53 protein-coding genes and 1 pseudogene (1 of these 54 running past the window's edge) are annotated in these 56295 nt (G+C 70.4%); 25 read left to right on the top strand and 29 right to left on the bottom strand.

Annotated features, from left to right (window positions below):
* Positions 1–152: 152 nt before the first annotated feature.
* The gene (gene nucS / locus AC0699_RS16365; RefSeq protein WP_453662324.1) at positions 153–815 is read right to left on the bottom strand and encodes an endonuclease NucS; all 663 of its coding nucleotides are present in this window, start codon (positions 813–815) and stop codon (positions 153–155) included.
* A 283-nt stretch (positions 816–1098) separates the two neighbouring features.
* Here nucS and AC0699_RS16370 point away from each other — a divergent pair, with 283 nt between their 5' ends.
* Positions 1099–1491 carry an SCO5389 family protein gene (locus AC0699_RS16370; protein WP_469768922.1) on the top strand — a complete coding sequence of 131 codons (393 nt, stop codon included), beginning with the start codon at positions 1099–1101 and terminating at the stop codon, positions 1489–1491.
* Positions 1492–1619: 128 nt separating this feature from the next.
* Here AC0699_RS16370 and AC0699_RS16375 read toward each other — a convergent pair whose 3' ends face one another.
* Positions 1620–2678 carry an LLM class flavin-dependent oxidoreductase gene (locus AC0699_RS16375; protein ID WP_478660388.1) on the bottom strand — a complete coding sequence of 353 codons (1059 nt, stop codon included), beginning with the start codon at positions 2676–2678 and terminating at the stop codon, positions 1620–1622.
* Positions 2679–2906: 228 nt separating this feature from the next.
* On the opposite strand from AC0699_RS16375, the gene AC0699_RS16380 reads away from it, so the two are divergent.
* On the top strand, positions 2907–3236 hold the full coding sequence (locus tag AC0699_RS16380) for an ATP/GTP-binding protein (RefSeq protein ID WP_478660390.1): 330 nt from the start codon (positions 2907–2909) through the stop codon (positions 3234–3236).
* A 21-nt stretch (positions 3237–3257) separates the two neighbouring features.
* On the opposite strand, the gene AC0699_RS16385 is transcribed toward AC0699_RS16380, so the two are convergent.
* The 7 genes from AC0699_RS16385 to mce form a co-directional block, all read right to left on the bottom strand.
* On the bottom strand, positions 3258–4088 hold the full coding sequence (locus AC0699_RS16385) for an ABC transporter permease (protein WP_478660392.1): 831 nt from the start codon (positions 4086–4088) through the stop codon (positions 3258–3260).
* The gene (locus tag AC0699_RS16390; RefSeq protein WP_478660394.1) at positions 4085–5236 is read right to left on the bottom strand and encodes an ABC transporter ATP-binding protein; all 1152 of its coding nucleotides are present in this window, start codon (positions 5234–5236) and stop codon (positions 4085–4087) included. Before AC0699_RS16390 ends, AC0699_RS16385 begins: the two co-directional genes overlap by 4 nt.
* A 140-nt stretch (positions 5237–5376) precedes the next feature.
* Positions 5377–6156: an ABC transporter permease gene (locus AC0699_RS16395; protein ID WP_478660396.1), complete on the bottom strand. Its 780-nt coding sequence runs from the start codon at positions 6154–6156 to the stop codon at positions 5377–5379.
* 3 nt (positions 6157–6159) lie between these two features.
* The gene (locus AC0699_RS16400) at positions 6160–7110 is read right to left on the bottom strand and encodes an ABC transporter ATP-binding protein (protein WP_478660398.1); all 951 of its coding nucleotides are present in this window, start codon (positions 7108–7110) and stop codon (positions 6160–6162) included.
* 177 nt (positions 7111–7287) lie between these two features.
* The gene (locus tag AC0699_RS16405) at positions 7288–8226 is read right to left on the bottom strand and encodes a cellulose-binding protein (RefSeq protein ID WP_478660400.1); all 939 of its coding nucleotides are present in this window, start codon (positions 8224–8226) and stop codon (positions 7288–7290) included.
* A gap of 114 nt (positions 8227–8340) precedes the next feature.
* The gene (gene scy, locus AC0699_RS16410) at positions 8341–12294 is read right to left on the bottom strand and encodes a polarized growth protein Scy (RefSeq protein WP_478660402.1); all 3954 of its coding nucleotides are present in this window, start codon (positions 12292–12294) and stop codon (positions 8341–8343) included.
* 173 nt (positions 12295–12467) lie between these two features.
* A complete protein-coding gene (gene mce / locus AC0699_RS16415; protein ID WP_469768913.1) occupies positions 12468–12908 on the bottom strand; it encodes a methylmalonyl-CoA epimerase in 441 nt (146 codons plus the stop codon).
* A 147-nt stretch (positions 12909–13055) separates the two neighbouring features.
* On the opposite strand from mce, the gene AC0699_RS16420 reads away from it, so the two are divergent.
* Positions 13056–14258 (top strand): acetyl-CoA C-acetyltransferase, encoded by a 1203-nt coding sequence (locus AC0699_RS16420; protein WP_478660404.1) that lies wholly within the window; start codon positions 13056–13058, stop codon positions 14256–14258.
* 24 nt (positions 14259–14282) lie between these two features.
* Entirely contained in the window at positions 14283–15242 is a 960-nt protein-coding gene (meaB, locus tag AC0699_RS16425; RefSeq protein WP_478660406.1) for a methylmalonyl Co-A mutase-associated GTPase MeaB, read from the top strand.
* Positions 15243–15336: 94 nt separating this feature from the next.
* Here meaB and AC0699_RS16430 read toward each other — a convergent pair whose 3' ends face one another.
* The 4 genes from AC0699_RS16430 to AC0699_RS16445 all read right to left on the bottom strand — a co-directional run bounded on the left by AC0699_RS16430 (position 15337) and on the right by AC0699_RS16445 (position 17993).
* Positions 15337–15813, bottom strand: coding sequence for a MarR family winged helix-turn-helix transcriptional regulator (locus tag AC0699_RS16430; RefSeq protein ID WP_478660408.1), 477 nt, complete (start codon positions 15811–15813; stop codon positions 15337–15339).
* Positions 15814–15928: 115 nt separating this feature from the next.
* Positions 15929–16714 carry an AIM24 family protein gene (locus AC0699_RS16435; protein WP_453664140.1) on the bottom strand — a complete coding sequence of 262 codons (786 nt, stop codon included), beginning with the start codon at positions 16712–16714 and terminating at the stop codon, positions 15929–15931.
* The gene (locus tag AC0699_RS16440) at positions 16711–17361 is read right to left on the bottom strand and encodes an AIM24 family protein (RefSeq protein WP_478660410.1); all 651 of its coding nucleotides are present in this window, start codon (positions 17359–17361) and stop codon (positions 16711–16713) included. Before AC0699_RS16440 ends, AC0699_RS16435 begins: the two co-directional genes overlap by 4 nt.
* Positions 17361–17993 (bottom strand): AIM24 family protein, encoded by a 633-nt coding sequence (locus tag AC0699_RS16445; RefSeq protein ID WP_478660680.1) that lies wholly within the window; start codon positions 17991–17993, stop codon positions 17361–17363. Before AC0699_RS16445 ends, AC0699_RS16440 begins: the two co-directional genes overlap by 1 nt.
* A gap of 231 nt (positions 17994–18224) precedes the next feature.
* On the opposite strand from AC0699_RS16445, the gene AC0699_RS16450 reads away from it, so the two are divergent.
* The 5 genes from AC0699_RS16450 (at position 18225) to AC0699_RS16470 (ending at position 21648) form a co-directional block, all read left to right on the top strand.
* Positions 18225–18569 carry a DUF3817 domain-containing protein gene (locus tag AC0699_RS16450; protein ID WP_469768908.1) on the top strand — a complete coding sequence of 115 codons (345 nt, stop codon included), beginning with the start codon at positions 18225–18227 and terminating at the stop codon, positions 18567–18569.
* Positions 18566–18859 carry an MTH1187 family thiamine-binding protein gene (locus AC0699_RS16455; protein WP_453664144.1) on the top strand — a complete coding sequence of 98 codons (294 nt, stop codon included), beginning with the start codon at positions 18566–18568 and terminating at the stop codon, positions 18857–18859. Before AC0699_RS16450 ends, AC0699_RS16455 begins: the two co-directional genes overlap by 4 nt.
* Positions 18860–18963: 104 nt before the next feature.
* Complete coding sequence (locus AC0699_RS16460; protein ID WP_478660412.1) at positions 18964–19473, top strand: MarR family winged helix-turn-helix transcriptional regulator; 510 nt, start codon at positions 18964–18966, stop codon at positions 19471–19473.
* Between the two features lie 68 nt (positions 19474–19541).
* Positions 19542–19874 (top strand): DUF3817 domain-containing protein, encoded by a 333-nt coding sequence (locus AC0699_RS16465; RefSeq protein WP_478660414.1) that lies wholly within the window; start codon positions 19542–19544, stop codon positions 19872–19874.
* A 73-nt stretch (positions 19875–19947) separates the two neighbouring features.
* A complete protein-coding gene (locus AC0699_RS16470; protein WP_469768905.1) occupies positions 19948–21648 on the top strand; it encodes a coenzyme B12-dependent isobutyryl-CoA mutase large subunit in 1701 nt (566 codons plus the stop codon).
* Positions 21649–21992: 344 nt separating this feature from the next.
* On the opposite strand, the gene AC0699_RS16475 is transcribed toward AC0699_RS16470, so the two are convergent.
* A complete protein-coding gene (locus tag AC0699_RS16475) occupies positions 21993–22622 on the bottom strand; it encodes a TetR/AcrR family transcriptional regulator (RefSeq protein ID WP_478660416.1) in 630 nt (209 codons plus the stop codon).
* Between the two features lie 218 nt (positions 22623–22840).
* Between AC0699_RS16475 and AC0699_RS16480 the strand changes: the two genes are divergently transcribed.
* From AC0699_RS16480 to AC0699_RS16495, 4 genes are all read left to right on the top strand, one after another.
* The gene (locus AC0699_RS16480; protein ID WP_478660418.1) at positions 22841–23818 is read left to right on the top strand and encodes a tetratricopeptide repeat protein; all 978 of its coding nucleotides are present in this window, start codon (positions 22841–22843) and stop codon (positions 23816–23818) included.
* A gap of 595 nt (positions 23819–24413) precedes the next feature.
* On the top strand, positions 24414–25049 hold the full coding sequence (locus AC0699_RS16485; RefSeq protein WP_478660420.1) for a DUF6230 family protein: 636 nt from the start codon (positions 24414–24416) through the stop codon (positions 25047–25049).
* Between the two features lie 95 nt (positions 25050–25144).
* Entirely contained in the window at positions 25145–25666 is a 522-nt protein-coding gene (locus AC0699_RS16490; RefSeq protein ID WP_478660422.1) for a DUF6114 domain-containing protein, read from the top strand.
* On the top strand, positions 25656–26960 hold the full coding sequence (locus AC0699_RS16495) for a hypothetical protein (protein ID WP_478660424.1): 1305 nt from the start codon (positions 25656–25658) through the stop codon (positions 26958–26960). Before AC0699_RS16490 ends, AC0699_RS16495 begins: the two co-directional genes overlap by 11 nt.
* A 201-nt stretch (positions 26961–27161) precedes the next feature.
* Here the strand turns inward: AC0699_RS16495 and pyk are convergent, their stop codons facing one another.
* The 3 genes from pyk to pta form a co-directional block, all read right to left on the bottom strand.
* Entirely contained in the window at positions 27162–28592 is a 1431-nt protein-coding gene (pyk, locus tag AC0699_RS16500) for a pyruvate kinase (RefSeq protein WP_478660426.1), read from the bottom strand.
* A gap of 74 nt (positions 28593–28666) precedes the next feature.
* Positions 28667–29911 carry an acetate kinase gene (locus AC0699_RS16505; protein WP_478660428.1) on the bottom strand — a complete coding sequence of 415 codons (1245 nt, stop codon included), beginning with the start codon at positions 29909–29911 and terminating at the stop codon, positions 28667–28669.
* A complete protein-coding gene (gene pta / locus AC0699_RS16510) occupies positions 29908–31989 on the bottom strand; it encodes a phosphate acetyltransferase (RefSeq protein WP_478660430.1) in 2082 nt (693 codons plus the stop codon). Before pta ends, AC0699_RS16505 begins: the two co-directional genes overlap by 4 nt.
* Positions 31990–32203: 214 nt before the next feature.
* Here pta and AC0699_RS16515 point away from each other — a divergent pair, with 214 nt between their 5' ends.
* Complete coding sequence (locus tag AC0699_RS16515) at positions 32204–33229, top strand: ATP-dependent 6-phosphofructokinase (protein WP_453667805.1); 1026 nt, start codon at positions 32204–32206, stop codon at positions 33227–33229.
* A 197-nt stretch (positions 33230–33426) separates the two neighbouring features.
* Here AC0699_RS16515 and AC0699_RS16520 read toward each other — a convergent pair whose 3' ends face one another.
* Complete coding sequence (locus AC0699_RS16520) at positions 33427–34035, bottom strand: helix-turn-helix domain-containing protein (RefSeq protein ID WP_478660682.1); 609 nt, start codon at positions 34033–34035, stop codon at positions 33427–33429.
* A gap of 797 nt (positions 34036–34832) precedes the next feature.
* Here AC0699_RS16520 and AC0699_RS16525 point away from each other — a divergent pair.
* Positions 34833–35522 (top strand): hypothetical protein, encoded by a 690-nt coding sequence (locus AC0699_RS16525; protein WP_478660433.1) that lies wholly within the window; start codon positions 34833–34835, stop codon positions 35520–35522.
* A 207-nt stretch (positions 35523–35729) separates the two neighbouring features.
* Here AC0699_RS16525 and AC0699_RS16530 read toward each other — a convergent pair.
* The 3 genes and pseudogenes from AC0699_RS16530 to AC0699_RS16540 all read right to left on the bottom strand — a co-directional run.
* A pseudogene (locus AC0699_RS16530) lies at positions 35730–36042 on the bottom strand (ABC transporter permease family protein); the annotation flags it as partial.
* Between the two features lie 11 nt (positions 36043–36053).
* Entirely contained in the window at positions 36054–36749 is a 696-nt protein-coding gene (locus tag AC0699_RS16535; RefSeq protein ID WP_478660435.1) for a response regulator, read from the bottom strand.
* A 315-nt stretch (positions 36750–37064) separates the two neighbouring features.
* Positions 37065–38690, bottom strand: a complete 1626-nt coding sequence (locus tag AC0699_RS16540) for a sensor histidine kinase (protein WP_478660437.1) — start codon at positions 38688–38690, stop codon at positions 37065–37067.
* A gap of 136 nt (positions 38691–38826) precedes the next feature.
* Between AC0699_RS16540 and AC0699_RS16545 the strand changes: the two genes are divergently transcribed.
* Entirely contained in the window at positions 38827–40209 is a 1383-nt protein-coding gene (locus tag AC0699_RS16545) for a cation:dicarboxylate symporter family transporter (protein WP_478660439.1), read from the top strand.
* A gap of 195 nt (positions 40210–40404) precedes the next feature.
* On the opposite strand, the gene AC0699_RS16550 is transcribed toward AC0699_RS16545, so the two are convergent.
* A complete protein-coding gene (locus tag AC0699_RS16550; RefSeq protein ID WP_478660442.1) occupies positions 40405–40938 on the bottom strand; it encodes a PaaI family thioesterase in 534 nt (177 codons plus the stop codon).
* 71 nt (positions 40939–41009) lie between these two features.
* Between AC0699_RS16550 and AC0699_RS16555 the strand changes: the two genes are divergently transcribed.
* The 3 genes from AC0699_RS16555 (at position 41010) to AC0699_RS16565 (ending at position 42391) form a co-directional block, all read left to right on the top strand.
* Positions 41010–41267, top strand: coding sequence for a type 1 glutamine amidotransferase family protein (locus AC0699_RS16555; protein WP_478660445.1), 258 nt, complete (start codon positions 41010–41012; stop codon positions 41265–41267).
* 62 nt (positions 41268–41329) lie between these two features.
* On the top strand, positions 41330–41971 hold the full coding sequence (locus AC0699_RS16560; RefSeq protein WP_478660448.1) for a GlxA family transcriptional regulator: 642 nt from the start codon (positions 41330–41332) through the stop codon (positions 41969–41971).
* 99 nt (positions 41972–42070) lie between these two features.
* A complete protein-coding gene (locus AC0699_RS16565) occupies positions 42071–42391 on the top strand; it encodes a GYD domain-containing protein (protein ID WP_478660450.1) in 321 nt (106 codons plus the stop codon).
* Positions 42392–42462: 71 nt separating this feature from the next.
* On the opposite strand, the gene AC0699_RS16570 is transcribed toward AC0699_RS16565, so the two are convergent.
* From AC0699_RS16570 to AC0699_RS16590, 5 genes are all read right to left on the bottom strand, one after another.
* Positions 42463–42759 carry an ABC-three component system middle component 6 gene (locus AC0699_RS16570; RefSeq protein WP_478660453.1) on the bottom strand — a complete coding sequence of 99 codons (297 nt, stop codon included), beginning with the start codon at positions 42757–42759 and terminating at the stop codon, positions 42463–42465.
* A 397-nt stretch (positions 42760–43156) separates the two neighbouring features.
* Positions 43157–44116 carry a DUF1996 domain-containing protein gene (locus AC0699_RS16575; protein ID WP_478660456.1) on the bottom strand — a complete coding sequence of 320 codons (960 nt, stop codon included), beginning with the start codon at positions 44114–44116 and terminating at the stop codon, positions 43157–43159.
* A 13-nt stretch (positions 44117–44129) separates the two neighbouring features.
* Complete coding sequence (locus AC0699_RS16580) at positions 44130–45608, bottom strand: glycoside hydrolase family 16 protein (protein ID WP_478660459.1); 1479 nt, start codon at positions 45606–45608, stop codon at positions 44130–44132.
* Between the two features lie 197 nt (positions 45609–45805).
* A complete protein-coding gene (locus AC0699_RS16585; protein WP_478660462.1) occupies positions 45806–46690 on the bottom strand; it encodes an aldo/keto reductase in 885 nt (294 codons plus the stop codon).
* Complete coding sequence (locus tag AC0699_RS16590; RefSeq protein ID WP_478660684.1) at positions 46687–47601, bottom strand: NAD-dependent epimerase/dehydratase family protein; 915 nt, start codon at positions 47599–47601, stop codon at positions 46687–46689. Before AC0699_RS16590 ends, AC0699_RS16585 begins: the two co-directional genes overlap by 4 nt.
* A gap of 102 nt (positions 47602–47703) precedes the next feature.
* On the opposite strand from AC0699_RS16590, the gene AC0699_RS16595 reads away from it, so the two are divergent.
* The 6 genes from AC0699_RS16595 (at position 47704) to AC0699_RS16620 (ending at position 52940) form a co-directional block, all read left to right on the top strand.
* Entirely contained in the window at positions 47704–48225 is a 522-nt protein-coding gene (locus AC0699_RS16595; protein ID WP_478660465.1) for an Lrp/AsnC family transcriptional regulator, read from the top strand.
* A gap of 82 nt (positions 48226–48307) precedes the next feature.
* Positions 48308–49186, top strand: coding sequence for an NAD(P)-dependent oxidoreductase (locus AC0699_RS16600; protein WP_478660468.1), 879 nt, complete (start codon positions 48308–48310; stop codon positions 49184–49186).
* A gap of 145 nt (positions 49187–49331) precedes the next feature.
* Positions 49332–49745, top strand: a complete 414-nt coding sequence (locus AC0699_RS16605) for a MerR family transcriptional regulator (RefSeq protein ID WP_469768884.1) — start codon at positions 49332–49334, stop codon at positions 49743–49745.
* A complete protein-coding gene (trxA, locus tag AC0699_RS16610; protein ID WP_478660470.1) occupies positions 49742–50074 on the top strand; it encodes a thioredoxin in 333 nt (110 codons plus the stop codon). The genes AC0699_RS16605 and trxA overlap by 4 nt, the downstream gene beginning before the upstream one ends.
* A gap of 82 nt (positions 50075–50156) precedes the next feature.
* A complete protein-coding gene (locus AC0699_RS16615) occupies positions 50157–50564 on the top strand; it encodes a DUF4259 domain-containing protein (protein ID WP_478660473.1) in 408 nt (135 codons plus the stop codon).
* Between the two features lie 165 nt (positions 50565–50729).
* Positions 50730–52940 (top strand): HelD family protein, encoded by a 2211-nt coding sequence (locus tag AC0699_RS16620; protein ID WP_478660686.1) that lies wholly within the window; start codon positions 50730–50732, stop codon positions 52938–52940.
* Here AC0699_RS16620 and glgB read toward each other — a convergent pair.
* The gene (gene glgB / locus AC0699_RS16625) at positions 52897–55134 is read right to left on the bottom strand and encodes a 1,4-alpha-glucan branching enzyme (RefSeq protein WP_478660475.1); all 2238 of its coding nucleotides are present in this window, start codon (positions 55132–55134) and stop codon (positions 52897–52899) included. The two genes, AC0699_RS16620 and glgB, sit on opposite strands and share 44 nt — an antisense overlap.
* Before the next feature lie 54 nt (positions 55135–55188).
* Positions 55189–56295: the 3' portion of a maltokinase N-terminal cap-like domain-containing protein gene (locus AC0699_RS16630; protein WP_478660477.1), read on the bottom strand. The gene runs 333 nt beyond the window's last position; the window shows 1107 of its 1440 coding nt (coding positions 334–1440); its start codon lies off the right edge, out of view; it ends in the stop codon at positions 55189–55191.

Below are 56295 nucleotides of genomic sequence, written 5' to 3' on the forward strand. Positions count from 1 at the left end.
GGGGGGTTGAGGAGGGCGGCAGGGGGGGCGGTGGGGAAACACGAGACGGGGTCGCGGGCACGCAAGGGGACAACCCCACCCCCCCCCCCCCCCCCCCCCCCGGGGGGGGGGGGGGGGCCCCCCCCCCCCCCCCCACGCCCCCTCGGACAGCCTCAGAACAGGCGCAGCTTGTCGTCCTCGATGCCGCGTAGGGCGTCGTAGTCCAGCACCACGCACCCGATGCCGCGGTCCGTCGCCAGGACGCGGGCCTGGGGTTTGATCTCCTGGGCCGCGAAGACGCCGCGGACCGGGGCCAGATGAGGATCGCGGTTCAGCAGCTCCAGGTAGCGGGTGAGCTGCTCGACACCGTCGATCTCGCCACGCCGCTTGATCTCCACCGCCACCGTCGCCCCGTCGGAGTCCCGGCACAGGATGTCGACCGGGCCGATGGCCGTGGGGTACTCGCGGCGGATCAGGCTGTAGCCCTCGCCGAGTGTCTCGATCCGGTCCGCGAGGAGCTCCTGGAGGTGCGCTTCCACGCCGTCCTTGATGAGACCCGGGTCCACACCCAGCTCGTGCGACGAGTCATGGAGGATCTCCTCCATGGTGATGATCAGTTTCTCGCCTGCTTTGTTGACCACCGTCCACACGCTGTCGTCGCCCTCCTTCAGCGTGCACGGAGGCGACATCCAGTTCAGCGGTTTGTACGCCCGGTCGTCCGCGTGGATGGAGACACTGCCGTCTGCCTTGACCAGGATCAGACGGGGGGCGGTGGGCAGGTGGGCGGTGAGCCGGCCGGCGTAGTCCACGGAGCAGCGGGCGATGACGAGACGCATGGGGCGCAACGCTACTCGACCGGGCCCCGCCCGCGCGATTCGCGCACCTTCGCCCGACGCCGCCCCTGGCCGGGACCCTCCGGCTCGCCCCTCTTGTCCCCTTCGTAATTGGCCGGTTGTGTTCCCATTCTCCTGGTGCGGACCAGACAGCGCGCCTAACGTGGAAGCAGGAGGTCGCCGGTCGTGCACGCTGCGTCGTCGTGAGCGGCGTACTCAGTCGTGCGCCGTCGCCTCCTTCCCTGCCCGTAAGACCTCGTTCATCGGGGTCGCGAGAGGAGAACCCATGTCGCTCGACGTCTCACCGGCGCTGTTGGAACAGGCCGAGCGAGGCGAGGTCGACGAAGCTGCATTCGTCGACTGCGTCCGGACCTCCCTGCCCTATGCATGGGAGATGATCAGTTCTCTGGTGGCTCAGCTGAAGGTGGACGGCGGTCAGTTCGCCGACAACCAGACGCCGCCGCCGGACGAGCAGGCACGTGGTCAGCTGTTGCGCGCGCTCGCGAGTGACGCCATCCGGGGTGCGCTGCAGCGGCACTTCGGAGTACGACTCGCTTTCCAGAACTGCCACCGCGTCGCGGTGTTCCCACTGGACCCCTCGGTGGACGAGCGGCTCGCCCGCTTCACTTCCGTAAGGGCCCAGCTGCTCAACCAGTCGCCCGAACTGCGCGACTGCTGATGCCTTTGCTGCCGCTCCGCACCCCGGTGGGCTTCATGCACGCCGGAGCGGCAGCATCTTCCGGACGACGGGCCGGTGGAGGAGTGCGGGCCGTACGGAAGTGCGGCCCGCAAGCTCACCCCGCCCGCTCAGTGGAGCAGCGGCAGCACGTCGGCGCCCAGCCGCTGCACGTTGTCCTCCGTGGCCGCCAGATCGCCGGAGCCCTCGACCAGCAGGGCGAAGCGCGTGATGCCGGTGCGCTCCGAGGTCGCGGCGAGCCGGTCGGCCGCCAGCCGCGGCGGGCCCACCGGATGCAGCCCGCACAACAGCTCCGTGTACGCCACGGGATCGCGCATCGAGCGCTGCCTGCCGTCGACCGTGACATGGGCGTCCAGCCCCTGCTTGAGCCATCCGGGCATGGCCTTGACCAGAGTCTCCTCCGCCGCCGCACGGCTGTCCGCGATCTGCGCGACACCGGCCGACACATGGCCGGCGCGCGCGACCGTCTCCGGCGCCCGGCCCGCGGCGAGGGCGTGCCTGCGCCACAGGGCGACCATCTCCGCCTTCTCCTCGTCGCCGCAGTGCATCCCGAGGAGCATCGGCAGTCCACGCTCGGCCGCCAGCCGCACGCTGGCGGGGGAGGTGCACGCCACGACCACCTCCGGACCCTCGGGACCGTCCGGATCCCCGGGGCCTTCGCCGCTGCCGCAGAGCAGCTCGTCCGGCCGTGGTACGACGGGGACTTCACGGAAAGTGAATCGTTCCCCCTCGGCCGAGACACGGGGGTCGCGCAGCCAACGCAGCAGCAGATCCAGCGATTCGGGGAATCCCTTCTCGTACGCCGCGAGACCGGATCCGAAGACCTCCAGATCGACCCAGGGGCCGCCACGGCCCACACCGAGGGAGAACCGCCCCCCGGAGGTGAGGTGCAGCAGCGCCGCCTGCTCGCCGAGTGCGACGGGGTGGGCGGTGGGCAGCACACTCACGGCCGTGCCCACCCGGATCCGCTCCGTGCGGCCGAGCAGCAGCGCGGCCAGAGTCACCGCCGACGGACACACCCCGTACGGCACGAAGTGGTGCTCGGCGAGCCAGACCGAGTCGAGACCGGCCGCCTCCGCGGCCTCCGCGGACCGCACCGCCCGGTGCAGTGCCTCCCCTTGGCCCTGGCCCGGGAACTGGGCGGCCAGTACAAAAGCTCCAACGCGCATCGCCTTTTGCCTCCTTGCGGCCGACGCGGCACTCCCCCCACACAGGCAACAACGTCTGACACGTGCCAAAGGCACGGCCACTCGTGAAATTGTTGCGATTTTCCGGTAACTGGCCCCTGTGGGTGGTCAGGTCCGGCGCCGTGCAGGACGTGTACCCACAGCGGCGGACCGTAGGCTGGAAGGGAACTGCCCGGTCTGCTCAGTGCTCAGTGCTCAGTGAGGTGTCACGTGTCCCCGCGCCGAAACCGCCCTCGCGGCGGCGAGAAGCCGTCCGGCCCCGCAGGCGAGGCGGGCGACCGTTACGGCGGGGTGCAGCGGACCGAGAGCTGGCAGGGCGAGGAGTGGTCCGTACGCCATGTCGCCGGGGCGAACACCGTCGGCAAGCGGTACCGCTGCCCCGGCTGCGACCAGGAGATCCCTTCCGGGACGCCGCATGTGGTGGCGTGGCCGGAGTACGGCGGCGTGGACGACCGGCGGCACTGGCACAAGGCGTGCTGGAACGCGAAGGACCGCCGCACCTCGCGGGTGCAGCGGTCCCGTAACGCACCTCGGCACTGAGTACCGAACAGGCTCAGACGCTCATACGTCGCGCTTGGAGAGGGAGAAGAAGGCTCCGGTCATCGCGACGGCCGTGGCCGCCAGCATGATCCACAGCGGATCCCAGCCGGTCGGGCCGGACTCGGTCACCGGAGCGTTGTAGAGGACGCCCAGCTGGCTCGGGATCGAGTACTCGAAGAGCGCTTCCTGCACCTCCCGCAGCGACGGCGAGAACATGAACAGCGCCAGCACCAGCGGCAGCAGCACCAGACCGATCATGATGGTGATGGCGCCCGCCGAGTGCCGGATCAGTGCGCCGACGGCGAGCGAGAGCAGGCCGAGCAGGGCGACGTAGAGACCGATGCCGACCGTCGCGTGGAACCAGTCCTCGCCGGTGGTGACGCCGCTGTCCACGATCGAGGTCTGCAGGGCACCGACGATGCCGGCGGTCACCGTCGTGATCACGAAGACCAGCCCGAAGAAGACGATCGCCTTCGCGGTCAGCACCCGGCCGCGGCTGGGGCAGGCGGTCAGGGTCGTACGGATCATTCCGGTGCCGTACTCGGACGCGATGGTCAGCACGCCGAGCGTGATCACACAGATCGAGCCGAGCAGTACGCCGAAGAACCCGAGGCTGAGAACGGACTCCTCGCCCAGCTCGGCGTCGGAGGAGGCCACGGCGAAGGCGGAGAGCAGGCCGATGCCCACCATCAGCACGATCATCACGCCGAGCGTCCACATGGTGGACCGGACCGAGCGGATCTTCGTCCACTCGGAGGCGAGCGCATCACCGAGGTGCGCCGCCCGCACGGGAATCGGGGAGCTGTACGTGCCCTGCGGGTACGCGCCCTGCTGCTGGTACGGGGTCGTCATCGGGCGTCCTCGTTGTTGCTCTTGGTCAGGTCTGCGGGGGCGGAGGCGGGAGTGGCGGCGGCCGGCGGAGCGACCGGTGCGGCGGCCGGGGCCGAGGCCGGGGGAGTCGCGTACGGGTTCTGTCCGGGCGGCGGCGGGGCGTACCAGCCCTGCTGCGGCACCTCGGGGACGACCGGCTGCGGCGGCACGTACCCCATCGGCTGCTGCTGCATCAGACCGGCCTTCTGGTCGTCCGTCGAGCGGTAGTCGACGGCGCCCTGCGTCATCCGCATGTACGCCTCCTCCAGGGAGGCCTGGTGCGGCGACAGCTCCCACAGCCGCACATCGGCGTCGTGCGCCAGATCACTGATCGCCGGCAGCGCCAGACCGGTCACCCGCAGGGCCCCGTCCGGCTCGGGCATGACCTGCCCGCCGGCCTCGGTGAGGACGGTGGTCAGCTTCTCCCGCTGCTGCGGCTCGGTCTGCGGCGTACGCACCCGCGCGAAGTCCGCCGAGTTGTGCGAGATGAAGTCCTTGACGCTCATGTCGGAGAGCAGCTGACCGCGCCCGATCACGATCAAGTGATCGGCGGTGAGGGCCATTTCGCTCATCAGATGCGAGGAGACGAAAACGGTACGGCCCTCGGCGGCCAGCTGCTTCATCAGATTGCGCACCCAGAGGATGCCCTCGGGGTCGAGGCCGTTCACCGGCTCGTCGAAGAGGAGCACCTGCGGGTCGCCGAGCAGCGCGGCCGCGATGCCGAGCCGCTGCCCCATACCCAGCGAGAAGCCCTTGGAACGCCGCTTGGCGACATCCTGCAGACCGACCACGCCGAGGACCTCGTCGACCCGGCGGGCCGGAATACCGGACAGCTGGGCGAGGGAGAGCAGATGGTTCCGTGCGCTCCGGCCGCCGTGCACGGCCTTGGCATCGAGCAGCGCGCCGACCTGTCGGGGCGCGTTGGGCAGCTTCCCGAAGGGGTAGCCGCCGATCGTGACATGGCCGGAAGTCGGCTGGTCCAGGCCCAGGATCATGCGCATGGTCGTCGACTTGCCGGAGCCGTTGGGCCCGAGGAAGCCGGTGACGGCACCGGGCCGTACCTGGAAGGAAAGGTTGTACACGGCCGTCTTGGCGCCGTAGCGCTTCGTCAGGCCGACTGCCTCGATCATTCTCCAGCCCCATCGACAGTTCAGGTCGTCGGGGCACGGACCGGACATGGCCACAGGCCCCCCGTAAGAGTTAGGAGGATATCCAGGCCTTGACGGTTCCGGCCAAGCCCTGGAAGTCCGTCACATCGATGCACGACCCGTCATGCGTCCCGCTTCTTGAGGACCAGGAAGCCGCCCAGCAGTGCCGCCGCCACCCAGATCAGCATGATCCCGAGCCCGCCCCACGGGCCGTAGGGCGCCGGTTCGCTGTTCATCGCCTCCGGGACCACCTGCATGATCTTCGAGCCGGCCTGGTCCGGGAAGTAGCGGGCGACGTCCTTCGCGTACGGCACCGCCGACAGGATCTGGGAGACCAGGAAGAAGAACGGCATCAGGATGCCGAGCGAGAGCATCGAACTGCGCAGCATGGCCGCGACACCCATCGAGAAGACCGCGATGAGGCCCATGTAGAGGCCGCCGCCGATCACCGCACGCAGCACGTTCTCCTCGGTGATCGAGGTGCGGTGGTCGCCGAGCAGCGCCTGGCCGAGGAAGAAGCTGAGGAAGCTCGTCGCCATCCCCACCACCAGCGCCAGCAGCCCGGCCACCAGGATCTTGCCGAAGAGGAACGTGGCACGCTGCGGGACGGCGGCGAGCGAGGCGCGGATCATTCCGCTGCTGTACTCCGTACCGACGACGAGGACGCCGAAGACGACCATCGCCAGCTGGCCGAGCACCATCCCGGAGAAGCTGATGAGCGTCGGGTCGAACGTGGCCTGCTCGGCGGCCGGGAGATCGTCGAAGGTCGAGGCCAGCAGCGCGCAGAGCAGCCCGCCGACGGCGACCGTCACGACGAAGGCGCTCACGAGCGTCCATGTGGTGGAGGCGACCGTACGGATCTTGGTCCACTCGGACTGGAGGACGGCGGGTACCGAGGCCATGGGTCAGGCTCCCTCGTTGCGCGGGGCCCACTGGGGGCCGTGACCGGCGGTGGAGTGTGCGTGGTACTCCACCGCGCCTGCCGTCATCTGCATGAAGGCCTCCTCCAGTGAGGCGCGCTGGGAACTCAGCTCATGCAGCACGATCCGGTGCTGTGCGGCCAGTTCACCGAGCTGCTCGGTGGTGGCGCCGTCGATCTCCAGCGTCCCGTTGCCCGCCTCGATGGCCGTCAGGCCCGATTCGTGGAGTATGTCGCGCAGCCGCTCCTGCTGCGGTGAGCGGAGCCGTACATAACTGCGCGAGTTCTGATGAATGAAATCGGCCATCGAGGTGTCGGCGAGCAGCTTGCCCTGCCCGATCACGACCAAGTGATCGGCGGTGAGGGCCATTTCGCTCATCAGATGCGAGGAAACGAAGATCGTCCGGCCTTCGGCGGCGAGGGTCTTCATAAGATTGCGGATCCAGTGAATTCCTTCGGGATCCAGCCCGTTGACCGGCTCGTCGAACATCAGGATCTCCGGATCGCCCAGCAGCGCGGAGGCGATTCCCAGCCGCTGCCCCATACCGAGCGAAAATCCTTTGGACTTCTTCTTCGCCACCGGCGTCAGCCCGACCACGTCGAGGACCTCGGCCACCCGGCTCTCCGGGATCCGGTTCGCCTGGGCGAGGCAGAGCAGATGGTTGTAGGCGCTGCGGCCGCCGTGCATCGCCTTGGCGTCCAGCAGTGCGCCGATGTACTTGAGCGGTTCCTGAAGGTCCCGGTAGTGCTTGCCGTCGATCCGGACGGTCCCGCTCGTGGGGTTGTCCAGATCGAGCATCATGCGCATCGTCGTCGACTTGCCCGCGCCGTTGGGCCCGAGGAAGCCGGTCACCACACCCGGCCGGACCTGAAAGGACAGATGGTCGACGGCGACCTTCGTGCCGAAGCGCTTGGTGAGACCTTCGAGCTCGATCATGCGTTCACGCTACGTGCGGGGGGGTGTCCTCTGCCACCGCTTTCGATGACCGGGGGCTGACGCCTGCGGACCCCCGCGGTTGCCGCCGGCCCACCGTCCGCAGACGCAAACGCCCGTGCCCGGCACCTTTGCAGGCGCCGGGCACGGGCGTGGCCTCGTAGGCGTGTCGCAGACGCGTCAGCGGCTCTGCTGGGCCGGGACGCCGCGGGAGATCGGCTCGTCGTCGGCCGGCGTGCCCGCCGCGGCGACCGCCGCACCGGTCAGCGTGGCCAGCATCTCGCGGACGTTGGTCAGCTGGGCGTTGATGGAGTCGCGACGGTTCGTCAGCGCCGCCAGCTCGCGCTCCGATTCGCTACGGATCCGGTCCGCCTTCGCGTTCGCGTCGGCCACGATGTCCTCGGCCTGGCGCTGCGCGGTCTCGACCGTCTGACGGGCGCGGCGCTCCGCATCCGTACGCAGCTTCTCGGCCTCCAGGCGCAGCTGCTCCGCGCGGTGCTCGATCTCCGCCAGGCGCTTCTCCGCCTTCGCCTGGCGCGACGCCAGGTCACGCTCGGACTGCTCGCGGCGCTTCGCCAGGTTCGTCTCGAAGTCCGCGGCGGCCTGGGCGGCCTTGGCGCGGGTCTCCTCGAAGAGGGCGTCGGCCTCCTCGCGCTTCGACTGCGCGTCCTTCTGCGCCTCGGCGCGCAGCGAGCTCGCCTCGCCCTGGGCCTTCTCGACGATCCGGACGCCCTCGTCCTCGGCCTTCTGCTTGCGCTCGGCGGCGAACGACTCGGCGTCGTTGCGCACCTGCTGGGCCGCCGACTCGGCGAGCTCGCGGTGCTGCTCGGCGGCGCGACGGGCCTCCTCGCGCAGGTCCTTCGCCTCCTCCTCGGCGAGGCGGAGGATCTTCTCGACACGCGCACCGAGTCCCGCGTACGACGGTTCCGCGTCGTTGACCTGGGCCTGGGCATTCTGCGTCTCGAGGTGGAGCTCCTCGATGCGCTTTTCCAGAGAGGTGATCCGTGCGAGAGCACTGTCACGATCGGCGACGAGTTTGGTAATGCGGTCATCCACCTGACCGCGGTCGTACCCACGCCGCACGAGCTCGAAGCCGAAGGGGGAGGAAGTGTCGCTCATGGGGTTCCTGTCGAATGAGACCGGTGAGGTGTTAGAGGGAATCCTAGGGGCCGAAGCGGCGTGTCATCGAGCGTATGCCCGTTTGATATGGAGAATGTCCAGCCTTTTGAGTGGCTAGCCGTCGGACGACTTGCCACTCGAACGTGTAACCCCTGCTGCCGCACCCGCCTTGACCCCGCCCTCCTTGCCGCCGGACGGCGCCTCGAAGGACTCCAGCGCCTCCAGCACGTCCTGGACACGGGAGATCTCCGCCTGGATGTCCTCGCGCCTGCGCACCAGCACGTCCAGCTCCCGCTGGCCCTCCGTGATCATGCGCTCGGCCTCGCGCTCCGCTTCCGCCTTCACCTTCTCGGCCTCGCGGACCAGCTCGGCCTTCTTCTGCTCGGCCTCCTTGAGGAGCGCCTCGGCCTTCTTCACCGCGGCGATCCGGACCTTGCCGGCCTCCGAATTGGCGTCCGAGACCAGTTCCTTGGCCTTCGCCTCGGCCTCGGCCTGCTGCTCGGTCGCGGCCTTCACCAGCTGGTCGCAGCGCTCGCCGGCCGCCTTCATCTGCTCGGCGGACTCCCGGCGGGCCCGGTCGTGCAGCTCCTCGATCTCCGCCTCGATGCGCGTACGCAGCTCCTCCGCGCGCTCCCTGATGGCGGTCGAGTCGCTGCGCGCCCCCACCAGCAGCTCGTCGGCGTCCGTACGGGACTTCTCCACCAGTGAGTTGCCCTCGACGGTCGCCTCCGCGACCAGCCGCTCGGCCTCCTTGCGGGCCGCGCCGACCATCGTGTCGGCCTGCGACTCGGCCTCGGTAGTGGCGCGCAGCGCCTCCTCCTGGGCCTTCGCGACGAGCTGGTCCGCCTGCTCCGCCGCGTCGGCACGGCGCTTCGCCGCGTCCTGACGGGCCGCGTCGAGCGTACGGTCGGCCTCCCCACGGGCCTCGGAGCGCGTCTGCTCCGCCGCGCTCTCGGCGTCCGCACGCAGCCGCTCCGCCTCGGTCCTGATGCGCTCGGCGGCCTGCTGGGCGGAGCCAACGGTCTCGGCCGCCTCGGCACGCAGCCGCTCGGCTTCCCCGGACGCCTCGGCGATGAGCTGGTCGGCCTGCTCGGCCGCGTCCGCACGGCGCTTGTCGGCGGCCTTGCGGGCCTCGTCCAGCACCTGCTCGCCGTCCGCGCGGGCGGCGGCCCGCAGCTGCTCGGCCTGCGCCTCGCCATCGGCCTTGACCTGCTCCGCCTCGGTACGCAGCCGGGCCGCGTCCTGCTCGGCGAGCGACAGCAGCTCCGACGCCTCGGTGGTGATCCGCTCGCTCTCGCTCGTCGCCTCGCCCACCAGCCGGTCGGCCTGCGCGGCAGCTTCGGAACGGATGCGGTTGGCGTCCTCGCGGGCCTCGGCGCGGGAACGCGCGGCGTCCTGCTCGGCGGTGGCGACCGCGTCCGACGCCTCCGTACGCATCCGCTGCGCGTACTCCGCGGCGTCCGAGCGAAGCCGCTCCGACTCGGCGATCGCCTCGGCCATGGTCCGCTCGGCGAGCACCCTCGCGGCCTCGGACTCCTCGTCGGCGCGCGCCTTGATCCGGTTGGCGTCCTCGGTGGCCCGTTCCCGCTCCGCGTACGCGTCGGCGCGGACCCGGTCCGCCTCCTCCTGTGCCTCGGACCTCGTACGGTCCGCCGCGTGCTCGGCCGCGCTGCGCAGCCCGGAGATCTCCTGCTCGGCCTGCTCCTGGAGACCGGACACGGAGTCCCGCACCTGCTGGGCGGTCTGCTCGGCGGCGGACACCATCTCGGTGGCCCGCCGGTCCGCCTCCTCGACCAGCCGCTGAGCCTCGGTCTGTGCCTCCTCGACCCGCTTGCGGGCGGAGGCCAGCAGCTCCTCGCTCTGCTCGCGGGCCCGGTCACGCTCCTGGTCCGCCTCCGTGCGGGCCGCGGTGAGGATCTCCTCGGCCTCCCGCCGACGCCGGTTCGCCTCCTCCTGCGCGGCGGCCAGCGCCTCCGTGGCCTCCTGACCGACCCGCTCGGCGGCGGCCGCCGCCTCGCCGCGGACCCGGTCCGCGCTCTCCTGCGCCTCCGTCCTGAGCCGCTCGGCCTCGGTGGCGGCCTCGGTCTGCAGCCGAACCGCCACGGCCTCGCCCTCGGCGCGCGAGGCCGAGGCGTCCGCAGCCGCTTCGTCGCGCAGCCGCTCGGCCTCCTGCTCGGCCTGCGCCTGGAGCGTACGGATCCGCTCGGCTGCCTCGGTGCGCAGCCGCTCGGTCTCCTCGGCGGCCTCACGACGGATCCGCTCGCTCTCACCGCGAGCCTCGGAGAGCGCCTGCTCGGCAGAGACGAGACGGGACTCCGCCTCCGTGTGCAGCCGGGTCAGCTCCTCGTCGGCCTCCCGGCGCCGCGCGACGGCGGCGCGCGCCGCTTCCTCGCGCGTCTCACGGGCGGCGGACTCCGCCTCGGCGCGGGTGTGATCGGCCTGCTCCTCGGCCTCGGCGCGCAGCCGGTCCGCCTCGGCGCGCGTGCGCTCCAGCGTCTCCTCGGCCTGCCGGCGCAGCGTCGTCGCCCGCTCGATCGCTTCCGTACGGACCCGCTCGCTGTCCGCGGTCGCCCCGGAACGGACCTCGTCCGCGTCGGCCTTCGCCTTGGTCAGCAGCTCCTCGGCGGACCTGGCCGCCTCCTCGATCTGCTGGACGGCCTCGCGGCGCGCCTCGCTGCGGATCCGCTCGCCCTCGGCGACCGCCTCCGCGCGCAGCTGCTCGGCCTCGCCGCGCAGCCGGCGCGCCTCCTCCTGCAGCTCGACCGTCTTGGCCCGGTACTCCTTGGTGTCGTCCTTGGCGGCGCCCTTGAGCTCCTCGGCCGTGTCATGGGCCTCGGCGCGCAGCCGGTCCGCCTCGGCCTCGGCCTCGCGGCGGATCCGCTCGGCCTCCTCGGCGGCCTTGCGAGTGGTGTTCTTGGCATCCTCGGAGGCCTTGTTCAGGACCTCCTCGGCGGTACGGGCGGCCTTCGCGAGCTGCGCGGCGGAGTCCTCGGCGGCGACCGTACGGGCCTTGTCCCCGGCCTCCGCGACCAGCTTCTCCGCCTCGGCACGGGCGTCCGCGAGCGCCTGCTCGGCCTCCGTCTTGAGGGCCTCGGACTCCTTGGTGGCCTCCGCGACCAGCCGGGCGATCTCCGACTTGGCGGTGCGGGTGCGCTGCTCGTTCGCCGACTCGGCGCTCGCGAGCGTCTTGCCCGCGGCGTCCTTCGCCTCGGTGACGAGCTTCTCGGCCTCCGCGCGGGCCTCGCGCAGCTTTTCGTCCGCCTCCTGCAGCCGCTGCTCGGCGGCCCTGCTGAGTTCCGCGGCCTGCTGGCGGGCCTGGTCGGACTCGGCGGTGGTGCTGGAACGCAGCTGCTCGGCGTGGCTGGTGGCCTCCTGCGCCTGGTTGGAGGCGGCGTTGAGGAGCCGCTCGGCGTCCTTGCGGGCGCGCAGCAGGATTGCTTCGGCTTCGGCACGGGCCGTCTCTGCCTCGGAGCCGAGCCGCTGGCGGGTCTCCTCGGCGACCCGGGAGGCCTCGGCGCGGGCGGCGGCCAGGCCGTGCTCGGCCTCGGCGCGGGACTCGTCGAGGAGCCGGCGGGCCTGGGACTCGGTACGGGCACGCAGCTGCTCGGCCCACGCCACGTTCTCGTTGACATGCGCCTCGACGGTCTGGCGGCGCTCCGCCAGCTCCTGGTCGAGGCGCTGGCGGCGCTGGTTGGCCTCCGCGTGCAACTCGGCCTGGAGCCTGGCCTGGTGCTCCGCGTGCTCCTGGAGGATGCGCTGGGTCTGCGCCCGGGCCTCGCGCAGCTCGCGCTCGGCGTCGGAGCGCAGCTGGTCGGCCTGGATCTGGGCATTACGGAGCAGCTGCTCGGCCTGATAGCCGATGTCGGCGCTGTCGTAGGCAGGACGGGACGCCAGAGCGCGGCGTGCCTCGTGGAGCTTGGCGCGCAACACCTCGACCTGGTATCCGAGGTCCTCGGCGTGCTGGACGGCCTTCTCCCGCGCGGTCTTCAGCCGGTCCATCTCGGCTTCGAACCGCGAGAGGTGGTCGTCGTCAGCTCGGTGGCTCTCCTGGCGTTCGTAGCCCCGCACTACGCGGTCCCATCCGTCCCCTGGTCGCGACTCTGTACAGACGAGAACCGTTCGCGGCGAACGGCCCCCCGGGGAATGGTGGCAGATCAGACACTCAACCACGAAGCCGCGGAACGGCTCCGGCCCGGCCCCGGCCCGGAGCGGCCCACTCTACCGGGCCAGGAATCCGGAGGTCAGTGCTCCGCGGAGGACGGGTCCGCGGACGTGACGAGTTCGGTGAGGACTCCATGGCAGTCCTTGGGGTGCAGGAACGTGATCCGGGACCCCATCGAGCCGATGCGCGGCTCGTCGTACAGCACCCGTACGCCCTTGCTGCGGATGTCCTCGGCGTCACCGTCCACGTCCGCGGTGCCGAAGGCGATGTGGTGGACCCCCTCACCGTTCTTGGCCAGCCACTTCCCGACCGCGGAGTCCTCGCGGGTGGGCTCCAGGAGCTGGAGATAGGAGGCGCCGCCGTCCGAGGTCTCATTGATCTTGAGCATGGCCTCGCGCACGCCCTGCTCCTCGTTGACCTCGGTGTGGAACACCTCGAAACCGTAGGTCGCACGATAGAACTCGACTGTCTTGTCGAGGTCGAAACAGGCGATTCCAATGTGGTCGATTCGCGTCAGCATGGGTCCAGTGCAGCGCTCTGAAGATGGTTACGCAACGTGCGCGCGATCACACCGGCTGCCCGGTGACCCGAACGCATACCGCTCAGTACAGTTCGAGTAAACCCTCGTTCACTCCTCAGCCGCCGTGCTGGAAGGGGAACCCCTCTCATGTCTGGTACGAACAGCAGCACCTCCGTGATCGTCGCCGGCGCCCGAACCCCCATGGGGCGGCTGCTCGGTTCTCTGAAGTCCTTCTCCGGCGCCGAACTGGGCGGTTTCGCGATCAAGGCCGCGCTGGACCGGGCCGGCATCGGCGGCGACCAGGTGCAGTACGTGATCATGGGCCAGGTGCTGCAGGCCGGGGCGGGCCAGATTCCCGCCCGGCAGGCCGCCGTCAAGGCCGGCATTCCCATGAACGTGCCCGCGCTGACCATCAACAAGGTGTGTCTCTCCGGACTCGACGCGATCGCCCTCGCCGACCAGTTGATCCGCGCGGGTGAGTTCGACGTGGTCGTCGCCGGCGGCCAGGAGTCCATGACCAACGCGCCGCACCTGCTGCCGAAGTCCCGTGAGGGCTTCAAGTACGGCGCGATCGAGATGCTCGACGCGATGGCGTACGACGGCCTCACCGACGCCTTCGAGGGCATCGCCATGGGCGAGTCGACGGAGAAGCACAACACCCGCCTCGGCATCGCCCGGCCCGAGCAGGACGAGATCGCCGCGCTGTCGCACCAGCGTGCCGCCGCCGCGCAGAAGAACGGCATCTTCGAGGCCGAGATCACGCCCGTCGAGATCCCGCAGCGCAAGGGCGAGCCGGTCGTCTTCAGCAAGGACGAGGGCATCCGCGCGGAGACCACCGTCGAGTCGCTCGGCAAGCTGCGCCCGGCGTTCGCGAAGGACGGCACGATCACCGCCGGTACGTCCTCGCAGATCTCCGACGGCGCGGCCGCGGTCGTCGTGATGAGCAAGGCCAAGGCCCAGGAGCTCGGCCTGGAGTGGATCGCCGAGATCGGCGCGCACGGCAATGTGGCGGGCCCGGACAACTCGCTCCAGTCCCAGCCGTCCAACGCGATCCAGCACGCCCTCAAGAAGGAGGGCCTGGAGGCGGCCGACCTCGACCTCATCGAGATCAACGAGGCGTTCGCCGCGGTCTCCGTGCAGTCGATGAAGGACCTCGGGGTGTCCCCGGAAAAGGTGAACGTCAACGGTGGCGCGATCGCCCTGGGCCACCCGATCGGCATGTCGGGCGCGCGGATCGTGCTGCACCTCGCGCTGGAGCTGAAGCGGCGCGGCGGCGGGGTCGGCGCGGCCGCGCTGTGCGGTGGCGGCGGTCAGGGCGATGCGCTGATCGTCCGCGTACCGGCCAAGTAAGTCCTCGACGAACGGAGCAGCGTGATGGTGGACGTCCCCCAGCTGGTCGCCCAGGCGAGGGAGGGCAGGCCGCGGGCCGTGGCCCGGCTGATCTCGCTCGTCGAGGGGGCGTCCCCGCAGCTGCGTGAGGTCATGGCGGAGCTGGCGCCACTGACCGGCGGCGCGTACGTGGTGGGCCTGACCGGTTCGCCGGGGGTCGGCAAGTCCACGTCCACCTCCGCGCTGGTCACGGCGTACCGGCGGGCCGGGAAGCGGGTCGGCGTCCTGGCCGTCGACCCGTCCTCCCCGTTCAGCGGTGGAGCGCTGCTGGGCGACCGGGTCCGGATGTCCGATCATGCGTCCGACCCGGGCGTGTACATCCGCTCGATGGCCACCCGCGGCCATCTGGGCGGCCTCGCCTGGGCCGCGCCCCAGGCGATCCGTGTCCTGGACGCGGCCGGCTGCGACGTGGTGCTCGTGGAGACGGTCGGCGTCGGCCAGTCGGAGGTCGAGATCGCGTCGCAGGCGGACACGTCGGTGGTGCTGCTCGCACCCGGCATGGGCGACGGGATCCAGGCCGCCAAGGCGGGCATCCTCGAGATCGGCGATGTGTACGTCGTCAACAAGGCGGACCGCGACGGAGCCGACGCCACCGCCCGCGAGCTCAACCACATGCTCGGTCTGGGCGAGTCCCGGGCGCCGGGGGACTGGCGGCCCCCGATCGTGAAGACGGTCGCCGCGCGCTCCGAGGGCATCGACGAGGTCGTGGAGGCCCTGGAGAAGCACCGCGCGTGGATGGAGGAGCACGGCGTTCTCACCGAGCGCCGTACCCGCCGCGCCGCCCACGAGGTCGAGACCATCGCGGTCACGCGCCTGCGCGAGCGCATCGGCGACCTCCACGGCGACCGCCGTCTCGACTCCCTCGCGTCCCGCATCGTGGCGGGCGAGCTCGACCCGTACGCGGCGGCGGACGAACTGGTGGCGGGGCTGACGACGTCTCCCTGAGGGTCCCCGGCCCCGGCCCTCCCGGTGGGCGTGTGCGTGTGCGGCCCGGTGGGTGGTGTGCGCCCACCGGGCCGGGGGCGCCGAAGGCTCCTCGTCAGACCTTGCCGCGGCGTCCGCGAAGATGCTCCGCCACCGGTTTGAGCGACTCGTGGAGGTCGGCGAGTGCCTCGGGCGACAGCAGGTCGATGAAGTGCTGGCGCACCGACTCGACGTGGTGCGGCGCGACCTTCCGCATGGTATCCATCCCCTGGTCGGTGAGGACGGCATACAGTCCGCGGCGGTCGGACTCGCAGTTCTCCCGGCGGACCAGGCCCGCGTTCTCCATGCGGGTGATCTGGTGGGAGAGCCGGCTCTTGGACTGGAGCGTGGCTGCCGCCAGATCGCTCATCCGCATGCGTTGGTCCGCGGACTCCGAGAGATTGACGAGAATCTCGTAATCGTTGTTGGTCAGGCCGAACGGTTGCAGATCCTTCTCCATCTGGTATGTCAACAGCCTGTTGACATCCAGATAGGTGCGCCAGGCGCACTGCTCCGTATCGCTCAGCCAGCGCGTGGCCGTCTCGGTCTCCATATATGGATACTACCCTAAGAAGTTGAAAGACGGACGAAGTTGGGGACAGTGACGCCCCACCCCGATCCCCCATCAAGGGTGCAGACGTTCGACGTCACACTCCGCAGCCTACCGCTCACAAGCCGAAGCGACGCTGGAGGTCCCCCAGCTGACCCGGGAGGCGGGGTGTGGACCCGTGCTGACCAGGTGCCCCATGGCCCCCGGCGCCCCCGCCGGGCACCCCCGGCTCGTGCGGCACCGTACCGGTCGCCTGGTCGGCCATGAGTGTCTCGGTGGACTGGAGCAGGACGGTGCCGGCCCCCACGAACTCGAACTGGTGCTCTTCGCCCGACGCCCCGCCGACCCCGGTGAGCGAGCGCAGCCCGCCCATCACGCCGCTCATGTAGCCGTGGTCGTAGTGGTGGCACGGCGACGGGCAGTCCGCCCACCCGACCAGCGCCTGCGGGTCGACCCGGATCGGCGGTTCCATGAAGACCACGGGGCCGTTCGACGCCGCCACGAACTTCCCCGTACCGATCAGCGTCAGAAACCCCGGCACGATCGACTGCTTCAGCGCCAGCGACGGCTGGTACGCGAGCAGATTCCCGGCCCGGATCGTCAGGTTGCCCTCGTCGAGGTCGAACGAGTTGACGTCGAAGGCCCGGTCCGCGAGCAGCATCTTCCCGCTGCCCTCGGCCACCACCCAGTCGCTCGCGTGCAGCGGCGAGTGGAAGCTCGTACGCATCAGCCGGTCCAGCCGACCGTGGCCGATCCCGTTGAAGTCGATGCGCCCGTAGTAGGCGATCATCTTGCCCTTCTGCAGGAACCACTGGGAGCCCTTGAGCTCCACACAGAAGGTGTAGGCGTTGACGTTGTCGTCGCTCGGCAGCGTCATCGGGTCGAAAATCACCGGCGTGCTCACAGCTTCTCCTCCGACGCCTGGACGTACACCGCACCACTGCCGCTCAGCTCCAGCTGGAACGCCTCGCCCGAGCCGCGCCCCACCATGTCGCGCCAGCCCAGCGCGGTGGAGAGCTTGTTCCGTACGTCGCCGTGGTGCGCGACGTACGCCTGCGGGTCGACATGGACCGGCCGGCCGGGCGTGATGGGAAGCTCGATCACCCCGCCGTGCGCCATGACCGCGACCGCGCCGTGCCCCTTCAGGGTCGTGGTGAAGAGCCCCTGGCCGGTGACCTGGCCGCGCACCATGCCCATGACCCCGCCCTGCGAGCCCATGAACATCGTGCCCTGCTGCAGCGTCCCGTCGAAGGCGAGCAGCCGGTCCGCCTCGACGTAGAGGGTGTCGCCGGTCAGGTTGATCACCTGGATGTGGTGGCCGCCGTGGCCGAACATCACGGTCCCGGAGCCCTCGACCGTCATCAGCGGGGTCGCCTCGTCGGCCACCCGCCGACCGATCATCGACATCAGGCCGCCCTGGCCGCCCGCCATGTTCGGGGTGAAGGACACCTCGCCCTTGTACGCGAGCATCGCGCCGCGCTGGCTGAACATCTTCTGGCCGGGGATCACCGTCGCCTCGACCATTCTCGAGTTGATCTCGCGGAACGGCATCAGACGTCCCCCCCGATCGTGTTCCGCTCACTCGGCTGCACGTACACGAGCCCGTCGCCCTCGAACCGGATCTGGAAGGCCTCGCCGCCGCCCTCGCCCATCAGCGTGCGGAAGGTGACCCCGGACTGGAAGTTCTGCTGGAGATTGCCCTGGTGCGCGATGTACGCGCCGGGGTCGACGGAGAGCGGGTACTGGGGCGTCACCCGCAGCACCACGGCCGGGCCGTCGGACATGATCGCCGCCTGGCCCGTGCCCTCGACGGTCGTGGTGAACAGACCGTTGCCGGTCGCGCCGCCGCGCAGACCGGTGAAGCTGGTGCCGGTGCGCAGCCCGCCGTCCGTGCAGAGCAGATTGCTGGACTCGACGTACAGCTTGTCGCCGTGCAGCGAGACGAGATTGATCTCGGACGCGCGGTCGGCGAAGTAGCAGGTGCCCTGGCCCTTCACCTCCATCATGGTCATCTGCTCGCCGGTGAGGCGGCGGGTCACCATGCCGCGGATGCCCTCACCCCCGCCGGACATCTTCTTGAAGGCCATCTGGCCGTCGTACGCGACCATCGACCCGTTCTTCGCCCTGACGGCGTCCCCGGTCATGTCGACGGCCAGCACTTTGCTGCCTTGAAGTCGGAACATTGCCACGGGAGGACGTTATAGGGCGGCGGACGTTCCGGGACAGGCCCTCCGGAATGATGTCGACCCTGACCGGACCCTCAGAGCCGGCCGGTCAAACGGCCGGTCCGGCGGACCGGCTACCCGGACACGGCCCGGCCACCCGGGTAAAGGCCAGGGAAAACGCGGTGCCACAATGGACGCGCTTGTGCGTGCGTTCACAAGACAATCGCCCCCTCCACCGAAGGTGCCTCCGTGGACATCAAGACCGCCTCCTCCCTCCACCGCCTCCGGCTCGTCTCCGCGCCGGAGGCCGTGTCGTTCCTTCTGCTGCTCGTCTGCTCGGTGCTCAAGCGCACGACGGAGTTCAACGCGGTCCCGGTCATGGGCGCGATCCACGGTGTGCTGTTCATCCTGTACGTGATCTTCTGGCTGGACGCCTGGAACCGTACGAAGTGGGACGTCAAGACGGCCGCGGTCTACTTCGTCCTCTCCGTGCTGCCCTTCGGCGGCTTCTTCGCCGAGCGCAAGCTCAAGCGCGCCGCCGAGGACGCCGTCATCGCCGCCCGTGCCCGCCGCGTGGGCACGGTGGACGCGTGATCGTCGCCTTCTCCGTCACCCCGCTCGGCGTCGGTGAGGACGTCGGCGAGTACGTCGCCGACGCCGTGCGCGTCGTCCGGGAGTCGGGGCTGCCGAACCGCACGGACGCCATGTTCACCTCGATCGAGGGTGAGTGGGACGAGGTCATGGACGTCGTCAAGCGTGCCGTCGCCGCCGTGGAGGCGCGTGCGCCGCGCGTCTCCCTCGTCCTCAAGGCGGACATCAGGCCCGGTGTCACCGACGGGCTGACCGGCAAGGTCGAGACGGTGGAGCGCCACCTCTCGGCGTGAACGCCGTCCGGGCTCCCCGTGGTGCCACCGCCCGCGGGGAGCCCGGAATACCGAAGTTCGAGACAGGGCTGACCAGCATATGACCAGTGGGTAAGGTCGGTGCCGTGCCGAAGCCGCTCAGTCTTCCCTTCGACCCCATCGCCCGAGCCGACGAGCTCTGGCAGCAGCGCTGGGGCCCCGTGCCCTCGATGGCCGCGATCACCTCGATCATGCGCGCACACCAGATCCTCCTCGCCGAGGTCGACGCCGTCGTCAAGCCGTACGGACTGACCTTCGCGCGGTACGAGGCGCTGGTGCTGCTCACCTTCTCCAAGGCCGGCGAGCTGCCGATGTCCAAGATCGGCGAGCGGCTGATGGTGCATCCGACATCGGTGACGAACACGGTGGACCGGCTGGTGAAGTCCGGCCTGGTCGCCAAGCGCCCCAACCCCAACGACGGCCGCGGCACGCTCGCCTCCATCACCGAGAAGGGCCGCGAGGTGGTAGAAGCCGCCACCCGCGATCTGATGGCGATGGACTTCGGTCTCGGAGCGTACGACGCGGAGGAGTGCGGGGAGATCTTCGCTCTGCTGCGGCCGCTGCGCATCGCCGCGCACGACTTCGACGAGGGCTAGAACCTGCCCGCCGGATCAGGCCTAACCCGCTGCAAGATCGCCCAAAGCGGGCCGTTACGCTCGTCGCCATGAAGAAGAGCGTGCTGACCCGCTACCGGGTGATGGCCTACGTCACCGCCGTGATGCTGCTCGTGCTGTGCACCTGCATGGTGTTCAAGTACGGCTTCGACCAGGGCGAGGACATCACCTTCGCGGTCTCCCAGGCCCACGGCATCCTCTACATCATCTATCTGATCTTCGCGTTCGACCTGGGCTCCAAGGCCAAGTGGTCGTTCGGCAAGCTCCTGTGGGTGCTGGTCTCCGGGACCATTCCCTTCGCCGCCTTCTTCGTCGAGCGCAAAGTCACACGCACCGTAGAGCCGCTGGTCAGCGGGCAGGTTCCGGCGGTCGCCAAGGCGTAGACCCGCCGCCGTACGGGTACGTACGGCGGTCTCCCATCGACATTTACTAGGACGTCCTAGTAAATTCGAAGGTATGGACGCTGACGCCATCGAGGAGGGCCGCCGCCGCTGGCAGGCCCGCTACGACTCCGCAAAGAAGCGGAACGCCGACTTCACCACGCTCTCCGGTGATCCGGTCGAGCCGGTCTACGGGCCCAGGCCCGGGGACGCCTATGAAGGCTTCGAGCGGATCGGCTGGCCCGGCGAGTATCCGTTCACCCGCGGTCTGTATCCGACGGGCTACCGCGGCCGCACCTGGACCATCCGCCAGTTCGCCGGCTTCGGCAACGCCGAGCAGACCAACGAGCGGTACAAGATGATCCTGGCCGCCGGCGGTGGCGGGCTCAGCGTCGCCTTCGACATGCCGACGCTGATGGGCCGCGACTCCGACGACCCGCGCTCGCTCGGCGAGGTCGGCCACTGCGGCGTCGCCATCGACTCCGCCGCCGACATGGAGGTCCTGTTCAAGGGCATCCCGCTCGGCGACGTCACGACCTCGATGACGATCAGCGGGCCGGCCGTTCCGGTCTTCTGCATGTACCTCGTCGCCGCCGAGCGGCAGGGCGTCGACCCGGCCGTGCTCAACGGCACCCTGCAGACCGACATCTTCAAGGAGTACATCGCGCAGAAGGAGTGGCTCTTCCAGCCCGAGCCCCATCTGCGTCTGATCGGCGACCTGATGGAGCACTGCGCCGGCTCCATTCCCGCGTACAAGCCGCTGTCCGTCTCCGGCTACCACATCCGCGAGGCGGGAGCGACGGCCGCGCAGGAGCTGGCGTACACGCTCGCGGACGGATTCGGATACGTCGAGCTCGGCCTGAGCCGTGGCCTGGACGTGGACGTCTTCGCTCCCGGACTGTCCTTCTTCTTCGACGCGCACGTCGACTTCTTCGAGGAGATCGCCAAGTTCCGCGCGGCCCGGCGCATCTGGGCCCGCTGGATGAAGGACGTGTACGGCGCGAAGACCGACAAGGCGCAGTGGCTGCGCTTCCACACCCAGACCGCCGGTGTCTCGCTGACCGCCCAGCAGCCGTACAACAACGTCGTACGGACGGCCGTCGAGGCACTCGCGGCCGTGCTCGGCGGCACGAACTCGCTGCACACCAACGCGCTGGACGAGACCCTCGCCCTGCCGTCCGAGCAGGCCGCCGAGATCGCCCTGCGCACCCAGCAGGTGCTGATGGAGGAGACGGGCGTCGGCAACGTGGCCGACCCGCTGGGTGGATCCTGGTACGTCGAGCAGCTCACGGACCGCATCGAGGCCGACGCCGAGAAGATCTTCGAGCAGATCAGGGAGCGCGGCCGGCGGGCCCATCCGGACGGACAGCACCCCATCGGGCCCATCACCTCCGGCATCCTGCGCGGTATCGAGGACGGCTGGTTCACCGGCGAGATCGCCGAGTCCGCGTTCCGCTACCAGCAGTCGCTGGAGAAGGGCGACAAGCGCGTCGTCGGCGTCAACGTCCACCACGGCTCGGTCACCGGCGACCTGGAGATCCTCCGCGTCAGCCACGAGGTCGAGTGGGAGCAGGTCCGCATTCTCGGCGAGCGCAAGTCGCGGCGCGACGACGCGCGCGTACGAGCCTCACTGGACGCCATGCTGGCCGCCGCCCGCGACGGCAGCAACATGATCGGGCCGATGCTCGACGCGGTCCGTGCCGAGGCCACTCTCGGTGAGATCTGCGACGCGCTCCGGGACGAGTGGGGGACGTACACCGAGCCGCCCGGCTTCTGACGGATCCCGCGCAGCGCCGGGCAGTCACCCCCGACGCCCCCGCAACGAGGAGCCCCGGCCGGTCGAGCCGGGGCTCCGGCCGTTGAACTCCCTGGTGAGGGAGGCGTGTTGGATCCCTTCCGTCCTCAGGTCCTCCGGTGTCGCGGCCGTGACCCGGTGCTGTGGAACACGGCATACGGAACATCGAACTGCCGCTTCCGGCAGGCGGTGTGGTGGCGCGTCACCGATGGCTCGGCCGCTCTTCGCCGCGTGCCGGGTTCACCTGTTCGCCGTACGCCGGGTTCACCGCCGACTTCGCGCCGCAACGGCCGCGCCGGTGATGATCCGGCGGCGAGGCGCAGGAATCAGGCCTGCGCCGCCGCCCCGAGGCCGCCCACCAGGAGCGCCGTGAAGCGCTGGGCCCAGTCCGCGTCGACGGGTTCGGCGCTCACCAGCGCCCGGTGGACCACCGCGCCCGCGATCACGTCGAAGATCAGGTCGGCGGTGCGGGCCGCCGCGGCCGGGTCGGACTCCACCGGCAGTTCGCCGCGCGCCTGAGCCCGCGCCCTGCCCTCCAGGACCAGCCGCTTCTGACGGTCCACGATCGAGGCCCGGATCCGTTCGCGCAGCGGCTCGTCGCGGGTCGACTCGGCGACCACCGCCATCAGTGCGGTGCGGGCCTCGGGCCGCTCGAGCAGCACCGCGAACTGCAGCACCACGCCCTCGATGTCCGCGGCGAGTGAGCCCCGGTCGGGGAGCTCCAGCTCGTCGAAGAGGACCGCGACCGCGTCCACGACGAGTTCGTTCTTGCTCGCCCAGCGCCGGTAGAGGGTGGTTTTGGCCACCCCTGCCCGGGTCGCCACATCGCCCATCGAGAGCCTGGACCAGCCCAGCTCGACCAGCGCGGCTCTGGTCGCGTCGAGGATGGCGGTGTCCGCCTCGGCGCTGCGGGGGCGGCCGGTGCGGATCGTTTTCGGACGGTTGCGGCTACACATGACGGCGACCATACCGGCGGGTAGGTGATCCGCTGTGAGTCAGCTCACCGGTGAAATCCACCCGGCTCGGTGGTATACGAGTTACGCTACGACCCGTAGCGAAAGCGACAACCACAGGCGCCCTGGTGGGGACCCGGCGCCACAGCTCGCGGCATCGGAGTCCGGACCGGAGTCCGTGGTCTTTTCACTCGTGCGCGCGGAAGGGGGAGGATGTACTCATGCAGCCTAGGAACATGTCCATGAGCGGCGTCGTCGACCTCGCCGCGTTGAAGGCGGCCGGAGAGGCCAAGGCCAAGGCGGAGCAGGCCCGCGCGGAGGCCGCGCGCCAGGGCGGCGGCGGTGCCGTGTCCCCTGCCGGTCTGGTGATCGACGTCGACGAGGCGGGCTTCGAGCGCGACGTCCTCCAGCGCTCCTCGGAGGTCCCGGTCGTCCTCGACTTCTGGGCCGAGTGGTGCGAGCCGTGCAAGCAGCTCAGCCCGCTGCTGGAGCGGCTGGCCCAGGAGTACAACGGCCGTTTCGTGCTCGCCAAGGTCGACGTCGAAGCCAACCAGATGCTGGCGCAGCAGTTCGGGATCCAGAGCATCCCGGCCGTCTTCGCGGTGGTCGCCGGTCAGGCGCTGCCGCTCTTCCAGGGCGCCGCGCCGGAGCCGCAGATCCGGCAGACCCTGGACCAGCTGATCCAGGTCGGCGAGGAGCGCTTCGGGCTCACCGGCCTCACGGTCGACGCCGACGGCGATGCCGAACAGGGCACCGCGGCCCCGTCCCAGGCCCCGGCCGGACCGCACGACGCGCTGCTCGAAGCGGCGCTCCAGGCGCTCGACGCGGACGACTTCGCCGGTGCCGTCCAGGCGTACAAGAACGTCCTGACCGACGACCCGGGCAACACGGAGGCCAAGGCCGGCCTCGCCCAGGCCGAACTGCTCGGCCGGGTGCGGTCCATGAACGCGCAGACGGTGCGCAAGGACGCCGCGGACAAGCCCGGCGATGTGCAGGCCCAGATCGCGGCCGCCGAACTGGACCTCACCGGCGGTCATGTCCAGGACGCCTTCGGCCGGCTCGTCGAGACCGTACGGCGCACGGCGGGCGAGGACCGCGACGCCGCCCGCGTGCGGCTGCTGGAGCTCTTCGACGTCATCGGCGCCGACGACCCGCGGGTGACGGCGGCCCGTACGGCGCTGGCCCGAGTGCTGTTCTGACAATTGCCCCGTAGCACCCGGGGCGTGGTCGCCGATTTGGCGACAGAGTGACAAAGTGCGGCCGCGCTTTACCAAAACTTGGTAAACGCGGCCGCTGTTACTCGTAGTAAATCAACCCCGTTGTTCTGTCCGCTTTTTCTCGGCAATCTCCCCATCTGTCGACGGGGTCTGGGGCACCCTGTGTGGCCAGGCGACATCACCCGGTCGTGGCGTGGTTATGCGTCCGTTACTAGTCAGTAACGAACCCCCTTGTGCCCCGGCGCTTAATGCACCACGATCGGCCACGCTCGGTCCATTACCGCACCAGCCCGGCAGCCAGCCGCGTACGCGCTCTTGGGTCCCCACCGAGTGGGCCGGCGGCAGAGGCGCCGGCCGAGGACAGGGGGGTTCCTGCCCGACCGGCAGGGCCTGTCCATTGCGGTTGCGCGAAGGCGTGGCCAGTGGTTGTCGCTCGGGGGTGATCGCCGGTGATTCGGACGCGGCTAGCGCCTGATACACAGGCGCTCTCCTTCCCGAGGACGTAGCACTTCTCCCATCCCAGGTCGGACCTGCGTGGTCCGTACCGGAGATGTACGTCCGAGAAGGAGGAACAGATATGTCCCAGGTACGTGGTGGGACCAGATGGAAGCGGTTCGCGGTCGTCATGGTGCCGTCCGTGGCCGCCACGGCCGCGATAGGCGTCGGCCTGGCACAGGGCGCTCTCGCGGCGTCGTTCAGCGTGTCGGGTCAGAGCTTCAAGGTGACGGCCGACAAGCTCGTCGGTCACGACTTCGTGCAGTACGGAAGCGTCGCCGCCGGCAAGAGCCTTGACGGCAAGGACCAGGTTCACCCGGTCGCCGTCTCCGGCTTCCGTTCGGCCACGATCACCAACATGTGCCAGTCCGTGGTCACGCCGAACGTGCCGTTCATCGGCAACGTGACGCTGCGCCTGGAGGCGGGCAACAAGGGCACGGACATCGAGGCGGGCAACCTCTACCTCGACGTCGCCGACCTTGAGGCGAACGCCGCGTTCGAGGACATCGACATCGGTGTGGCGGCGGGCGCCAACAAGTCGCCCGGCATTCAGCCGAACACGAAGGCCAACCCGTACGGCTTCGCGCAGCAGGCCAGGCTGGCCACGCTGACCGACGTGAAGCAGACCGCGTGGGCCACCACCGCGGGCACCTTCAAGCTCCCCAACCTGAAGCTGGGGCTGCACACGGGTGACCCCAAGAAGTACGAGTGCTACTAGGCGCTCTCAGCGGGCGGGCCTGACGGTCCACGCTGTCCGGCCCGCCCGGTCCTTTCGACTTTCACAGCAACACCGGTTCCAGGGAGCTGTTTTCCATGAGCGCCGAGACCACAGGTTCCCGCGGCTTCACCTACTGGCGGCTTCGCTTCCGTGACTGGCGGGGCACTCGGCCCTTCTGGGCCGGCCTGTTCACCCTCATCGGTGGTCTGCCGATCGCGTACTTCCCGTACGCCAACATGCACCTCGGCAATATGACGATCGCCATGTCGACCACCGCGGGTGCGGGCTCACTGATCATCGGCGTACTGCTGGTGACGCTGGGTCTGACGATGTGGTTCCACAGCGCAGTACGGGTGTTCGCCGGTATCGCCGCGATCCTGCTGGCTCTGATCTCCATCCCCGTCTCCAACATCGGCGGCTTCCTGATCGGCTTCCTGTTCTCCCTCCTGGGCGGAGCCCTCTCCGTCGCATGGATGCCGGGCAAGCCGGAAGAGCCGGCGGTGACCGAGTCGCCGGAGGCCGAGGACCCCACGCTCCCCGAGCAGCACGCCGGGGAGGACCTGAACGTGACGGATTCGATTGCGCATGCCAACGGCGGGAGGAACAGTGCGGGGTGACGAAACGCTGCTCTCAGCGGCTGACGGCGATGAACCCCGCCAGAGAAGGGGGCCGCGCCACGCGGCCCCGCGCAAGTCGCTGCTGAACAAGCTCCAGGCACCCGCGGGCAAGGCGATAGCGCTGGCCGCGATGCCCACGGCCGTCTTCGTGGGCATGGGGCTGACGCCCAAGCTCGCGCTCGCGGACGACAAGGACATCCCTTTCGCACCGGGCCCGTGCGTGACGCGATCGGACGAGCCGTCCGCGTCCGCGTCGGAGACGCCGAAGCCTTCCGACAAGCCGTCGGACAGCGCCGGGGAATCGTCCGAGCAGCCCTCTGAGGCGCCCTCGGCGAGCCCGTCCCGTGACGCCGGCGACGCGAAGGACGAGCCGCAGCCGGGAGCGTCCCCGTCGGCCTCCGAGTCGACCGGCACGCAGGCCGGCCAGTCCGCGCCGATCGCGACGCAGACGCCGACTCCGACGCCCACCGAGACCAGCAACCCGCTGGACCCGCTGGGTGTGGGTGACGCGATCAAGGACCTGTTCGACGGCCCCGACCCGGAGCCGACGGCCACGCCGACACCGAGCGACACGGCGACGCCGTCCGCGGAGGCTTCGGCCACTCCGGAGGAACCGGCGAAGGATCCCGTCAAGGACGTGGCGGACACGGCCACGGACACGGACACGGCCTCGGACACGACCAAGGACGCCATCAAGGACGCGGCCGATAAGGCCGGCGCCGAGGTGGCTGAACTCGACGACGCGGTCAAGGGCCTCGACCCGGTCAAGGACGAGGACATCCCCGAGGGCGCCGACGGCAAGCCCCGCTTCCCGTGCCCGACCGCCGACCCCGAGGCGCTGGCGAACGCGGACCTGGAGCCGGGCATCCCGCTGCTGCCGGACGACCCCTGGCGGCTGGAGAGCACCAGGCTCACGCTGAACGGGCTCAAGTACCACGGCATCGTCGAGGTCAAGACCGGCAGCGGCAAGATCAAGAAGGCCCTGAAGTTCACCGCGTCCGCGGTCGACATCAAGGACCTGCACCAGCTGGTGGTGGGCCCGAACGGCACCACGGCACACGTCGAGGCGGCGAAGGGATCCGAGTCCACCATCCGCAACGGCACCGTGACCATGTACACGGAGGAGCTGAAGGGCAACCTCTTCGGCATCATCCCGGTCACGTTCAGCCCCGCGACCCCGCCTCCGCTGGACGTCCCCTTCGCGATGTTCACCAACGTGAAGATCAAGCAGGCAGGCCAGTTCGGCGGCACGCTGACCGTGCCGGGGCTGCACAGCTACTTCACGGGCGCCTGACAGAGACTTCCGGGAGCCGCGGAAGGCTGTGGGCCGCATCCCTTGCGGGGGGTGCGGCCCACAGTTGTGTGCGAGGTCCGGTGAGGCGTACCTCGTGTGCCGGCGGCGTCCGGCCGGAGCCGGACCGGCCGTTCGGCCCCGCAACGCGCGGTGGGCCGCACCCCCGAAGGGGTGCGGCCCACGGTGCGTGCTCGACGCACGTCAGTCGTGCTTCACGCCACCGAGGTGGTGCACCCGCACCATGTTCGTCGTGCCCGGCACGCCCGGAGGGGAACCCGCCGTGATGATCATGGTGTCGCCCTCGTTGAAGCGCTGCAGCTTCAGCAGGGCCGCGTCGACGAGGTCGACCATCGCGTCCGTTGTCTCCACGAAGGGGGCGATGAACGGCTCCACGCCCCAGCTCAGGGTGAGCTGGTTACGGGTCGACTCCTCCGTCGTGAACGCCAGGATCGGCTGCTGGGCGCGGTAGCGGGAGAGCCGGCGGGCCGTGTCGCCGGACTGGGTGAAGGCGACCAGGGCACGGCCGCCGAGGAAGTCGGCGATCTCGCAGGCCGCGCGGGCGACCGAGCCGCCCTGGGTGCGGGGCTTCTTACCCGGGACCAGGGGCTGGAGGCCCTTGGAGAGCAGCTCCTCCTCCGCGGCCGTGACGATCTTGGACATGGTCTTGACCGTCTCGATCGGGTACGCACCCACCGAGGACTCCGCCGAGAGCATGACCGCGTCCGCGCCGTCCAGGATCGCGTTGGCGACGTCGGACGCCTCGGCGCGGGTCGGGCGGGAGTTGGTGATCATCGATTCCATCATCTGGGTCGCCACGATCACCGGCTTGGCGTTGCGGCGGCACAGCTCGATGAGGCGCTTCTGCACCATCGGGACCTGCTCCAGCGGGTACTCGACGGCCAGGTCGCCGCGGGCCACCATGACCGCGTCGAACGCCGCGACGACGTCCGCCATGTTCTCGACGGCCTGCGGCTTCTCCACCTTGGCGATGACGGGGACCCGGCGGCCCTCCTCGTCCATCACCTTGTGGACGTCCTTGACGTCGTTGGCGTCGCGTACGAAGGAGAGTGCCACCAGGTCGCAGCCCATCCGCAGCGCGAAGCGCAGGTCCTCGACGTCCTTCTCGGAGAGGGCCGGGACGTTCACCGCCGCGCCGGGCAGGTTGATGCCCTTGTGGTCGGAGATGACACCGCCCTCGACGACGATGGTCTTCACCCGGGCGCCGTCGACCTCGACGACCCGCAGCTCGACGTTTCCGTCGTTGATCAGGACCTGGTCGCCCTTGGACACATCGCCGGGCAGGCCCTTGTACGTAGTGCCGCAGATGGACTTGTCGCCGGCGACGTCCTCCGTGGTGATCGTGAACTCGTCACCACGGACCAGTTCGACCGGTCCCTCGGCGAAGGTCTCCAGGCGGATCTTCGGACCCTGGAGGTCGGCGAGCACTCCCACGGGGCGGCCGGTGTCCGCCACCGCCCTGCGGAGACGGTCGTACCGCTCCTGGTGCTCTGCCTGGGTTCCGTGGCTCATGTTGAAACGGGCCACGTTCATGCCGGCCTCGATGAGCGCTTTCAGCTGCTCGTAGGAGTCGACGGCGGGGCCCAGTGTGCAGACGATTTTGGAACGGCGCATAAGGCGGATCCTATCGGTTTGTTTCTACGCGGAATATTCCGTCTGGTGGAATGTACAAATGGGCGCCCGGCCGCTCAGGCGTGGGCCGGCCGGCCTCCGTCGACGAGGGCGAAGGTCTGCTGGGCGATCTCCAATTCCTCGTCCGTCGGCACCACCGCGACCGCCACCCGCGCGTAGTCCGGCGAGATGAGCCGCGGCTCATCAGAACGTACGGCGTTGAGGCCCGCGTCCACCACAAGCCCCAGCTCCTCCAGTCCGGCGATGGCGGCCTCCCGCACCGGGGCCGCGTTCTCGCCGACCCCCGCCGTGAACACCACCGCGTCCACGCGGCCGAGGACCGCGCAGTAGGCGCCGATGTACTTCTTCAGCCGGTGGATGTAGATCTCGAAGGCGAGCAGCGCCCGCTGATCGCCCTCTTCGATCCGCCGCCGGATCTCCCGCATGTCGTTGTCGCCGCACAGCCCCACCAGGCCGCTCTTCTTGTTCAGCAGGACGTCGACATCGTCCTCGGACATCCCCGCCACCCGCTTGAGGTGGAAGGTGACCGCGGGGTCGATGTCACCCGAGCGGGTACCCATGACCAGCCCCTCCAGCGGGGTCAGTCCCATCGAGGTGTCCACGCACCGGCCGCTCGCGACCGCCGACGCCGAGGCGCCGTTGCCCAGGTGCAGCACGATCACGTTGACGTCCTCCGGGGCCCTGCCCAGGAGTTCGGCGGCCTTGCGCGAGACATACGCGTGCGAGGTGCCGTGGAAGCCGTAGCGGCGGATCCGGTGTGCGTCCGCGGTCTCCACGTCGATCGCGTACCGTGCCGCGTACTCCGGCATCGTCGTGTGGAACGCCGTGTCGAACACCGCGACCTGAGGCAGGTCCGGGCGCAGCGCTTGGGCGGTACGGATACCCGTGATGTTCGCCGGGTTGTGCAGGGGTGCCACCGGGACCAGGCGCTCGATCTCCGCCAGCACCTCGTCGGTGATCACGGTCGGCGCGGTGAACTTCAGACCGCCGTGCACCACCCGGTGGCCGATCGCCGCCAGCTCGGGGGAGTCCAGGCCCAGGCCGTCGTTCGCAAGCTCCTCGGCGACCGCCTTCAGCGCCGCGGCGTGGTCCGCGATCGGGCCCGTGCGCTCACGCTTCCCGGCGCCGCTGCCTGCCGGTGGGTTGTGCACCAGCCGGGACGTCTCCTCGCCGATCCGCTCGACGAGGCCGACCGCCAGCCGGGAGCCGTCGCGCATGTCGAGCAGCTGGTACTTCACCGACGAGGAGCCGGAGTTGAGGACGAGGACGCGGGACGCGGAAGCGGAAGGGGAGTCGGTCATGCGGGGAGCTCCTGACCCTGGGACTGGATCGCGGTGATCGCGACCGTGTTGACGATGTCGCTGACCAGCGCGCCGCGCGAGAGGTCGTTGACCGGCTTGCGCAGACCCTGCAGCACCGGTCCGACGGCCACGGCGCCGGCCGAACGCTGCACGGCCTTGTAGGTGTTGTTACCGGTGTTCAGGTCCGGGAAGATCAGCACGGTCGCCTGGCCGGCCACCTCCGAGTCCGGCAGCTTGGTCGCCGCGACGGACGGCTCGACCGCCGCGTCGTACTGGATCGGGCCCTCGATCCTCAGCTCCGGGTGACGCTCGCGGACCAGCTTGGTGGCCTCGCGCACCTTGTCGACGTCCGCACCGGAGCCGGACGTGCCCGTCGAGTACGACAGCATCGCGATGCGGGGCTCGACACCGAAGCGGGCCGCCGTGGCCGCCGACTGCACGGCGATGTCCGCGAGCTGCTCGGCGTCCGGGTCCGGGTTGACCGCGCAGTCGCCGTACACGAGCACCTTGTCGGCGAGGCACATGAAGAAGACCGAGGACACGATCGAGGCGTCCCGTCTCGTCTTGATGATCTCGAAGGCCGGCCGGATCGTCGCCGCCGTGGAGTGCACCGAGCCCGACACCATGCCGTCGGCCAGGCCCTGCTCGACCATCAGGGTGCCGAAGTAGTTCACGTCCGACACGACGTCGTGCGCCAGCTCCACGGTCATGCCCCTGTGGGCGCGCAGGCCCGCGTACAGTTCGGCGAACTCCTGGCGGAGCTCGGAGGTGGCCGGGTCGATCAGCTGCACGGCGGAGAGATCGATGCCGAGGTCGGCGGCCTTCTTGCGGATCACGTCGCTGTCGCCGAGCAGCGTCAGCTCGCAGACGTTGCGCCGCAGCAGCACGTCGGCGGCGCGCAGCACCCGCTCCTCGGTGCCCTCGGGCAGCACGACGCGGCGCCGGTCGGCGCGGGCCTGCTCCAGCAGATCGTGCTCGAACATCATCGGTGTGACCCGGCCGGTGCGCGCCACCTCGACCCGGGCGAGCAGCCCGGCCGTGTCGACATGGCGCTCGAAGAGGCCGAGCGCGGTCTCCGCCTTGCGCGGGGTGCCCGCGCTCAACTTTCCTTCCAGCGAGAAGAGTTCGGCCGCGGTCGGGAAGGAGCCGCCGGCCACCGAGAGCACCGGGGTGCCCGGCGCCAGCCGGGCCGCCAGGGTGAGGATCGCGTCGGCCGGGCGCTCGTCGAGGGTGAGCAGCAGGCCGGCGATGGGCGGGGTGCCCGCGGAGTGCGCGGCGAGGGCGCCGACCACGAGATCGGCGCGGTCACCGGGGGTGACCACCATGCAGCCGGGGGTCAGGGCCTTCAGCAGGTTCGGCAGCATCGCACCGCCGAAGACGAAGTCCAGCGCATCACGGGCGAGCCCGGAATCGTCCCCGAGCAGCACTGTGGCCCCCAGGGTGTGGCCGATCTGGGCGACCGTGGGAGCGGCGAGCGCCGGCTCGTCCGGCAGGACGTAGCAGGGGACCGGGAGGCGGGCGGCCAGCCGCTCGGCGATCACCTCGCGGTCCCCGGGTGCCACCCGGTTCACGACCATGGCGAGGATGTCGCAGCCCAGGACCTCATAGGCGCGGTGGGCGTTGCGGGCCTCCGCGCGTACGGACTCCGCGGGCTGGTCCTTGCCGCCCACCACGGGTATCACCGAGGCGCCGAACTCATTGGCCAGCCGGGCGTTCAGCGCCAGCTCGTCGGGGAGCTGGGTGGCGTGGAAGTCCGTGCCGAGCACCAGGACCACCTCGTAGTCGCGTGCCACCGCGAGAAAGCGGTCGACGAGCCGGGACACGAGCTCGTCGGTACCCTTCTCGGCCTGCAGCGCGGCGGCCTCGTGGTAGTCCATCCCGTATACGGTCGCCGGGTCCTGCGAGAGGCGGTAGCGGACACGCAGCAGATCGAACAGGCGGTCGGGTCCGTCGTGCACCAGCGGACGGAACACCCCCACCCGGTCCACCTGGCGGGTCAGGAGCTCCATGACTCCCAGCTCCACCACCTGGCGGCCGTCTCCGCGATCGATCCCGGTCACGTACACGCTGCGCGTCACGCGTGCTCTCCTGTCCTGCTCATCGGTCGAGCTCGTGTGCTCGAAAAAACTCGATAGGGTGGCATTGACCTCTTGACAATACCTCCGTGGCTGGATAGGGCGCCCGCCGTGTGCGGGTGTCCCGGAGGAGCAGCTGGAGGGGTGCGGTCCAGACCAGCCGTGTGAGAATCGGAACCGCTCACACGTACCGCTAGCGAGCAGGAGACACAGCACGATGCGCATCGGAATTCTCACCGCAGGCGGCGACTGCCCCGGCCTGAACGCAGTGATCCGGTCGGTCGTGCACCGTGCCATGACCGGCCACGGCGACGAAGTCATCGGATTCGAGGACGGGTTCAAGGGCCTCCTCGACGGTCACTACCGCCCCCTCGATCTCAACGCGGTGAGCGGCATCCTCGCCCGCGGCGGTACGATCCTCGGCTCCGCCCGCCTGGAGCGCTCCCGGCTCCGCGAAGCCGCGGAGAACTGCGAGGAGTTGGCGCGCCGGTACGATCTCGACGCGCTCATCCCGATCGGCGGCGAGGGCACGCTGACCGCGGCCCGGATGCTGGCCGATGCCGGTATGCCCGTCGTCGGCGTACCGAAGACCATCGACAACGACATCTCCTCCACCGATCGCACCTTCGGCTTCGACACCGCCGTCATGGTCGCCACCGAGGCCATCGACCGCCTCAAGACCACCGCCGAGTCCCACCAGCGGGTCATGGTCGTCGAGGTGATGGGCCGCCACGCGGGCTGGATCGCGCTGGAGTCCGGAATGGCGGGCGGCGCGCACGGGATCTGTCTGCCCGAGCGGCCCTTCCAGGTGGAGGACCTGGTGAAGATGGTCGAGGAACGCTTCGCCCGGGGCAAGAAGTTCGCGGTCATCTGTGTCGCGGAGGGCGCGCACCCCGCCGAGGGCTCCATGGACTACAAGAAGGGCGAGATCGACCAGTACGGTCACGAGCGTTTCACGGGCATTGGCAACCGCCTCGCCGTCGAGCTGGAACGCCGGCTCGGCAAGGAGGCGCGACCGGTCATTCTCGGCCATGTCCAGCGCGGCGGCGTCCCGACCGCGTACGACCGCGTGCTCGCGACCCGCTTCGGGTGGCACGCGGTGGAGGCCGTGCACCGCGGCGAGTTCGGCATGATGACCGCGCTGCGCGGCACACGGGTCGTCATGGTCCCGCTCGCGGAGGCGGTCACCCGGCTGAAGACCGTGCCCGAGGACCGGGTGCACGAGGCCGAGTCGGTCTTCTGAACCGGCGCGAGACGCGAGCCCTCCGGTGAACCGACGTCCGACGGGCGGCCGGTCGGACGTGCTCACCGTGTGCGGACCTTCGGCCGGGCAGGACCCGGGGCCTGTCTTCTGGATCAAGCGAGCGTGCGTGCCGGACGCCGCCGGGCGGACGGGACCTCGAGTACGGGACCTCGAGTACGGGACCTCGAGGACGGGCCCTAGCCGGGAGTCAGTGCCCAGAAGTGGTCGACGACCCGGTCCAGGAACTCCTTGCCCGCCTCGCCGGAGCCTCCCGACGCGCCCCAGCTCGACGTCGCCACCATGCGGGCCTGGTACTCCTGGTGCAGCTCCTGCAGCACGTCCTCCAGGTGCCGCTTGGGCAGCGGCAGCATCTTCCCCACCGGACGCACGTACGCCTGCCAGCGCGTCGTCGCCGCGCTGCGCAGCAGCTCGGCCAGCTCCTCGTTCCTGCCGGTCGCCGTCAGCAGCTCGCGCGGGGACAGCGCCAGGACCTCGGCGAGCGCGGCGGTCTGCCGCTCGTTGCCGCGCCAGCGGTTCCCGTCCTCCATCCGCTGGTACGAGGACGTGTCCATGCCCATGCGGCGCGCCAGATCGTCGGGGCTCAGGCCCCGGGACAGCCGGTGCTCGCGAAGGCTCTGGGGTGCGCCGAGCAGCTCGGCGGGGGAGCACCACAGCACCCCCGCGAGAGCGGTGAGTTCCTGGGAGCTCGGCGCGAGCAGTCCTCGTTCCCAGGCGGCCACCGTGTCCGGGGCGACCTGGAGTCCGTACTGGGCCTGAAGTCCGTAAGCGACATGGCCGGGCGCCATCCCCAGCGCCTCGCGCAGTCGGCGGGCGGCAGGGGCGTTGAAAGGCGGGGTGGAGTGCACGGGCACACCGTAGAAGCAGAGGGTCACCTTTGACTACGGTGCGTTTACCCAAGGTCAAAACTTGTAGGAAGGTCCGAATTGGGTGGGCGCCTTGCTCCGTCGTTCCGACGGGGGCCTGCTCGCGCACCGGCGCGGTCGGGGTGCGCGCGTACCGCGCGGTCGGAGTGCGCGTACCGCGCGGTCGGACCGCAGGGTACCAGCGGGTAGCTTTGACGGGTAGCGGGTCTGCCAGCGTCCGGAGTGGATCTTTGCGTGGAGGGGGAGACACGTGCCGGGATTCGCGACGCGGGGCAAGGTGCGCCTGGCCGTGACGCTGACAGTGCTGGCGGCACTCGTCGCCGGCGCACTGCCGGTCGCCTTGACCGTGCTGCATGACCGGCAGCTTTCCGAGAACCGGGCCCAGCTGGAGCGCGCCTGTGCCGGACTGCTGCCGACGGTCCGGCTGGACCGCTTTCTGCCGGACGATTCGGCGGGTGCACTGACGGAGTACGGCACGCTGCTCGACCCGGACCAGGAGAGCCGCGCGCTCCTGGACTGCCGGCTGTCCTGGGGCGGCGGCCCTGAGAAGTGGGAACCCGATGCCGAGGTCCGGGTCCGCGGCGAGGCGCTGCTCGCCCCGGTGACCGAAGTACGGGGCGAGAGGGTCGGCGAAGGCCACCGCGGACACTGCGGCCACCGAGGACACCGTCGCGACCCGCGACGACCGGATCTTCTGGGGCACGCAGACGCCCCGGCCCGTGCCGCTCGGCCACGGCTGGACCGGCTTCTTCGGAGCCGAACCAGGAAAGAACAAGTGGTCCTCCACTGCCGTCCTCCTCGAATGCCCCGCCGCCCGCCGCAGTCTGCTGGTGACGGCCACGGTGGAGGTCGACGGAACCACCGTCGAGAACCCCCATGACCGCACCCGAGCCGCCCAGCTCGCTACCGCCACGGCCCGCAAGGCAGCCGGCCGCTGGCACTGCGAAGCCCCACTGGGCAGCCGGCCCGGCACCGTCCCGCTCCCGGTGAACGCCGAGGAGTACGTGCCGCTCTCCGCCGCCAAGGGCACCTGCGCCAGAGTGCCGGGACCGTCCCGTACCGGCTCCGTCGGCTGGGAGAGCACGCGCGGTGCGTCCCCGCTCGAGCAGTGCGGCATCTCAGGGCCGTCCACCACCATCGAGCCCGAGTACGAACTGCGGGCGTACTACGGCGTGTACGCACGGGACATGCGCGTCCGCGTCGAGGAACGCCCGGCGGAGCCGGGGGAGTTGGTCATGACCGCCCACTGTCCCTCGGCCGCCGGGCGCGCGATGTACGTGATGCGTTCCTCCCCGGTCGAGGACAACGCCACCTCCCCGTACGCCCGCTCGCCGCTGAAGGCGTTCGCCGCCCGCTCGGCGAAGGCCCACGGCTGCGCGGCACCTGTCGACCACACGGTCACCCCTTGACCGCCCCACCCAGCGTGAAGCCCCCGCCGACCCAGCGGGCGATCAGCACGTAAAGGATCAGGCGTTCCCCCGCCGAAAGCGGGAGAACCGCACCGCGAAGCACCGCCGGGCGGTCGAGAGAGCTGCCAAGTATCAGGGCCGGGCTGGTCCGTCCCGACGTGGCCTAGCCACCGACAGGAGAAGCTCCCCGGACTTGTCTGGGAGGAGGAGTCACGAAGTTCTTCATCAGCCAGATGATGGCGAACGGCGGTTGGGACGTGGCGAGGAACAGCGCTGTTCCATACATCGTGTCGATCAGTTCGACCTGTACGAACAGTCCGTAGACCGGCATCATCACCGCCGTGATCGGCAGACAGGTGGTGAGGAGGATCGTCGGCAGGGACGGCCGGGTGAAGCGGGAGCGGGAGAGGGGATACGCCGCGAGCCTCGCGCAGACGGCGGTCGCGCCGCCGCACAGCAGCAGACCGTTGAGTATCGGCGTGAAGGTGATCTCGTCGGTGAGTACGGCGCCGAAGTGCTCGGGCCCGGCCTTCAGCGGCCGGAAGTGATCCAGCGGTACTGCAGCTCGGGCCGGCCGATCTGGCCGTACTGCGGGCTGCGCGCGGCCCGGCCCGCGGTGACCAGATGCTCCAGATACCGGCGGGCGGTGATCCGCGAGATCCCGACCGCGGCCCCGGCCTCGGCCGCGGTGAGCCCGGCGGGGGTGTCGCGCAGCGTGCGGGTCACGGCCTCCAGCGTGGGCGCGCTGAGGCCCTTCGGGAGCGCGGCGGGCTGTGGCGTACGGAGGGTCGCAAGGGCCCGGTCCACCTCGTCCTGGCCGGACGCCTCGCCCGCGGATGCGCGGAACTCGGCGTACCGGGTGAGGCGGTCGCGGAGGGTGGCGAACGTGAACGGCTTAAGGACGTACTGGACGACGCCGAGCGACACGCCCTCACGGACGATCGCCAGATCGCGGGCGGACGTGACGGCGATGACGTCGGCGGAGTGGCCGGCGGCGCGCAGGGAGCGCAGCAGCTGAAGCCCGTGCCCGTCCGGCAGATACAGGTCGAGCAGGATCAGCTCCACCGGCGTCCGGTCCAGCAGCCGGTACGCCTCGGCCCGCGAATGTGCCACCCCGGCGACGGTGAACCCGGGCACGCGCCCGACGTACAGGGCGTGCGCGTCGGCGGCGACTGGGTCGTCCTCGACGACGAGCACGCGGATCCCGGCGGGTGTCGGTGCTGTCATGGGGTCACCTCCGCGGTGCACAGCGGAGGTCGCCCGGAGCGACCTTCCCGGCGGCCGAGCGGCCGGTTCATGTGCTCACCTCCGCGTCGCGCAGCGGCAGTCGTACGTGCTGTGTCTTTCCGGGGGCAACCCCCGGGCCCCCGGCCGGTTCATGTGCTCACCTCCGCGTCGCGCAGCGGCAGTCGTACGGTGCTGTGTCTTTCCGGGGGCAACCCCCGGACCTCCGGCCGGTTCATGTGCTCACCTCCGCGTCGCGCAACGGCAGTCGTACCGTGCTGTGTCTTTCCGGAGGCAACCCCCGGACCCCCGACCGGTTCATGCGCTCACCTCCGCGTCGCGCAACGGCAGTCGCACCGTGAACTCGGCGCCGTCGTCCGGGCCTTGTGCCACCTCGACCGTCCCGCCCCTGCGGTGCGCGGTCTGCCGCACCAGCGCGAGCCCGAGCCCTCGCCCGGGGCCCCGGGTCGACCAGCCGCGCTCGAACACGGCCTCCGCGTCCCCGGGGCGCACCCCGGATCCGGTGTCCGCGACGCGGAGGACGAGCTCGTCCTCGTCGGTCCGGGCGGTGACGGTGACCCGGGGCCGGCTCTCTCCCGCGCGGGCGCGGGGCACTTCGGCGGCCGCGGCCGACGCCGCCTCGACCGCGTTGTCGATGAGGTTGCCGAGGATGGTGACCAGGTCGCGCGGCGGCAGCCAGGGCGGGAGGACGCCGTCGTCGATGCGGCTGTCCTCCGTGACGACGAGCTCCACGCCGCTCTCGTTGGCCTGCGCCGCCTTGCCCAGAAGCAGCGCGGCCAGGACCGGTTCGCCGACCGCGGTCACGACGCGGTCCGTGAGGACCTGGGCCAGCTCGAGCTCGGCGGTGGCGAATTCGACCGCCTCGTCCGCGCGGCCCAGCTCGATCAGGGAGACCACGGTGTGCAGCCGGTTCGCCGCCTCGTGGGCCTGCGCGCGCAGAGCCTGCGTGAAGCCGCGTTCGGAGTCCAGCTCGCCCGTGAGGGCCTGGAGTTCGGTGTGGTCCCGCAGGGTCACGACCGTCCCCCGGCGCTCGCCGCCGACCACCGGCTGGGTGGAGACGACGAGGACCCGGTCGGCGGTCAGATGCAGATCGTCCACACGCGGTTCGCTCGCCAGCAGCGCGCCGGTGAGCCCGGGCGGCAGCCCCAGCTCGTCCACCGGCCGGCCCACCACGTCCGCGTGAAGACCGAGCAACTCCCGGGCGCCGTCGTTGATCAGAGCGATCCGCCGCCGTCCGTCCAGCATCAGCAGCCCCTCGCGCACCGCGTGCAGCGTGGCCTCGTGGTAGTCGTGCATACGGCTCAGCTCCGCCGCGTTCATTCCGTGCGTGTGCCGCCGCAGCCGCGCGTTGATCACGTACGTACCGGCTCCGCCGAGCACCAGCGCCGCGCCTGCCATCCCCAGCAGTGCGGTGACCTGCTTCCCCACCTGTTCGCTGATCTTGTCGATCGTGATGCCCGCGCTCACGAGCGCGACGATCCGGCCACCGTCCCGCACCGGCGCCACCGTGCGCACCGAAGGACCGAGCACTCCCGTGTACGTCTCCGACGACGTCCGCCCGCGCAGCGCCTCGTCTGTGTGCCCCAGATACGTACGGCCGATCTGGGCCGGCTCCGGGTGCGTCCACCGCGTACCGTCCGGCTGCATGATCACCACAAAGGCGACGCCCGAGTCCTTCCGCAGGTTCTCCGCATACGGCTGGAGCACCGCCGACGGGTCGGCGGACCGCGCCGCAGTTACCACCCACGGCGAGTCCGCCACCGCCGTCGCGATGGCCACCGTCTGCCGCCGCGCGGTCTCCTCGGCCTGGGTACGGTCGGTGACGTACGTGAAGAACGCGAATCCGGCCACGATCGCGGCGACCAGCACGACCTGCATCGCGAAGAGCTGGCCTGCGAGGCTGCGGAGGCGCGGTATGTGCATGCCGTAAGTCTGCCTGGCCGAATTCGCGTGAACGAAACGTACGTAAGGGTGACCGGGGTCACAGGCTGATGAATAGTCGCGGCATCGAGGACATCCGCCGGGACGTGGATGTTCGTCAGGCCGAGGAGGAATCCCCGTGGCAACCCCACCAGCAGCCGCAAGACGGGACCGCACCCACTATCTGTATCTCGCCGTCATCGGTGCCGTCGTCCTCGGCATCATCGTCGGCTTCGCCGCCCCTGACTTCGCCGTCGAGCTCAAGCCGCTGGGCACCGGCTTCGTGAATCTGATCAAGATGATGATCTCGCCGATCATCTTCTGCACGATCGTGCTCGGCGTCGGCTCGGTCCGCAAGGCCGCCAAGGTCGGCGCGGTCGGTGGCCTCGCCCTCGGCTACTTCCTCGTGATGTCCACGGTGGCGCTCGCCATCGGCCTGGTCGTCGGCAACATCCTGGAGCCGGGATCCGGTCTGCATCTCACGGAAGCGGCGAAGGCCGCGGGCGAGAAGCAGGCGGCGGGCGCGAGCGAGGGCACGGCCGACTTCCTGCTCGGCATCATCCCGAAGACCCTCGTCTCCGCCTTCACCGAGGGCGAGGTGCTGCAGACGCTGCTGGTCGCGCTGCTCGCGGGCTTCGCGCTGCAGGCCATGGGCAAGGCCGGCGAGCCGGTGCTGCGCGGTGTCGGGCACATCCAGCGACTGGTCTTCCGCATCCTCGCGATGATCATGTGGGTGGCCCCGGTGGGCGCGTTCGGCGCGATCGCGGCGGTGGTCGGTGAGACCGGAATCGACGCGCTGAAGTCGCTCGCGGTCATCATGATCGGCTTCTACATCACCTGTGCGGTCTTCGTCTTCGTCATCCTGGGGACGCTGCTGCGGCTGGTCGCCGGCGTGAACCTGTTCGCCCTGCTGAGGTACCTGGGCCGCGAGTTCCTGCTGATCCTCTCCACCTCCTCGTCGGAGTCCGCACTGCCGCGGCTCATCGCGAAGATGGAGCACCTGGGTGTGTCCAAGCCCGTCGTCGGCATCACCGTACCGACCGGTTACTCCTTCAACCTGGACGGCACCGCGATCTACCTGACGATGGCCTCGCTCTTCGTGGCCGAGGCGATGGGCAACCCGCTCTCGATCGCCGAGCAGATCTCGCTCCTGGTCTTCATGATCATCGCCTCGAAGGGTGCGGCGGGCGTGACGGGCGCGGGTCTGGCCACACTGGCGGGCGGCCTCCAGTCCCACCGGCCCGAGCTGGTCGACGGCGTCGGGCTCATCGTCGGCATCGACCGCTTCATGAGTGAGGCCCGCGCCCTCACCAACTTCGCGGGCAACGCCGTCGCGACGGTCCTCGTCGGTACGTGGACGAAGGAGATCGACAAGGCCCGGGTCTCCGAGGTCCTCGCAGGCCGCATCCCGTTCGACGAGAAGACCCTCGTCGACGACCACGCCCCGGCCAGCGACGCTCCCGCCGACGTACCGGTGCCGCGGGGGGACGACGAGGACGAGAAGACGCCCGTCAAGGTCTGAGAAGGACCGAGCGGTGGTGTGAAGGTCCGAGAAGGTCCGAGCGTCGTGGGGGGGGGGGGGGGGGAGGGGGGGGGGGGGAGGGGGGGGGGGGGGGGGGGAGGGGGGGCGGGGGGGGGGGGGGGGGTGCGGGGGGGGGGGGGGGCGGGTCCCTCCCCCCCCCCCCCCCCCCCCCCCCCCCCCCCCCCCGCACCCGTGTCAGTCCACCGGGAACGAGAACACCGCGCACGTCGTCGTCCCGTGCGCGTACAGCTTGCCGTCCTCGACCCCCACCACCCGCGCCTCCGCAGTGGCCGTCGTACGCCCCGCATGCAGGGCCGCGCCCGTGACCCGAAGCGGCGGAGTGCCGGCGAAGACCGGGCGGATGAGGTTCAGATTGAGCTGCGTGGTCGTGTACGTGGAGCCCGCGGGCAGCCGGCTCATCACCGCGGAGCCGAGCGCCGCGTCCATCACCGCCGCGAGATAGCCGCCGTGCACGCTGCCCATCGGGTTGTAGAGGTGTTCGCCGTGCTCGGTCTCGAAGACCGCGAGCCCGTCCCCGACCTCGACGAAGCGGAACCCGAGCGTGCTCATGATCGGCGCCGAGGGGAAGCGGCCGTCGATCCCGGCCTGGAGGATCTCGCGTCCCGTCATCTTCAGTACGTCGGCGGTGGGCCGCACGGGTGCGCCCCAGGTGTGTGTACGGGACCGGGTGTCCGGGAGGGTCTCTTCGCTGCTGATGTCCATGCTCATACGGAGTATCGAAGCCCGGCCGCCGACTGTGGGGGAGTGTCGTATCCGACGCGCTTGATACGGTTTCCGACATGAAGGTGGCCGTTCTCGCGCTCGACGGAGTCTTCGGCTCCGGGCTGTCCGCGATCCTCGACGTGCTCCACTCCGCCAACGCCATGCGCGGCGAGCTGCCCCAGCCCCCGCCGGAGTGGGACATCCACACGGTCGGATTCCGCCGCCGGGTGGCCACGGGCGTCGGCCACACCGTGCCCACCGAGCCCGTCGACGCCGTCGGAGCCTGTGACCTGCTGATCGTGCGGCGGTCACCGAGCGCCGCCCCGAGGCCCTGATCTCGTACGTCTCCGGAGACGCGACGCGCCCCGCCCGCGGCCTCCTCGCCGAAGTCCGGTCCATGGACACTCCGGTCGCGTCCGCCTGCACGGGCACCTTCCTGCTCGCCGAGTCCGGCGTGCTCGACGGGCGGCGGGCGACGACCAGCTGGTGGCTGTCGCCGGTCTTCCGCGCCCGCTACCCGGCCGTCGACCTGGACGAGACCTCCATGGTCACGGTGTCCGGCGGTATCACCACCGCAGGCGCGGCCTTCTCGCACCTCGACCTCGCCCTCTCCGTGGTCCGTTCGGCCAGCCCGGCCCTCGCCGATCTCCTCTCGCGTTATCTCGTCGTCGACGACCGCCCCTCCCAGGCCGCGTACACCATCCCCGCCGCGCTCGCCCAGAGCGACCCGACCGTCTCGGCCTTCGAACGCTGGGCCCGCGAGCACCTTCACGAGCCGCTCGTCGTCTCCGAGGCCGCCCGTGCGCTCGGCATCAGCGAGCGCACCCTGCAGCGGGCCGTCTCCCGGACCCTCGGCACGACTCCGGTCCGCTTCGTCCAGGACCTGCGCGTCGAACAGGCGAGCCATCTGCTGCGGACCACCTCACTTGCGCTCCCGGTCATCGCACGCCGTGTCGGCTACGAGAACCCCAGCACCCTGCGCCTCCTCCTCCGTACGCGCGCGGGCACGACGGCGACCACCCTCCGGGCACGCGGCTGAGACCACGAGCGGCCGTCTCCGGATGGCCGTATCGCGTGCCGTGCCCAAAGGTGAAACCGTGGCCGCACCCGGCGGCGCATCGGGATACGGGAGGCACACATGCCGAAATACCTGGTCCAGGCCAGCTACACCGCAGAGGGCACCAAGGGCCTGCTCGCCGAAGGGGGAACGCGCCGCAGAACCGCTGTCGAGAACGAGGTCAAGTCGTGCGGCGGCACGCTCGAATGGATGTACTACGCCTTCGGCGAGGACGACCTGTACTGCGTCGTCGACATGCCCGACCACGTGTCGATGGCCGCCAGCGCCCTGGCGGCCCGCGCCACCGGGGCCGTCGAGTCCAAGGCGATCGTGCTGATCAGCCCTGAAGACATCGACGCGGCCACCCAGAAGAAGGTCGACTTCCGGCCCCCGGGCGCCTGAGCGCGCCCGCGTACCTGGGCTGGACCGAGCCCCTGGGCGGCCGCCGGTTTCGTGGCTTGATCAGCCGGCCCTCAGGGTGGAAGCCCCGTTGGACCGCTTTGGCAAGGTCGTCGGAGTTGAGCGTCGCGACTCCTCACCACGAGCAGCTCCCGCTGGAGTTCAACCGCTCCCAGCGCGTGCAGTACATCGAGGCCGAGGACGAACCACTCGAACGATACCGGTGCATGGTGTCCGAGCCGTGCGCGGTTCTCCTTGAAGCGGGCCCATGTCTGGCTGACGGTGAGGGGTTCGCTGAGTCCGATCAGGATCTGCGCGCCAACGGCCAGGAGAGCACCGTCGGGTGCGATCCCCTTGGTCGGGGTGATCACGTCAGACCTCCTCTGCGGCAACCGCGGGGTCCCAGCCTGCTGGTGGTACGTCGAAGATGTCACAGCGCTCGAAGAAATGCGCGAGGACGACTCCGGCTGCCCAAGTGGTGCGGGAGTGACCCGGGCGTTGCCCACGACACGGCCTGACTGCCTCCTGAGTCTCGGAGAGCAGATTCTCTGATTCCCTGATGAGACGTTAGAGGAATGTGACGCTTGGTGTCCAGCTCGCTGCGCACCGGAGTGGGCAAACGCGGATGGTCGCACCCGTCGCGCCCTGCCCCTGCCGCTCATCCTGGGATCCCCCCACGCCCTCAGGGCGCAGGGGGAGGACCAGGCCGCCGGGCCCGCCCTCGCCGGGGCGGGCGCCGGCCGTTTCGTTCACCTCGTGGTCGGTGGCTCACTGCTGGATCGGATTGCCGTCCGTCCCGCAGATGTAGCCCGCGACGACGCAGTTCCGTACCCGGCGCTCCAGCTCCGCCTGGTCCCAGGCGTTGAAGAAGTCGCCGTGGAAGGTGAAGCCGGGTGCGTCCGTCACGTTCACGCCACCGCGGGTACCGGCCAGGGTGAGTCCGCCGCCGGTCACGGGCCAGGTGATCAGCAGCTCCAGGCGCGGTACGACCACGGGATGGCTCGCCGGGCAGGTCTGCCCGGCCGCGTACGCCATGTGGTCCCGGTGGTTGGTGCTGTCCAGGTTCTTCCCGTCCCAGCAGGTCGGGAAGTCCAGATAGTTCTCCAGCCTGGTGCCGGGCGGGCAGTTCATGAAGTCCCGGCTTGACTCGGGCCTGCCGACACAGGACCAGCGCGCGGCCGGATTCTGGTCGGGGGAGGTGGCCAGCGCGTTGCCGACCACGTAGCGCAGTCCGCGCGGGTGGGCGACTGCGCGGGTGTGGTCGGTGATGCCCTGGTAGTAGACGGTGACCCGCTCCGGGGCCACAGGAACTCCGTTCTGGTAGAGGGTGGGCGTCCAGTAGGAGGAAAGATCGGTCTGCGGCGTGCAGTTGGTGGTGCCGGCGCTCAGCGACTGGAGGGTCGAGGAGGCGTTCGCCGTTCTGTTGCCGTAGAACTCATGGATGTGGGAGCGCCCTGCCTGGCCGGGGAAGACGATCGGGTCGTCGCCCCGGCGGTGGCTGGAGAAGCAGTCCGCGCGGAACTCGCTCCCGCGCAGCGGGGCCGCCGCCTGCGCCACGATCGCCGCCTGCTGGGCCTTGCTGTAGGTGTACGCGTGTCCCGAGTGCGCGGCATGCTCCGGGTCCGCGGCATGACCCGGGTGGCCCTCGCGGCCCGTCGCGCACCCCGCCGTGACCAGGAACAGCACGGCGGCCGCGCCCGCGATCACTCGGGACAACAGAGGCTTCATGGAGAACTCCCCATCATCCGAAGGGGATACGGACGACGGACTGGTTGCCGGTGCCGAGCGTGCTGCTGCCGTTGCCGATCGCGCTCCACACCTCGACCCGCACCTTGCCGTTGGTCAGGTTCCCGTGCGCCCCGGTGGCCGACTGCAGACCTCTCGCCTGCGTGTAGTGCTCATAGCCGGGCACCGGGTCGGTGGCGAAGTAGTGGTACGTCTCCGTGCGGTCCCAGGTGCCGTCGCCCGTACGGTCGTAACTCACCCTCATCTGCTGGCCGTTGGCGACGGTCGTCCCGGCGTCCACGAACAGATCGAACTGCGTCGAGCCGCCGTTGTACGTCCGCGTGATCGGGCCCGAGGTGAACACCTGTGGATTACTCGGGGTGCCGTCGTGGTTGGCGCCACCGGCCGAGGCGAGCGTGACCGTGGAGGCCGATGCCGTCGCGTCACCCGCGCCACCGCCCGTACGCAGATACAGCTGCGAGGAGCCGGAGGGCGGCGGGTCGCTCGGGTCCGGTGGGGTCGTGCCGCCGCCTCGCGTCCAGACGGCGACGTAGTCGACGAGCATCGGGCGGCCCGGGACGGTCGCGGCGGTCGGGGTCTTCCCGGCCAGCGCGTCGGGGAAGGCGCCGCCGATCGCGACGTTGAGGAGGATGAAGTAGCCAGCGTGGTCCGTCATGCTGGCCCAGGTACCGGCGTCGACCCGGCTCTGGTTCACGCTGTGGAAGAGCTGGTCGTCCACGTACCAGCGCAGCTCGTTGGGGGAGACGGAGCGGTCCCACTCGAAGCGGTACGTGTGGAACGCGGACTGGCAGCTCGCGCCGGGGCAGGTGCGGCTGGCGCCGATGCCCGTCGTCTCGTTGCAGGGGCCGCCCGGGTTCACTCCGCAGTGGAGCACGCCCCAGACGGAGTTGATGCCGTTGACGTTCTCCATGATGTCGAACTCGCCGATACCGGGCCAGTTCCAGTAGTTGCCCCGGTACGGCGCGCCGAGCGCCCAGAAGGCGGGCCAGTAGCCCAGTGCGGCGTCACCGGTCACGTTCGGCATCTGGATCCGGCCCTCGATGCGCAGGGTGCCGCCCGCGGGGGCCTTGAAGTCGGCCCGGCGGGTCTCGATCCGGGCGGAGGTCCAGTTGCCGGCGCCGTCCCGCAGCGGAGTGATACGGAGGTTGCCGTTGCCGTCGAGGCTGAGGTTGTCGGGGCTGGACGTGTAGTTCTGGATCTCGCCGGTGCCCCAGTTGCCGGGGCCGCCGGGATAGCCGTGGCCGGTGTCCGTCTGCCAGTTGGTGGACGACGGCAGCGACCGGTCCGGTCCGGTGAAGTCGTCGCTCCACTGCAGATCCCAGCCGGGCGCGGGCGGTACGGCCCCGCGCGCCGTCCCCGCGCCGCTGACGGCGAGGAAGCCGGTGAGGGCGACGGCCACGGCGAGGAGCGCGGTGAACAGGGGAGTGGACAGCGGAGTGGACAGGGGAGTGCGTCGGATGCGGCTCGTGCTCAAGGAACACCTCCGGTGAGGGTGGTGCCGAGGGGGGCTTGAGAGCGCTCTCACAGAGTTTTGTAGATGGAGCCAGGGCAGCCGTCAATGACATCGCTCCCTTAACTTCCTCAATGCACACAGCAGTTGGCGGCACCAGCCGGGTCGGCCGGCGCCGCCACGCCATCGCCGAGCGGCAGCTCAGTTCACCGAGCGGCAGCTCAGTCCGCGTCGATCAGCCCCATCTCCCGCTCGGTCAGTTCGAGCGCGGCGGCCGCGGCCGAGTCTCTTGCCGTCTCCGGTCTACTGGCTCCCGGAATCGGGATCACCGCAGGCGAGCGCGCCAGCAGCCAGGCGAGTGCCACCCGCTGGGGGCTCACCCCGCGCTCCCGCGCCACCCGGTGGAAGCCGGCGAACGCTGGGTCCTCCGCCTGTCCCGACGTCCCGTCCAGCGAGCTGCGCGAGATCCCGCCGAGCGGGCTCCACGGCAGAAAGGCCAGGCCCAGTTCGGCGCAGAGCCGCAGCTCCGCCTCGCTGTCGCGCACGGCGGGCGAGTAGCGGTTCTGCACCGACACCAGCCGGTCGCCCAGGATCTCCCGCGCCTGCCCGATCTGCTTCGTGTCGACGTTGGAGATCCCCGCCAGCCGGATCGTGCCCTCGTCCAGCAGCTCGCGGATCGCGCCGAGCGATTCGGTGTACGGAACGGCCGGATCCGGCTTGTGCAATTGATAGAGCCCGATCGCCTCGATGCCGAGCCGCTTGGCGGAGGCCCGCGCGGCACGCTTGAGATGGTGCGGATCGCCGTTGACCGACCAGTCGCCGTCGGCGGTGCGCCCGCGCCCGCCCTTGGTCGCGACGAGGACCTTCCCGGTGTCGCCGCCGTACGCGGCAAGGGCGCGCGCGACCAGCAGCTCACCGGCGCCGGGCGTGCCGCCCGGCGGATGGTAGGAGTCGGCCGTGTCGATCAGTGTCACGCCCGAGTCGAGCGCGGCATGGACCGTGGCGACCGCCCGCGCCTCGTCGGGGTGCCCCTCGATGGAGAGCGGCATCGCCCCCAGCCCGACGGCGCCGACCTCGATCCCGCCGACCGACCGCACGGCCGTCATCGCAGCACCTCCGCGGCGCACGGGCCGACGGTCTCGGCGACGGCGCGCCCGAGCCATTCCTGACTGCGGCCGAAGCGGAAACCGAGCCGCTCGGCGCGGGAATTGTCCATGCCGTACGAGCGGGCGAAGGAGAACGGGGAGACCTCACCGGACCCGACCGCACGGAATTCCGCCGTGCCACCGGTGATCCCGGCCACCGCCGCGCAGATGTCGGCCGTGGTGAGTCGCCCGTGCGCCGCCGCGTTCACCGGGCCGGTGAATTCCGCGCCGGCCACCCATTCCAGGAATGCCGCGATCTCCTCGACGTACACATAGGTGGCGGAGTGATTCACGGCGGGCACCGCGATCGGCTCGCCCGACCGGATCCGGTCGGCGTAGTGGTCGAGACGGCCGGTGAAGTCGTCCTCCCCGCCCAGCACATGGGCGACGCGCACCGCGACGTACGGGAACGCGGGCTCGCGCGCGAACACCGCCTCGGCCTGGCGCTTGCCCTCGCCGTAGTGCTCCTCCCGGAAATCCTCGTCGTCCCAGGGAAGCGCGAGGTCGACCGCCACGGTGCGCGGTTCGACGGCGTCCTCGCGGACCAGGTCCGCGGAGTCCTCGTGCTCGTACACCTCGACCGTCGAGGTCATCACATAGCGGCGGGTGCGGCCGGCGAAGACCCGCCGGGCGATGTCCGCCTGGCGCGGGGTGTAGCAGACCTGGTCGATCACCACTTCGAACGTGCGCGAGCCGAGCGCCGCCGTCAGGGCCGCCTCGTCATCGCGGTCGGCGACGAGATGAACGGCTCCGGCGGGCGGCGCGGACGAGCCGCGATTGATGACGGTGACGCGCGTCCCCGCGTTCAGCAGCCGCTCGATCAGCCGCTTTCCGAAATACCGGTTGCCGCCGATCACGCACACGTCCCGCATTCCGACCCCCACGTCGTTCTCTCCCCTTGTCGGCCCCAGTAGACGCCCTGACGCCAGGAACACCAGTGTTACGTTGGCGGGCCACGTCCTGAAGGGGGAGACATGGGAGTTCCGGCCTCCGCGCCGAAAGAACCACGGCAGCTGCGCGCCGCCACCGAGGAAACCTCGGCGGTCGTCTTCGACCGGGTCGACCGGCACATTCTGGAGATCGTTCAGGGCGACGGCCGCGTCAAGCTGAGCGAGCTCGGCCGGCAGGTACGGCTGAGCCCGGCCGCCGTCACCGAGCGCGTCCGCCGGCTGGAGGCCTGCGGCGCGATCACCGGGTACGGCGCGCACGTCTCCCCCGCCCGGCTCGGCTACCGCATCCAGGCCTTCATCCGGGTCGACCCGCACGGCGGCTACAACCTCAAGCACCCGCGCTCGCAGGAGCTCTTCGCCCGGCCGGAGGTCGTGGAGGTCCACCACGTCGTCGGCGAGGACTGCTGGATCCTCAAGGTTGCCGCGACGGACACCGTGCATCTGGAAAGCATCCTGGAGCAGACGTCCGCGCTCGGCCGCACGACGACGTCCATCGTGCTCTCCTCGCCCGTGGAGCGTAAGCCGCTGCTGCCGACGGACGGTTGACCTGGATGTTCACCTCCAGGTAAGTATCTGACTTCCAAGTCGGTACTTGTGGGGCGGTATGCGGCGAAGAAGCATGATCCTCATGCCTACCGAGAACGCATCCGTCACTGTCATCGGCCTCGGTGCGATGGGCCAGGCCCTCGCCGGAGCCTTCCTGGCCGCCGGCCATCCCACCACCGTCTGGAACCGTTCCCCCAACAAGGGCGACGAACTCGTCGCGCGCGGCGCCGTACGGGCCGCCACCGCCGAAGCTGCCGTACGAGCGAGCGAGTTGACCGTGGTCTGTGTGGTCGACTACGACGCCGCACAGGCGATCCTCGACCCGCTGGCCGATGCGCTGCAGGGCCGGGTCCTGGTCAATCTCACCTCCGACACCCCCGAGCGCTCACGGGAGACCGCGGCCTGGGCGGCGGAGCGGTCCATCGCGTATCTGGACGGCTCGGTGATGGTGCCCACTCCCGTGATCGGCACGCCCGACGCGCTGCTCTTCCACTCCGGCTCCCGGGACGCGTTCGACCGGTACGGGTCCGCCCTGAAGGCCCTCGGCGGCAAGACCGTCTTCGTCGGCACGGACCCCGGACTCGCCGCGCTCTACGACCTCTCCCTGCTGGACTTCTTCTACGGCAGCATGTCGGGCCTCGTGCACGCGTACGCGCTGGCCACGGCCGACGGGGTCAAGGCCGCGGACATCGCCCCGTATCTGAGCACGATCGTCCAGATCCTGCCGCCCATCGCGGAGTACACGGCGGCGAACATCGACGCGGGTACCTTCCCGGGCGCCCAGGCCAACCTCGGCATGATGGCCGCGGGCGTCGATCACATCCTGCACGCGGCCCGCACCCGCGGTCTCGACGTCTCCCACCTGGAATCCATCAAGGCCCTCGCGGACCGGGCGATCGTGAAGGGGCATGGCGCGCACGACTGGGCGAGCACGGTGGAGGCCGTGCGCTCCGCACCCTGACGCCGACCGCCGGGCGCCCGCCCCGGTCAGGCCGTCCCGGTACGTCGCTCTCTTCGGGCGACTGCCGCGGGCAGGGTGACGCCGGTGGTCCGGCCTGTCCCGGTCGCTTTCCTTGACCCCGACGTCAAGGCTTACGGTCCTACGCATGCGAATCGGCGAGCTGGCGGAGCGGGCCGGGACGACCACCCGCACTCTGCGTTACTACGAGTCCCGGGGGCTGCTGCCCGCACGGCGTGCGGTGAACGGCTACCGCACGTACGACGAGCACGATCTGCGGCTGCTCCAGCAGATCAGAACCCTGCAGGACTTCGGGTTCGAGCTGGAGGAGACCCGGCCCTTCGTGGAGTGCCTGCGTGCCGGTCACCCGGCCGGGGACGCCTGCCCCGCCTCGCTCGCCGTCTACCGGCGCAAGCTCGCCGAGCTGGACGAGCTCATCGACCAGCTTCGGACGGTGCGCTCGAAGGTCGGCGCGCAGCTGTTGCGGGCCGAGGCAGAGCTGCCGGGCGGCCCGGAACCGCAATGTGAATACGGCAGTGTGAATGCGGAGGTTGACGGATGATCCAGGCAGCAGGCGTCGCGACGGTGACGGACGCGGACTTCGACACGGAGGTCCTGGGCGCGGACCGCCCGGTCCTGGTCGAGTTCACGGCGGAATGGTGCGGCCCGTGCCATCAGCTCGCCCCGGTCCTCGGCGCGGTCGCCGCGGAGGAGTCGGACCGCGTCAAGGTCGTCCAGCTCGACGTGGACACGAACCCCGAGGTCACGGTGCGGTACGGGGTGCTGTCGATGCCGACGCTGATGGTGTTCCGCGGTGGCGAGCCGGTGAAGTCGATGGTGGGGGCGCGGCCGAAGCGGAAGCTCCTGACGGAGCTCGAGGACGTGATCTGACCGTCGTGGTCAGCGCAGGGCGAGCGTGATCCGGCGACGGCTGACGTTCACGCCCACGACTTCGACAAGGCGGGAGCAGGCCATGGGGACATGGGGCGCGGGACCCTTCGACAACGACACGGCCGCGGACTTCGCGGGCGACCTCGACGAGCTGGCACCCGAGGCCAGGGCGGGGCATGTACGAGGCGCTCTGCTGAGGGTTCTGGAGGCGCCGGGGTACGTCGAGGCGCCCGACGCGGACGAGGCACTGGCCGCCGCCGCGGTCGTCGCGGCCGGGCTGCCGGGTGGCGCGCCGGTCGACTCCGTCTACGGCCCGGAGGAGCCCGTTCCGTCGTTGCCCGGGGACCTCGCCGCTCTCTCGGTCCGGGCCATCGACCGGATCCTCGCGCCCGAGTCCGAGCTCGCGGACCTCTGGGTCGACGCAGGCGACGCCGACGAGTGGCGTGGCATCCTCGCGCGGCTGCGTGCCGTGCTCGACGCCGCGCCGTAAGTCGCCGTGAGCGCCGCAGCAAACAAAAAACCCCGGTCCGAATTTGACGGCCGGGGTATTTCTTCACGTATATTGAATAGTTCCGTGTTCGCATGGACTAAAGCGCATCGAGAACTTCAATAAACGTACTCTACCGCGTCAGGAGCTGAATTGTCAACCGAGGAAATGCGGCAGGAACAACAATTCGTCTCCCTCGCCCACGAGCGGCTCGACCAGCTCCGGGCCGAGGCCGAAGCTGCCGTGCGCGCCACGATTGCGCAGGTCAGCACCGATCGTCAGGCGCGTGTGGAGCGCGATATCGGTGTGGCCGAGCACTCCGCCTCGCTCGCCGCGCTGAATGCTGCCGACTCCGGGCTCTGCTTCGGGCGTATCGACCGGCGCGACGGAATCACGCACCACATCGGGCGCACCGGAATCCGGCGGGACGACGCCGAGCGGACTCCGCTGCTGATCGACTGGCGGGCTCCGGTCGCGCGGCCGTTCTATCTCGCGACCGGGTATGAACCGATGGGGCTGCGCCGCAGGAGGCACATCACCACGCAGGGGTGCACGGTCACCGCGCTGCACGACGAGATCATGGATCTCGCCGACCCCACTCGCACCGGATACGAGTCGCACGACGCCGACGAGGTGCTGCTCGCCGCCCTCAACGGCGCCCGCACCGGACGCATGGCGGACATCGTTTCGACCATCCAGGCCGAGCAGGACCACATCATCCGCGCCCCGCAGCGCGGGGTGCTCGTCGTCGAGGGCGGGCCGGGCACCGGGAAGACCGCGGTCGCGCTGCACCGGGCCGCGTATCTGCTGTACGCGCACCGGGAGCAGCTCGCCAAGCGGGCCGTGCTGATCGTCGGGCCCAACCCGGCCTTCCTCGGCTACATCGGCGAGGTGCTGCCCTCGCTCGGTGAGACCGGCGTGCTGCTGTCGACGGTCGGCGAACTGTTTCCCGGCGTGCACGCCACCGGCACCGACAGCCCCGCGGCCGCCGCCGTCAAGGGCCGGGCGGACATGGCCGGCGTACTGGCCGAGGCCGTACGGGACCGGCAGCAGGTGCCGGAGAAGGACGAGCCGATCGTCATCGCGCACGACGACGGGGAGCTGATCCTCGACTGGGGCATGGCGGTCGAGGCGCGCCACAAGGCCCGCGAGACCGGGCTGCCGCACAATCTCGCCCTGCCCACCTTCGCCTTCCGGATCATCGACGATCTCACCACGCAGCTCGCCGACCGCATCGGCGCCGACCCCTACGGCGGCCCGAACTTCCTCGGCCCCGACGACATCGCCCAGCTCGGCAAGGGCATCGCCGCCAGCGCGGAGGTGCACGCCGCCATCACCACCCTGTGGCCCCCGCTCACCCCGCAGGAGTTCCTCGCCGGCTATCTGGAGGAGCCCACGCATCTGGCCGAGGACGACGCCGAGCTGATCCGGCGGACGAAGAAAGCCGCCTGGACACCTGCCGACGTGCCCCTCCTCGACGAGGCCGCCGAGCTCCTCGGCGAGGACGACTCCGCCGCCCGGGCCGCCGCCGAGGCCGAGCGGGCCCGTCAGATCGCCTACGCGCAGGGCGTCCTCGACGTCTCGTACGCCTCCCGCACCTACGAGTTCGAGGACAAGCAGGACATCGACGAGGACGCCTCCGAGGTCCTCGCGGCGCACGACATCATCGACGCCGAACGGTTCGCCGAACGTCAGGAGGAGGCCGACCACCGCAGCGCCGCCGAGCGTGCCGCCGTGGACCGGACCTGGGCGTTCGGGCACATCATCGTCGACGAGGCGCAGGAGCTGTCGGCCATGGCCTGGCGGCTGCTGATGCGCCGCAGCCCGACCCGCTCGATGACCCTGGTCGGCGACCCGGCCCAGACCGGTGACCTGGCCGGGTGCGACTCCTGGCAGGAGATCCTCGCGCCGTACGTCCAGGACCGCTGGCAGCTGGCCCGGCTCGGGGTCAACTACCGTACGCCCGCCGAGATCATGGAGTACGCGGCCGAGCGGCGCCGGGCCACCGATCCCGCCTTCGAACCCCCGCGCTCCATCCGCTCCACCGGAGCACGTCCCTGGGAGCGCACCCTGCCGCTCGCCGAGGTGGCCCGGCTCGCCGAGGCCGAGACCCCGGCGGAGGGCAGGCTCGCCGTCATCGCCCCGCGCGAGCTCCACGCGGAACTCACCGGACTCGACGACGGGCCGCTGGACCTGCACCGGCCCGTCGTCCTGCTCGACCCGCGCCAGGCCAAGGGCCTGGAGTTCGACACGGTTCTCGTCGTCGCACCCGCGCTGATGACCGCCAACGACCTCTATGTGGCGCTGACCAGGGCCACCCAGCGGCTGGGGATCATCACACCGGCTTCAGCCACACCGTCGCCAGTGGCGGCAGAGTGAGCTGGACGCTCGTGCGGTGACCGTGGGCGCCGACGGACTCCGGCTTCACCGGATCCGGGTTGAGGACGTCACTGCCGCCGTACCGTGCCGCGTCCGTGTTGAGCACCTCCGCCCAGGCGGACACGGACGACGGCACGCCCAGTCGGTACTCGTGGCGGACCACCGGAGAGAAGTTCGACACCGCGAGCAGCGGCGCACCGTCCGCGTCGAAACGCAGGAAGGCGAAGACATTGTCCTCGGCGGCACCGCCGTCGACCCAGGCGAAGCCCTCGGGGACGGTGTCCTGCTGCCACAGCGCCGGTGTCGACCCGTACACCGCGTTCAGCTCACGCACCAGGTCCCGTACGCCCCGGTGGTCCGGCTCCGCCGCGTACGACGGGTCGAGCAGCCACCAGTCCGGGCCGTGGCCCTCCGACCACTCGGCACCCTGGGCGAACTCCTGCCCCATGAACAGCAGCTGCTTGCCCGGGTGTGCCCACATGAAGCCGAGATACGCCCGGTGGTTGGCGCGCTGCTGCCACCAGTCGCCGGGCATCTTCGACACCAGCGCCCGCTTGCCGTGCACGACCTCGTCGTGCGAGATCGGCAGCACGTAGTTCTCGCTGTACGCGTACACCATCGAGAAGGTCATCTCGTTGTGGTGGAACTTGCGGTGCACCGGCTCGTGCTCGACGTAGCCGAGGGAGTCGTGCATCCAGCCCATGTTCCACTTCAGCCCGAAGCCGAGCCCGCCGAAGCCGCCGGGGCCGACATGATGGGTGGCCCGGGTCACCCCGTCCCAGGCGGTGGACTCCTCGGCGATCGTGACCACGCCGGGGCAGCGGCGGTAGACGGTGGCGTTCATCTCCTGCAGGAACGCGACGGCGTCCAGGTTCTCCCGGCCGCCGTGCTCGTTGGGGGTCCAATCGCCCTGCTCGCGCGAGTAGTCGAGGTAGAGCATCGAGGCGACCGCGTCCACCCGCAGCCCGTCGACATGGAACTCCTCGCACCAGTACACGGCGTTGGCGACGAGGAAGTTGCGGACCTCCTTGCGGCCGTAGTCGAACTCCAGCGTGCCCCAGTCCGGGTGCGCCGCCCGGGCCGGATCCGAGTGCTCGTACAGCGGACGTCCGTCGAACTCCGCGAGCGCCCAGTCGTCCTTCGGGAAGTGGGCCGGGACCCAGTCGACGATGACCCCGATACCGGCCCGGTGCAGCGCGTCGATCAGGAACCGGAAGTCGTCCGGAGTGCCCATCCGGGCGGTCGGCGCGTAGAAGCCCGTGACCTGATAGCCCCACGAGCCGCCGAAAGGATGCTCGGCGACCGGCATCAGCTCGATATGGGTGAAGCCCAGCTCCTTCACGTACGAGGGGAGTTGGGCAGCGAGTTGACGGTACGTCAGTCCAGGCCGCCAGGACGGAAGGTGCACCTCGTAGACCGAGAACGGAGCCTCGTGCACCGGCCGCTCGCCGCGGTGTGCCATCCACTCCTCGTCCCGCCACACATGGTGGGACTCCGCGACGATGGACGCGTTGGCGGGCGGCGCCTCGGTGCGCCGGGCCATCGGGTCGGCGCGCACCGTGTGCGAGCCGTCGGGGCGGGTGATCTCGAACTTGTAGAGCGCCCCCTCGCCGACGCCGGGCACGAACAGCTCCCACACCCCGGACGAGCCGAGCGACCGCAGCGGGTAGGCCGTGCCGTCCCAGTAGTTGAAGTCGCCGACGACCCTGACCCCCAGCGCATTGGGCGCCCAGACCGTGAAGCGGGTTCCGGTGACGCCCTGATGCGTCATGGGCTGTGCGCCGAGGGCCTGCCACAGCTCCTCGTGCCTGCCCTCGCCGATCAGATGCAGATCGAGCTCGCCGAGCGCGGGCAGGAAGCGGTACGGGTCCGCGAACTCGATCGTGGCGTCCTCGTACACCACCTGCAGCGAGTACTCGGGCACCTTGCGCAGCGGCAGCACGCACGAGAAGAAGCCGTCGCCTTCCTCGTGCAGCTCCGCGCGCAGTCCCTTGGCCAGCACGGTCACCGACTCCGCGTACGGGCGCAGCACACGGAACACCACCCCGACGCGCTCCACGTGCGCCCCGAGCAGCGAGTGCGGATCGTGGTGCGAGCCGCTGAGCAGCCGCTCCCGGTCGGATTCGGAGAGCGGCTTCGCGGGGCGTACGCCATGGCGGGCGGGGGGCTGGGCGGCTGGCTTGCGGGGGGTCACGGGGGCGGCCTCCTTGGCGTGTTGGGGGGCATGGGCAGTAGGGGGTCCGGGGCGTCAGCCGCCCGCACCGGAAAGCCGCTTGATCGCCGACATCGGGACCGGCAGCCAGTCCGGCCGGTGCCGGGCCTCGTACACGACCTCGTACACCGCCTTGTCGGTCTCGTAGGCGCGCAGCAGCTCCGGCTCGGTCCGCGGATCGGTGCCCGAGGCCTCGGCGTACCCCTCGCAGTAGGCCGCCCGGCAGCGCGCCGCCCACGCGGGGTTCCAGGGGCGGTGCGAGCGGGCCGCGTAGTCGAAGGAGCGCAGTATCCCCGCGATGTCACGGACGGGCGGCTGTACCCGGCGGCGCTCGTCGAGCGGCCGGGCCGGCTCGCCCTCGAAGTCGATGACCGACCAGCCTCCGTCGGGGGTGCGCAGCGTCTGGCCGAGATGCAGATCCCCGTGGATGCGCTGCGCGCGCCCGTCCCCGGCGAAGGCCGCTCCGGCGATCGCGTCGAAGGCGGCGCGCAGCCCGCGTACGTACGGCAGCAGGGCGGGCACGGCCCGCACGGCGGCGTCCAGCCGCTCGTTCATGGCGGTCGCGAGGTGCTCGGTCTGCGGTCGGCCGAGGGTCACGGTCGGCAGGGCGCCCGCGAGCGCGGTGTGCACCTCGGCGGTGGCCCGGCCCAGTGCCTGCGCCTCGGCGGTGAAGTCACGTCCGGCGGCGAGCGCCTTCAGCGCCAGCTGCCAGCCGTCCTGCGAGCCCCGCAGATACGGCTGGAGGACCCCCAGTGTGCAGGGCTCGGGCATGTCCGACTCGAACCAGGCGACGGGCGCGGGAACCCGGTCGCAGCCCGCCCGGGCGAGCGCGAGCGGCAGCTCCAGATCGGGGTTGATGCCCGGATACACCCGGCGGAAGATCTTCAGGATGTAGGAATCCCCGTACACGAGCGAGGAGTTGGACTGTTCGGCGTCCAGCACGCGGGCCGGCAGTCCGCCGAGCACGGGCACCGAACGGTCGAAGCGGAGCGGGCCGAAGCGGCCGGGGGTGCGCAGCCGCTCCAGCAGCAGCGCGGCGAGCCGCGGATCGTGCAGGCCTTCGTAGACGGTCCGGCCGGCCAGCGGGCCGTCCGTCACGCGGCCGATCATCGCGGACGCGAGATACGGCGGCAGCGCGGCCCG

Source organism: Streptomyces sp. NPDC043870, from assembly GCF_056435785.1.

Coding starts and splice junctions, on each gene's coding strand:
- AC0699_RS16575 (WP_478660456.1), bottom strand. CDS start 44,116: ATGAAGCCTCTGTTGTCCCGAGTGATCGCGGGCGCGGCCGCCGTGCTG.
- AC0699_RS16595 (WP_478660465.1), top strand. CDS start 47,704: ATGGGAGTTCCGGCCTCCGCGCCGAAAGAACCACGGCAGCTGCGCGCC.
- AC0699_RS16475 (WP_478660416.1), bottom strand. CDS start 22,622: ATGTGTAGCCGCAACCGTCCGAAAACGATCCGCACCGGCCGCCCCCGC.
- AC0699_RS16535 (WP_478660435.1), bottom strand. CDS start 36,749: ATGACAGCACCGACACCCGCCGGGATCCGCGTGCTCGTCGTCGAGGAC.
- AC0699_RS16605 (WP_469768884.1), top strand. CDS start 49,332: ATGCGAATCGGCGAGCTGGCGGAGCGGGCCGGGACGACCACCCGCACT.
- AC0699_RS16560 (WP_478660448.1), top strand. CDS start 41,330: ATGGACACTCCGGTCGCGTCCGCCTGCACGGGCACCTTCCTGCTCGCC.
- AC0699_RS16485 (WP_478660420.1), top strand. CDS start 24,414: ATGTCCCAGGTACGTGGTGGGACCAGATGGAAGCGGTTCGCGGTCGTC.
- AC0699_RS16590 (WP_478660684.1), bottom strand. CDS start 47,601: ATGCGGGACGTGTGCGTGATCGGCGGCAACCGGTATTTCGGAAAGCGG.
- AC0699_RS16375 (WP_478660388.1), bottom strand. CDS start 2,678: ATGCGCGTTGGAGCTTTTGTACTGGCCGCCCAGTTCCCGGGCCAGGGC.
- AC0699_RS16600 (WP_478660468.1), top strand. CDS start 48,308: ATGCCTACCGAGAACGCATCCGTCACTGTCATCGGCCTCGGTGCGATG.
- mce (WP_469768913.1), bottom strand. CDS start 12,908: ATGCTGACGCGAATCGACCACATTGGAATCGCCTGTTTCGACCTCGAC.
- AC0699_RS16395 (WP_478660396.1), bottom strand. CDS start 6,156: ATGGCCTCGGTACCCGCCGTCCTCCAGTCCGAGTGGACCAAGATCCGT.
- AC0699_RS16470 (WP_469768905.1), top strand. CDS start 19,948: ATGGACGCTGACGCCATCGAGGAGGGCCGCCGCCGCTGGCAGGCCCGC.
- AC0699_RS16505 (WP_478660428.1), bottom strand. CDS start 29,911: ATGACCGACTCCCCTTCCGCTTCCGCGTCCCGCGTCCTCGTCCTCAAC.
- AC0699_RS16405 (WP_478660400.1), bottom strand. CDS start 8,226: ATGAGCGACACTTCCTCCCCCTTCGGCTTCGAGCTCGTGCGGCGTGGG.
- AC0699_RS16620 (WP_478660686.1), top strand. CDS start 50,730: ATGCGGCAGGAACAACAATTCGTCTCCCTCGCCCACGAGCGGCTCGAC.
- AC0699_RS16420 (WP_478660404.1), top strand. CDS start 13,056: ATGTCTGGTACGAACAGCAGCACCTCCGTGATCGTCGCCGGCGCCCGA.
- AC0699_RS16390 (WP_478660394.1), bottom strand. CDS start 5,236: ATGATCGAGGCAGTCGGCCTGACGAAGCGCTACGGCGCCAAGACGGCC.
- AC0699_RS16490 (WP_478660422.1), top strand. CDS start 25,145: ATGAGCGCCGAGACCACAGGTTCCCGCGGCTTCACCTACTGGCGGCTT.
- AC0699_RS16555 (WP_478660445.1), top strand. CDS start 41,010: ATGAAGGTGGCCGTTCTCGCGCTCGACGGAGTCTTCGGCTCCGGGCTG.
- AC0699_RS16585 (WP_478660462.1), bottom strand. CDS start 46,690: ATGACGGCCGTGCGGTCGGTCGGCGGGATCGAGGTCGGCGCCGTCGGG.
- trxA (WP_478660470.1), top strand. CDS start 49,742: ATGATCCAGGCAGCAGGCGTCGCGACGGTGACGGACGCGGACTTCGAC.
- AC0699_RS16440 (WP_478660410.1), bottom strand. CDS start 17,361: ATGCCGTTCCGCGAGATCAACTCGAGAATGGTCGAGGCGACGGTGATC.
- meaB (WP_478660406.1), top strand. CDS start 14,283: ATGGTGGACGTCCCCCAGCTGGTCGCCCAGGCGAGGGAGGGCAGGCCG.
- AC0699_RS16430 (WP_478660408.1), bottom strand. CDS start 15,813: ATGGAGACCGAGACGGCCACGCGCTGGCTGAGCGATACGGAGCAGTGC.
- AC0699_RS16465 (WP_478660414.1), top strand. CDS start 19,542: ATGAAGAAGAGCGTGCTGACCCGCTACCGGGTGATGGCCTACGTCACC.
- AC0699_RS16385 (WP_478660392.1), bottom strand. CDS start 4,088: ATGACGACCCCGTACCAGCAGCAGGGCGCGTACCCGCAGGGCACGTAC.
- AC0699_RS16520 (WP_478660682.1), bottom strand. CDS start 34,035: ATGGCGCCCGGCCATGTCGCTTACGGACTTCAGGCCCAGTACGGACTC.
- pyk (WP_478660426.1), bottom strand. CDS start 28,592: ATGCGCCGTTCCAAAATCGTCTGCACACTGGGCCCCGCCGTCGACTCC.
- AC0699_RS16445 (WP_478660680.1), bottom strand. CDS start 17,993: ATGTTCCGACTTCAAGGCAGCAAAGTGCTGGCCGTCGACATGACCGGG.
- AC0699_RS16480 (WP_478660418.1), top strand. CDS start 22,841: ATGCAGCCTAGGAACATGTCCATGAGCGGCGTCGTCGACCTCGCCGCG.
- AC0699_RS16515 (WP_453667805.1), top strand. CDS start 32,204: ATGCGCATCGGAATTCTCACCGCAGGCGGCGACTGCCCCGGCCTGAAC.
- AC0699_RS16550 (WP_478660442.1), bottom strand. CDS start 40,938: ATGAGCATGGACATCAGCAGCGAAGAGACCCTCCCGGACACCCGGTCC.
- AC0699_RS16540 (WP_478660437.1), bottom strand. CDS start 38,690: ATGCACATACCGCGCCTCCGCAGCCTCGCAGGCCAGCTCTTCGCGATG.
- AC0699_RS16370 (WP_469768922.1), top strand. CDS start 1,099: ATGTCGCTCGACGTCTCACCGGCGCTGTTGGAACAGGCCGAGCGAGGC.
- AC0699_RS16615 (WP_478660473.1), top strand. CDS start 50,157: ATGGGGACATGGGGCGCGGGACCCTTCGACAACGACACGGCCGCGGAC.
- nucS (WP_453662324.1), bottom strand. CDS start 815: ATGCGTCTCGTCATCGCCCGCTGCTCCGTGGACTACGCCGGCCGGCTC.
- AC0699_RS16565 (WP_478660450.1), top strand. CDS start 42,071: ATGCCGAAATACCTGGTCCAGGCCAGCTACACCGCAGAGGGCACCAAG.
- AC0699_RS16400 (WP_478660398.1), bottom strand. CDS start 7,110: ATGATCGAGCTCGAAGGTCTCACCAAGCGCTTCGGCACGAAGGTCGCC.